Below are 57,671 nucleotides of genomic sequence, written 5' to 3' on the forward strand. Positions count from 1 at the left end.
CTAAACTCAGCGCATACATGCGGTTGTTCATTAACTCTTTTATAAAGCCAATAGATTGATAGTACGGCCAGTGTTCAACGGGTTGTGGGTTGAGCCAGGCGACTTTATCGAAGTGATTTGTGACACGTTGTAACCATGCACTGCCGGGCTCTTCATTGTAGTGTTCTACCGAGCCGCCCGCATAAGCTATTTCGTAAGGGCCCATAGTGGCATCGCCAACAAATATTACTTTATAGTCGCTGGTAAATTTATTAATCAGCGTCATGGTGTCTATTACGTTTGAATGGCGGCGCGCGTTGTCTTGCCAAACGTGCTCGTATAAACAGTTATGAAAGTAGTAAAACTCTAGGTGTTTAAATTCGCTGTGAGCGGCGCTAAATAATTCTTCGCAGGTGTGAATGTAGTCATCCATTGAGCCGCCAATATCAAACAGCATCAATACTTTTACGGCATTGTGGCGTTCGGGTGCCATTTTTACATCAAGCATGCCGCCTTGTTTAGCTGTCGCGCGAATAGTCTCGTTTAAATCAAGCGTGTCGCTTGCGCCAGTGCGGGCGAACTTTCGTAACTTTTTAAGGGCGAGTTTAATAGTACGCGAGCCAATTTCGCGATCCGTGTCGAGGTTTTTGTATTCTCGTTTGTCCCACACTTTTACCGCTTGGCGGTTACGGTTGCCGTCTTGCCCTATGCGCACACCTTCTGGGTTATAGCCGTATGCACCAAAAGGTGATGTGCCGCCAGTGCCTACCCATTTATTGCCACCTGCGTGGCGTTTTTGTTGCTCTTCTAAACGCTCTTTTAGGGTTTTCATAAGCTCGTCGAGCCCGCCCATGGCTTTAAGTTGGGCTTTTTCTTCATCGCTTAGGTTTTTTTCAAACTCTTTACGTAGCCAATCTTCAGGTAAGTTGTACTGTTGCTTTAAACTCTCGAGTAAATCAAGGTCGGCAATACCACTAAAGTAGTCGCTAAAGGCTTTGTCAAATCGGTCAAAGTGCGTTTCGTCTTTTACCATTATGGTGCGCGCTAAATGGTAAAAGGCGTCTACGTCGGCAAATATAACGCCTTTTTTTAAGGCGTTAATTAAGTCGAGTAACTCGCGCAGGCTTACAGGCAAGCGGTACTCACGTAATTTGAAAAAAAACTGTACTAGCATATAAGGGCCTGTTTATCTTTCGAGGTTAAATTTGCAGCAGTGTGTTTGGTATTTAGGTAAGGCAGAGCCTATGTAGTGTGGTTATTCCCCATAAATAGGCGATAACACAGAATAAATACCAAACACGCGCTGCCTGAAGGTTCGTCCTAGGGACGATTAACTCTTTGTTGCTCGGCTTTTACTTAGCCCACTAGGTTACAAACCTCGCGCCACGATTAAATCGTCCCTAGTTAGAACAAATTTTAATCCTGAAAGGTCAACAGGCCCTAGCGGCTCATAAAGGCAAGCTTTTCGATTAGGCTTATGTCTTGCTCATTTTTAAGTAATGCGCCAAACATGGGCATTAAACCGCCTTTTTTAGCTTTATCGTGCAGTGTTTTAGCGTCTATGTCTTCAGCCATTAAAAGCTTTAGCCAGTCGAGTAATTCGCTGGTGGAAGGTTTCTTTTTAAGGCCGTTTGCTTCGCGCAGGTTAAAAAACACTTCAAGTGCTTGGCGTACTAAATCTTGTTTAACGTTAGGGTAGTGCACGTCAATAATTTGCTGCATTTCATCGCTGCTCGGAAAATCAATATAATGAAAAAAGCAGCGGCGTAAAAATGCGTCCGGCAATTCTTTTTCGTTATTTGATGTGATGATTACAATAGGGCGCTCTTTTGCGACAATGCGCTCGTTAGTTTCGTAAACATGAAACTCCATTTTATCAAGCTCAAGTAGTAAGTCGTTTGGAAACTCTATGTCGGCTTTGTCTATTTCATCAATTAAAAGCACTGGGCGTTTACCGTTGAGCTCTGCATATGTAAATGCCTGCCAAAGCTTACCTTTAACGATGTAGTTACTAATGTTGTGTACGCGCTCGTCACCTAGTTGGCTGTCGCGCAGGCGCGAAACCGCGTCGTACTCGTATAAACCTTGCTGCGCTTTAGTGGTCGATTTTATATGCCACTGAATAAGTGTGGTATCTAAACTTTTAGCCAACTCCTCAGCCAGCATGGTTTTACCTGTGCCAGGTTCTCCTTTAATTAAAAGTGGTTTTTCGAGCATAATGGCAGCATTTACAGCTTGTTTAAGCGCGCTACTCGCTATGTAATTGTCAGTTGAATTAAATTGCACGGTGTACCCTTGTCTGGTCTGAGCAGTAAGTTATTTTGTTATAATGCCATAGTTAAGCAGCAGGTCCAATATAAGCAAAACGCGGTATAGTTTTACCGTCTTTTTCAACAGTTTCTAAAAACATGCTTAATGGGCGCGCCCATATACCAAATTCACCATAAAGTGCTTGGTAAATCACAAGCTGTTCCTCGGTTTCGCTATGGGTGGCAACATGAATAACTTTATATTGCGGGCCTTTGTAGTGTTGGTATATGCCTGGTTTTAGGGAAAGTGGTTTTATTGCTGTAGTCATGTTTTGATCTCTTGTATAATTTGGCTTTGCACTTTTAATGTTAACTAATTTGCCAATACTATGAACTATATTTCTTTAGATGATTACAAAAAGGCGTGGGTTTTTCGCCACAAAGATTTACCTGTATCTGATGAAGACGCAGCAAAAATAAAGCCTATGAGCGACGAGCGCGCAGCAGTACTTTGGACAACCATGGTGAGCCGTGAGTTTGATCACCCTGATTTTTTTGAAGACACCGATTGGTGTGGCCAAGAAAAAAGCTTTAGCCAAGAAGTAGATTGGCAAGATGCGTGGGAAAATGGTGATGCGCTACCACCAGAAGCAATCTTAACGTTTTTAGATTGGGAAGCTAACACCACGGTTTATTTTTGTATGGCGCGCGATAATATTATCGAAACGACGTTTGATGTATTTAAACGCAATTGGCAAAACTTTATGTTTTTAGCTGATGGCAGTTTATTAATTGGTAAAAAGCGTAATACGGTTGTGCAATTTTTAGAATCAGGTAAAGCTAAATTAGGTGAAAAGCCAAGCGCTTAAATTAGTATGTAATGCTTAAAAAGCATTCAGTACTGTGCTATAAAACATTTACCTAAATGTTTTTGAGTAGAGCTATTGGTAGCGAAAAATCAGTCACTTGGTGCTCTGCAACAAGTTGAAATTTGGCAAACTGATGCGCAAAAAGTGTTATATGCACAATTGTGCAATGCATTTTATCAGCGTGAGGTTTTGCGTTTAGTCGCAGAGCCTAATGCTGATAAGCTACGTCGGCAGTTAAAAAGCCTACCCTATTATATTGAGCGAGCGGCAACGTTAGTTGCCAATGGTGACACACCTTTTACGTTGGACTCGCAAAATGGGTCTTGGCTTGAAAAACAAAAACCGACACCACCCGATGTGAATGTTCAAGCTAATGAACTTTTTTATCAAACACATGCCAAAGTGGGGTTAATAGTGCCTGTTATATTGCATGGCTACGATCAGGTGCGCCTGAGAATAGACAGCATCGATCAGTTAGACGAAAATAAGCTGCATTGTAACGAGCTAGGTTGGTTTGATTTTTTAGGTAATGGGCTTGAGCAGCAAAACGCTCAGTTAATAAAGCCAAGTAAGGTAAGTTTTACCGCAGCTTGTTGTGGGCATCAATGGCAGTTTTCAAAGCGCTGCTCACCACGGCTCTTATCACTACGCGAAATGCTTTTAGCGGGTAGTATTAATTGGCGCAATTTAAAGCGCCCTTTAGCTTAATAAAGTTAAGGTATTCGGGATTTAAAATAAGGAGTGTTAAATGCGATTTTTTCAAGCTTGCTTATTGTGCTTAGCACTGTTTGTGCAATATAGATTATGGTTTGGTCATAATGGCGTACAAGACTACACGCGATTAAAAGGTGCTGTCGCATCACACCAACACACTAACGAAAAGCTTATTAAACGAAATAAAGTGCTTACAGCAGATATAGACGATTTAAAGCTTGGCCAAGAAGGTATTGAAGAGCGTGCACGCAACGAATTGGGAATGATTAAACCGGACGAAACATTTATTCGTGTTTTACCGGGCAAACAATATGACAAATAAACAGACTATTGCAGCAATTGTACCTGCTGCAGGTGTTGGCAGTAGAATGCAGCACAATGCGCCTAAGCAATACATACAATTAGCGGGTAAAACCATTTTAGAACACACCTTAGCTAAACTTTCTCAATTACCTAAATTAAGCACTATTGTTGTTGCTCTTAGCGACAGCGACCCCTATTTTGACGAACTTTCATTCGCTGATAAGCGCATTGTTCGCGCCAGTGGCGGAAATGAACGTGCCGATTCAGTGCTCAATAGCTTACTTTTTTTAGCGCCCAATCCTCCAGCATGGGTGCTGGTACATGATGCTGCACGCCCGTTAGTTAATATTAGTGATATAGAACGCTTAATTGATGAATGCATGTGTGCTGACGAAGGTGGTATTTTAGCTAGCAAAGTAAAAGACACCATAAAACGTGGCCACACACATGCCCTACAAACTGTGCCACGAGACGATTTATGGCAAGCACTTACCCCACAATTTTTTAAATATGACGAGCTTAAAAATGCACTTCAAAACGCATTAGCAAGTGGGGCAACTATTACCGATGAAGCCAGTGCTATTGAATGGGCGGGCAAACCGGTAAAGCTTGTGGCAGGGCGCAGCGACAATATTAAAATAACCACACCAGAGGATTTAGATTTGGCTGGGTTTTTATTACATAAACAACAAAACGAGAGTGCATTATGATACGAATTGGCCATGGTTTTGACGTACATAAATTTGGCGGCGAAGGCCCGTTAACTATTTGTGGTGAAAAAATTGATTACCCACAGGGCTTTTTAGCGCACTCCGATGGCGATGTTGCTATTCATGCATTATGTGATGCTATTTTAGGCTCCCTTGCTATGGGTGATATTGGTAAGCACTTTCCCGATACAGCTAGTGAGTATGAAAATATTGACAGCCGTATTTTACTTCGCCATGTGGTGGGCTTAGCTAAAGAGCAAGGTTATGTACTTGGCAATGGCGATGTGACTATTGTTGCGCAAGCGCCAAAAATGCTGCCACATATTCAAGCTATGCGTGCTAATTTAGCCAGTGATTTAAATTGTGACCTTTGCCAAATTAACGTTAAAGCCACTACTACCGAAAAGCTAGGCTTTGAAGGGCGCAAAGAAGGTATTTCGAGCCATGCGGTGGTTATTATGAGTAAAGAGCCTGCGAGTACAAAAAACGCATGAGCGATTTAAATTATTTATACGGTGCACCGCTTTCTAAAGCTGATTTTAAAACCACTGCTGAAGACTTTATGGTTGATGAAGACTTAGGTATAGAATTTACCGGCAGTGGCGAACACGTGTGTTTGCAGGTGGTTAAAAAAGGCGAAAACACGCAATACGTTGCAAAGCTAATTGCGCAGCGTGCGGGTGTTTCACCGCGAGACGTAAGTTACGCAGGCATGAAAGATCGCCACGGTGTGTGCTCGCAGTGGTTTAGTGTAAAAGTACCGATTAAAAAGCCTATCGATTTTAGCGACTTGAATAGCGAGAGTATTTTTATTGTTTCGCAACAGCGCCACGACCGTAAGTTACGTACGGGCTGCCACAAAGGTAATAAATTTACTATTACGCTTCGTAATGTAACCAAGCCTCTTGATATTCTATGCCGTATTAACGCAGTACGCGCAGGCGTGCCTAATTACTTTGGCGAGCAGCGCTTTGGTCATGGTGGTCATAACTTAGTTATGGCTGAAAAAATGTTTGCCGGTGAGCGTATTCGCGATAAAAAGTTGCGCGGTATTATTATTTCAGCAGCACGATCGCATGTATTTAATCAGTTAGTGAGCCTGCGTGTAAAAGAGCATGGTTTAGCTAAAACAATGCACCGTGAAGTATTTATGCTCAGCGGCAGTAATGCATTTTTTGAAGATGCGATTAACGATGAAAACATTGAGCGATTAGCCACTGGCGATATTATGATGTCGGCACCTATGGTGGGTAAAAGTGAAAAAGGCTTAACCGAGCAAGAAAAAGTATGGCTTGCACCTTACCAAGCATGGTGCGATGGCTTGGGTGAACTCGGCCTTAAAAATGAGCGCAGAATGCTGCGTTTAATTCCGCAAAACTTAACGGTTGAGACCATAGATGAAACGAGTTTAAAACTGAGTTTTGGTTTGCCAAAAGGGTGTTTTGCAACCGCATTATTACGCGAGCTGGTGGATTATACAGATGCAAGCCCACGAGAGCGCAAAGAAAAGGATAATGGCATAAATGAAGATACTGTTAAGTAACGATGATGGCGTAAATGCCAAAGGCATTGCGGTTTTATATCAGGCGCTTATACAAATTGCAGAGGTAACCCTTGTTGCACCTGATCGCAACTGTAGTGGCGCGAGTAATTCTTTAACATTAATGAACCCGCTACGAGCGACGACACTCGAAAATGGTTTTATGTCGGTTAATGGCACACCTACAGATTGTGTACATTTAGGTGTAAATCAGTTGGTTGATGAAAAACCAGATCTAGTTGTTGCTGGTATTAATCATGGTGCCAACTTAGGTGACGACACGCTGTATTCTGGCACAGTGGCTGCCGCGACTGAAGGACGTCATTTGGGCTTACCTGCAATTGCGGTATCGCTTTGCTCACATAAAGGCGAGCATTTTGAAACAGCCGCTGCTGTTACCGTCAATATTATTAAGGGCTTGGCTTCGCATCCGCTTCCAAAAGATCAAATAATAAATATTAATGTGCCAGATATTCCACTAAGTGAATTAAAAGGGGTGCAAGTAACACGTTTAGGCGCTCGTCATAAAGCCGAAACCATGACCAAACAAACGGATCCCTGGGGTCGTGATATTTATTGGTATGGATCGCTTGGCACCGAAAGTGATGCAGGTGAAGGCACCGACTTTTACGCAATCAATAATGGCTATGCCTCAGTTACGCCATTAAGTGTTGATATGACCGCTAAAGATAGCTTAGAAGCGGTAGGAGACTGGCTTGCCGATTTGGAGATAAACCGTGCTCGCTAATTATACGCGCAGCGCCAAAGCGTTATCTGATTTACTACAGCGCGAAGGCGTAGAAGATACCCAAGTGCTTAGTGCTATTGCGAATATTCCGCGCCATGTTTTTATTGATGACGTGTTGCAACATAAAGCGTATGAGAATACAGCGTTACCCATCGGGCAGGGGCAAACTATATCGCAACCTTATATTGTTGCCCGTATGACTGAGCTACTTCGCCTTGCGGGTGTTCGCAATAAAGTACTGGAAATTGGTACTGGGTCTGGTTACCAAACTGCAATTTTAGCTAAAACGTTCACTAAAATTTATTCAGTTGAGCGTATCAAAGCCTTGCAATGGCAAGCCAAACGCCGGTTACATCAACTCGATTTATATAATGTGTCGATGAAGCATGGTGATGGCTGGCAAGGTTGGCAGTCACAAGCGCCGTTTGACGGTATTATAGTGACGGCTGCGGCCTCTAAAGTGCCAAAAGATTTACTTGCTCAATTGGCTGATGGTGGCGTGTTATTAGCCCCAATTGGTGAAAGTGATCAAAAATTAATAATGGTTATTCGCAACGGCGACGATTACACAGAACATGTTATTGCACCAGTTAGGTTTGTACCACTGGTACCTGGCGATATTGAATAGGAATTCATTTTGAAGTTGTTTACTAAGTTATATGATATGGCCCTTGTATGGGCCAAGCATCGCCATGCCGAGCGTTATTTGGCTGCAATGAGCTTTGCTGAGTCTGTTTTTTTCCCAATCCCACCTGATGTTATGCTTGCGCCTATGTCGCTTGCTCAACCTAAAAAAGCATGGCGCTTTGCAAGTTTTGCCACAATCGCATCGGTTGTTGGCGGAATAATTGGGTATTTACTCGGCTTTTGGTTATTTGAACCCGTTGTTGAGCCATTAATTGCACAAATGCACTGGCAAGAAAAGTTTGATGTCGCATTAAACTGGTTTAAAGATTACGGTGTTTGGGTTGTTTTTTTAGCTGGTTTTTCACCTATACCTTATAAAGTATTTACGATTGGCGCGGGTGTTTTACAAATGGCCTTTTTGCCTTTTTTAATTGCATCTGCCATCGGTCGCGGTGCGCGATTCTTTTTAGTTTCAGCTTTAATGAAGTGGGGCGGAGCTAAGATGGAGCAAAAATTACGTCAATATATTGAAATACTTGGTTGGGGATTAGTCGTATTAATTGCTGTAGCGTACTTTTTGTTGCGTTAAGCTTTATAAAATAACTTTTTTACATAAGGAGCTAAATACAATGAATAAACAATTTATGCGTTATGTTGCTTTATTTATTAGTATTTTGCTTTTTGGCTGCTCGTCTCGTCATGTTCCTGCACCAGTCAGCAGCCTAAATAATAATGTTAACTATTTAGATCATAAAATTAACATTAGTGGTAATAAGTATAAAGTTCAAAAAGGAGATACTTTATATTCAATTGCTTTTAGTGCAGGTCAAGATTTTCGTAAATTAGCAAAAAACAATTATATTTCATCACCTTATGTAATATATCCTGGGCAAGATATCTCTTTAATACCATTGCAGTCAGAAAATAAAAAGTCGAAAAAATATACGAATTCGAGTAAAAAGTCTAGAAAAAGCATACAAAAAAATAACAAAAAATTAAAGAAAGAGCTTGATCAGCCAAAACAACGAGAGTATGTTCAAAAACAAGCCAGTAACAAAGTTAGTAATAAAAAGTATTTGTCGAGTAGTAAGGTGAAGTGGTTTTGGCCAGCAAAAGGTAAAATTACTAAACGCTTTTCTAATAAGGAAAACGGATACAAAGGCTTACAGATTACTAATAAAAAAGGGGCTTCAGTATTAGCCGCGGCACAAGGAACGGTGGTGTACGCGGGTAACGCACTTCGAGGTTATGGTAGTTTAATCATATTGAAACATAATGATGATTACCTAAGTGCTTATGCACATAACTCGAAATTACTTGTTAAAGAAAAGCAGAAAATTAAGGCTGGACAAAAAATAGCAGAAATTGGTAATTCAGAATCTTCGGTTACGGCACTTCGTTTTGAAATTCGCTACCGAGGGCAAGCTGTCAATCCTGCTAAATACCTACCCTAATTTTAAGGTATTGATAATTGCTCGGGAGAAGGCTTATGGCTAACGAAGCAAAATTTGACAAAAACATCACGAATGATGACAAGTTCGATGATACCACCGTTGAAGAAAACACATCGTTACTTGAAAAAGTAGATGACGAAGATATATTTGCCAAAGAAGAAGTAACAAAAAACCTTGACGCCACTCAGCTTTATCTTGGTGAAATAGGTTTCTCTCCATTACTGAGTGCAGAAGAAGAAGTCTTTTTTGCACGAAAATCACTTAAAGGTTGTGACGCCTCTCGTAAACGCATGATTGAAAGCAATTTACGCTTGGTTGTTAAAATAGCTCGCCGATATAATAACCGTGGACTTGCCTTACTTGATTTAATTGAAGAGGGTAATTTAGGTTTAATCCGCGCTGTTGAAAAATTTGATCCTGAACGTGGCTTTAGATTCTCAACTTACGCGACATGGTGGATACGCCAAACAATTGAACGTGCCATTATGAATCAAACACGTACGATACGTTTGCCTATTCATGTGGTTAAAGAGCTTAATGTTTATTTACGTACCGCTCGTGAATTAACTCAAAAGTTAGATCATGAACCCACTGCTGAAGAAATTGCAGAGAGCTTAGATAGACCCGTTGAAGACGTAACAAAAATGCTACGTCTTAACGAAAAAATAGCCTCTGTTGATATGCCAATCGGCGGCGAAAATGACAGTGTGTTATTAGATATTATTCCTGATGAAAAAAGTGCAGGCCCTGAAGGCCAAGTACAAACGAATGATATAAATAAACACATTGTAGATTGGTTAGGTGAGTTAAATCCTAAACAACGCGAAGTGTTAGCACGTCGATTTGGATTACTTGGCTATGAGCCATCTACACTTGAAGATGTAGGCCGCGAAATAGGCTTAACACGTGAACGTGTAAGACAAATTCAGGTAGAAGCATTACGTCGTTTAAAAGACATTTTGCAACAAGAAGGTTTAAGTACAGACAGCTTATTTAATCAGTTTTCGTAGCTAGTTAACCTGCGCTCTGGTTAAGAGATTTACCAATGTATTGAATTATAGTGATAGTTAAATTTATTTTCTCTAGCCAAAGATTTTCAGTGAAAACAAGGCGAATTTACGCGTCAATAGCTGGCCTATTGCAAGTAAATTCAACGCAGTGAGCGCTGAAAATAGCTGCTTGAGATAGATTTATTATCCAGAGTTCAGGTTAGTTAAATAATTTAAAAGACTATGTGTGTTAAAAAGCCGAAGAATTTATTCTTCGGCTTTTTTTATGCTTGTAAATTAGATGACATAAATTACAACAATGCTTTTAGTTTATATAACAAATCGTGTGCTTGGCGTGGCGATAAGTTATCAGGGTCGATTGCGCTTAACTGCTCTTCAACTTCTGAAGGTGTACTTTGTGCAATTTCGTTGTTAAAAGTAAAGGCTTGTTGTTCTGTATTTGGTGCAGTAACGCTTTGATGATTTTCAAGTAACTTAAGTTTTTGCTTTGCTTGTGCAATCACAGCTTTTGGCACACCCGCAAGAGCAGCTACCTGTAAGCCAAAGCTCTTACTTGCTGCGCCATCAAGTACTGTATGCATAAAGGCGATTGTATCGTTGTGCTCTATTGCATCAAGGTGCACGTTTACCAGACCTGTTGTTTGTTCAGCAAGTTCTGTTAACTCAAAGTAGTGCGTAGCAAATAATGTTTTAGCTGATATTTTTGACGCTAAATGATTCGCTGTTGCATACGCAAGCGAGAGCCCATCATAGGTACTTGTACCGCGACCAATTTCATCCATTAATACCAAAGACTGCGCCGTGGCATTATTTAAAATAGTCGCTGTTTCGGTCATTTCTACCATAAAGGTTGAGCGACCTGATGCTAAATCATCGCTTGCACCAATACGTGTAAATATGCGATCGATATTGCCAATTTTAGCGCTGTCTGCAGGTACATAACTGCCAATGTGAGCCATTAGTACAATAAGTGCTGTTTGGCGCATATAGGTTGATTTACCGCCCATATTTGGACCGGTAATAATCAACATTTTACGTTGGCTGTTTAATTCAACAGGGTTGGCAATAAATGGTTCTTTCATCACTTGTTCAACAACAGGGTGACGACCTTGCTTAATGCTAATGTTGTCGTTATCGCACAGTTCTGGTTTTGCATAATTGAGTGCAAATGCACGTTCGGCCAAGTTATTTAATACGTCTAAATCGGCCAGTGCTGCTGCCATCATTTGCAACTGTTCAATATGTGGAGCAATAAATCTAAACAACTCCTCGTATAGTTGCTTCTCAAGTGCTAAGGCTTTTGATTGGCTACCAAGCACTTTATCTTCGTGCTCTTTTAGCTCAGGAATAATATAGCGTTCGTTGTTTTTAAGCGTTTGACGACGAATGTAGTCGGCTGGTACTAAGTGCGCGTTAGCGCGGCTTACTTCAATAAAAAAGCCATGTACGCGGTTATAACCAATTTTTAGCGTACTAATACCCGTACGTTCGCGTTCTCGCAGTTCTAGTTGATCAAGAACATCGGTTGCACCTTTACTTAAGTTACGCCACTCATCTAGTTCGCTGTTGTAACCAGGGGCAATAACGCCACCATCACGAATAAGTACTGGTGGGTTTTCTATCACTGCGCGTTCTAATAACTCTTGTAAATCAGGGAGCTCAGGCGAGTGCTTGATAATACCCGTAATACGAGGATCGTTAGCATCACCTAACAAAGTATGCAGTGGCACAAGTGCTTGTAATGCGCTGCGAAGGCGAGTTAAATCACGCGGGCGAGCTGTGCATAAAGCTAGGCGTGCAATAACACGCTCTACATCACCAATCTCTTTTAATGATTCGTGTAATTCACCGCACAGTTGTACATCTAAAATAGCGCTAATTGCATTTAAGCGAGAATTTAGCTCGTCTTTATTGCGTATAGGTGTATGGATACGGCGCTTAAGTAAACGAGAACCCATTGGCGTTGCTGTTTTATCAAGTACCTGGGCAAGTGTATTTTCAAACCCGCCCGATAGATTAACGGTAAGTTCTAAATTTTTACGTGTTGCGGCATCTAAAATAACGGCGTGCTCGTTGTGCTCAAGCGTAATTGCACGGATATGCGGCAATGCAATACGTTGTGTATCTTTTACGTATTGCATTAGGCAACCTGCAGCAACAAGTGCGCTGTGGGCTTTATCAACACCAAAGCCGACTAAATCTTTAGTACCAAACTGATCGCATAATAAGTGTTGGGCCGTATCTAAGTCGAATTCCCACTCTGGGCGACGACGAGCGCCTTTTATATGCTCAATTAAATGAAAGTTTTCAAAGCTTTCGCTATACAGAAGTTCTGCTGGTGATAGGCGCTGAATAGTTGAGCTAAAGGCTTCGTCGGTGTTTACTTCAACTATGTTGAAACGACCTGAATTAATATCAAGGTAGGCAATACCGTATAAGCCTTTTTTACTTTGCCAAACGCTGGTAAGAAGGTTGTCTTGTCGTTCTTGTAAAAGCGCTTCGTCAGAAATTGTGCCGGGTGTAACTATGCGTACAACTTTACGATCAACGGGACCTTTACTGGTTGCAGGGTCGCCAACTTGTTCGCAAATAGCGACTGATTCGCCCATTTGGACTAGGCGTGCTAAGTAGTTTTCAACCGCATGATAAGGTACGCCAGCCATAGGAATTGGGTCGCCACCGGCTTTGCCGCGATGAGTCTGCGATATATCGAGCAATTGAGCGGCGCGCTTAGCGTCATCAAAAAAGAGTTCGTAAAAATCGCCCATGCGATAAAACAATAAAATATCGCGATGCTCTGATTTTATTTTTAGATACTGCTGCATCATAGGGGTTTGTTGTTTTATAGTGTGTGGTGCATAAAGATCAAACGACATGTATTTACCCAAAGGCTGAATATGGAATTACATCAAGAGATTAAAACACTTGCTGCGCAATTAGGCGCTATTTTAACGGATAAATGCTTATGGATCACTAGTGCTGAGTCATGTACTGGTGGCGGAGTGAGTTATGCCCTTACCGATACCCCTGGGAGCTCGGCTTATATTGACCGTGCATTTGTCACTTATAGCAACCAAGCAAAGCAAGACTTATTAAATGTAAGTGCAAGTACATTAGCAAAGTATGGTGCTGTAAGCGAACAAACAGTGCGAGAAATGGCAGTAGGTGCTATTAAAGCAACAAACGCTAATATTGCGATAGCTGTATCGGGCATTGCCGGGCCTGGTGGTGCAACTGAAGGTAAACCTGTTGGACTTGTGTGGTTTGGCATACAAATTAATGATAAGTTGCTTACATTTAAACAAGTATTTATTGGTGATAGAGCTCAGGTTAGGTTACAAGCTATTGTATTTGCATTAAAAAATGTAATAGATGAGATAAAATAAAAAAATTAGCTTGATACTGTGATTTCATACAGTATACTTGGTTCCATTAGCTGGATTTGGAGAACAAAATGAACGATAACAAACAAAAAGCGTTAGACGCAGCACTATCACAAATTGAACGTCAATTTGGTAAAGGCTCAATTATGAAATTGGGTGATAACAAAGCGTTAAACATTGAATCTGTATCTACAGGCTCATTAGGTATTGATATTGCCTTAGGCATAGGTGGTTTACCTATGGGACGTATTGTTGAAGTGTACGGTCCTGAATCATCTGGTAAAACAACGCTTACTTTACAAGTTATCGCAGAAGCTCAAAAAGAAGGCAAAACATGTGCCTTTATCGATGCTGAGCATGCTCTAGATCCAATTTATGCACAAAAACTTGGTGTTAACATTGACGATCTTTTTGTATCGCAACCAGATACAGGTGAGCAAGCGCTAGAGATTTGTGACATGTTAGTACGTTCAAGCGCGGTAGACGTTGTTATTATTGACTCGGTTGCTGCACTTACACCAAAAGCTGAGATTGAAGGCGACATGGGCGACTCGCACATGGGCCTACAAGCACGTTTAATGTCACAAGCATTACGTAAGCTTACTGGTAATATTAAACGCTCTAACACGTTATGTATTTTCATTAACCAAATTCGTATGAAAATTGGTGTTATGTTTGGTAACCCAGAAACAACAACGGGTGGTAATGCACTTAAGTTTTACGCATCGGTACGTATTGATATTCGTCGTATTGGTTCTGTAAAAGAAGGCGATGAAGTTGTTGGTAACGAAACTCGCGTTAAAATTGTTAAAAACAAAGTAGCGCCGCCATTTAAACAAGCTGAATTTATCATCATGTACGGTGAAGGTATTTCTAAGCAAGGCGAGCTAATTGACTTAGGCGTTAAGCATAAAATTGTTGAAAAAGCTGGTGCTTGGTATAGCTACTGTGGCAACAAGGTTGGCCAAGGTAAATCTAACTCAATTAAATTTTTGAAAGAAAATCCAGAAATTGCAGATGAGATTGAAGGTAAGTTACGCGAAATGCTTTTACTAAAAGCAACTATTGAACCAGAAGATGGTGAAGATAAGTTAGGCGATGACGCAGACCTTTAAGCTATATCAAAATGAGTTTCTTAGCTTGATTTGACCCGAGCTTTAAAAAAGCGCTAACCAGTAATGGTTGGCGCTTTTTATTGTTAAAAACTTAAAGTAGATAAGATAAAAACGACACATAGAAATGTGTCGTTTTTAATTTAACCTATAAAAATCTACGGTTAAATCGCGGCGTGAGATTTGTAACCTAGTGGACTAAGCAAAAATCGAGCAACAAAGAGTTAATCGTCCCTAGAAAGAACCCAAAGGGTAGCGCATATTTGGTATTTATGCTGCGTTATCGCCTATTTATGGGGAATAACCACACTATATAGGCTCTGCCTTGCCTAAAAACCAAATATGCTGCTGCAAATTCAACCACCAAAGATAAACACGCCCTAATAGTTAAAGAATGGGCCTTAATTAAAATAGAACTTTAGAAGCGATAAGTTAAGCTAACTTTTCCGCTAATAGGGGAGCCATAAAAACCAACATTGGCTAAGCTAGTAATATGTTTTTCATCTGTGATGTTATCAATGTTAGCTTGAATTGATAAGTCTTCGCTCGCATCCCATCGAGCAAATGCGTTCATAAGTAAATAAGAATCCTGCTTAACATTACTGGCTATATTTGCTGTTTTTGATTGCCATTTTCCGGCTAAGCCAAACTGAAACTCAGGTAGTTGAGGCAGCGTATAATCCAATGAAAAATTAACAACATTTTCAGGCTCCCATTCGTGAGAACTATCGCCTGCGTCATCATTGATATCTAAGTATGTATATGCAAATACAGCATTTAGATCATCAGTTATATGTCCGGTTAATTCTAATTCAAAGCCTTGGGTATCTTGATCAGCTCCTTTATAGTAAGTAAATCCAGATGCGTTTAGCCCTGCATAAGTTGCAATATTATCTTGTTTGGCACTAAATACTGCAAAGGTTGCAAGTAGTTGATCATCAAACCATTGAGTTTTTACTCCAACTTCGTAATTAACACCTTTGCTTGGATCTAAAAAGTTACCATCGTAATCATACTGCTCTTGTGGCTGATAAATATCGGAATAGCTCACATATACATTAACATCATCATTAATTGCATACGTTGTTGCAAGGTAAGGGCTTATCTCACTTTCATCATTATTTATATCAACGCCTTGGCTAAAGCCTGTACGCTCATAATCGATAGCGTTAAAGCCTGCAATAACAAATAAGTCACTTGTTAGGTTTAATTTAGTAGAACCAAAAAAACGCTTCAAAGTAACATCAATATCAGCATACTTGGTTTGTTCACCCCAAATAGGTTCAGCTATCGCATCTAATGCGTATGGAAAAGCAGGCGCCAAGCCATAAGCTTCAGTTGTTGCTGCATCGTAAGAGTTGGTAAAAGAGTAAGATGTACTTTGCGAAATACTTCCACCAAGCATTAACTCATGTTCTTGACCAAACAAGCTGTACTCACCCTTAGCTGTTATATCAAATAAATCAGCAGAGAATTCTGTATCATATCGTCCTGGAAGGCTAACTAAACCTAAATTAGTTTCACTATCAAACATTCCATAAGGGTCATAAAGATAAAGTAATTTACTTTGATCTTCTGAGTCTTGGTAATTATAAGTTGTTTTAATTTCCCAGTTATTATCAAATACATAAGTATATTCAATAAAAGCAGTGGTATTAAGAGTGTCCCATTTAGTCCATTCTTGAGTTGGGCTCGCACTTACGTCCCACTCTGCTTGTGTACCATCGGCATATGAAAGCGGTAATCCTCCCCACATTGTTCCATCTGTATTTGCATTTTGATGTGAAGCACCAAATGAAAGTGTCGAATTACCAGTAAGTTGCCCATCAATTACTGCAGAGAAGTAAGTGCGATCGTTTTTTAAACCATCAAGGTATGAATCTGATCCTTCTACAGCACCAATAGCACGTGCAGCCCAGCTACCAGAATCTGTTAACAAAAATGAATAATCAGCTTGTAAGCGCTTTAAACCATAAGTACCTACAGAGATACCTACTTCACCTTCATTTTCATTTGTTGGGCGCTTTCGAACATAGTTAATAGTGCCCGCAGCATTACCTACACCTGTTAATTGCCCATTAGCACCACGAATAACTTCTATTTTCTCATAACCATAGCTTTCCATAGCACCAGTAACAAGACCCCAATTATTAGGTAGACCAACACCATCAACTTGAGTACTTTTAATATCAAAACCGCGAGAAGTATAGCGTGTGCGGTTAGTTTCACCTTGTTCAACAGTAATACCCGTGGCCATTTTCAATGCATCATTAATACTATTTGCTGCAAAGTTTTGAAGTTGCTCTGCGCCAATTACACTAATCGATTGTGGTGTTTCGTTAAGCTCCATCGTTAAACCGGTAGCACCTTTGCTAACGCGATCTTGGCGTACACCTACTATTAATATTTCTTCCATTTTTTCATTATTATTTTCAACTGTATTCTTAGTTGATGTTTCTTGCGCTTGAGCTGAAAAACCCATGGCTAAAACTAAAGAAGAAAGTGCAAAAGTGCGATTGAGTTTCATGTTTTCCCTTAATTAATATTTAATATTATTTGAGTTTATTTAAATAATAGCCATATTCTACTATTTAGAATTAACAAACTCAAACAAAAACTATTATCATTTACAAGCGTGTTTACATCTAACTAATGGGGATAGAATAATCTGTTAATAGTATTATTCGATATTGTTTATAAAGTGGGCTATGGCTTGCTGGGCTTTATTTGAATTTTTTATGGTGTTGGCGATGCATTACTATTTTTAATCGCTATTAATTTTTCTGTAAATAGACAATTAGACAAGATTAGAGACTTAGATTAAATAAGTATAAAATTTTAGGTAACGGTAAGATTTTTCAATGGACTTGAATGAAGTGCATAACTCAATTTAAATTGTATTTATTTGCAATTTTGCTTTACCGCTATTACTCATAATCATGCTGTTTTATGGGATTTTAGCGACTTACAATAAATTTATAGGTGTAAAATTAAGATCTTTATTAAGCAAATAGCAAAATTTAAATAGAGCTATAAAAAAAGCGGCCAAGGCCGCTTCAAGGAAGTAATTAGATTTTTAGCTATTAAAAAGAGTATTTAACAGAAAATTGTAAACGGTCTAAATCACCATCAACGCCGCTTTCAGTTTCTCGCTCAGCATGCTTTAGTTCAGCGCCAAATGTTAAGCGTTTAACGGGTGAGTATAAGATATTTGCGCTGTAGCTTTGGCTTGATTCTGTAGGATCACCAGAGATAGCGAGTAAATCGGTATTGTTATCAGCAGAGAAGAAAGAGTATAAGAACGTTGAACGCCACTGACTGTTCCATTTATGCTGGTAAGCTACAAAACCTGATGTAGAATCAATAGCATCAAGATCATCACCATCAAGAACAGCGCCATGTGCTACGTTTAAGCCTACATAACGGCCTAAACCTTGCCCTTGGGTAAGCATAAATTTAAGGTTGTCTTCACCTAACTTAACCATACCTGATGCGCTAATGCCAAATGATGTTTCATCAGCGTCAATTTCACCGGCTTTATAAGTAAGTTGACGTGCTAGTGCTGCAACAACGATGTTACCCCAATCAGCTTTGTGCGTATAACGTGCTGTAAAATCAGGTAGTGATGCATCATCAGTGGCAACACGTGTGCCGCCCGCTGTCGTAATTGTACTTTCTGGATTTTCTAATGAAAAAGACCATGCGCCAGTTGTGTATTTAATTTGAGATTGACGAACAAACACAGTGCCTTCAGCTGGGCCTACAAAGTCGAGTGTTTCTGCAAGAGCACCTACGTTTTGAAAGTTTGACCAAGTTTGACCAAATAACCAACCGTCATAAGTGATGAATGCATGTCTAATGCGTGGTGCGTATGAATTTGAAACGCGCTCGTTTCCACCGGCTGCAGACGCTAAAAAGTCAATTTCAATTTTAGTTTTTACCGTTTTACCGTTATCTAATAACGTGGCTGTACCAAAATTAAAACGAGATTGACGTGCGTGCATATCAAAAACTGCATCAGAGCTATTATCATCGCCAACTGTAAGTGTACTTGGTACGTAAAAATCACGACCAACACTTGTGCCTGCTGGTGCACCGGCTGAATAATCACTCCACATAGAGTCAAGTTTAATGTATCCGCCGTAAGTAAATTCGGTATCACCAACCTTTGCAACAGTTGCTGCGTATGTTGCGCTTGAAAGCGCGCAAAGAACAGCACTTGCTGCGAGTGTTTTTAATGGAGTAAATTTCATTTTGGTGTCCTTTATAGGCTACTTGTTTATTACTTTTTATTCATTTATTTTGTATTACTTGCTAAAGGTATTACTTACGAATAAAAAGTGCTTTTTTGCGTGACTTGTCATTACTAATACACATTCTATTTTTATTTGTTAAATAATAGATTAGTTAAGTTTTAGCAAAATTGTTTTATTATTTTACGGCAACACTGTTAAATATGTACGAGATATACTCAATTACCTATTGGTCTATAAGACTAAGGTTTAAGGTATAAGTAGTTTGCATTTACTTACATTTAACATCTTGTATTATTTATGTAAAATAATTAAACCAAGCCAATTATAAACTACAACTGAAGAATTTAAAGGTGTGTACAACTAAGGTCTAATACTTAATAAAGCACTGCTGAGTAATCCTTGATAAGAGCCCAAGGCAAGTAATTTAAATGGAGACTAAGATGTCACAAAGTATCTATCCAGTTCCTGCGCACATTAAAGACGCAACACTCATTGATAAAAATAAATATAATACGCTTTATAAGCAATCTATTGACGATCCAGAAAGTTTTTGGGATGAGCACGGCAAACGCCTCGATTGGTCTACTCCTTACACTAAAGTTAAAAACACCTCATTTGATAAAGGCCATATCAGCATTAAATGGTATGAAGATGGCTACCTTAACGCTTCTTATAACTGTATTGACCGCCACTTAAAGACAAAAGCCGATAAAGTGGCGCTGATTTGGGAAGGTGATGATCCTTCTCAAAGTGAGCACATTACTTATCAAAAACTTCATGATGAAGTGGCTAAATTTGCCAATGGCTTAAAAAAGTTAGGTGTTAAAAAAGGTGACCGTGTAGCTATTTATATGCCAATGACGCCTCAGGCCATATACGCAATGCAAGCTTGTGCACGAATTGGTGCTATTCACTCTGTTGTATTTGGTGGCTTTTCACCATCAGCGATTGCCGACCGTATTAGGGATTCGGGCGCTAAAGTCGTTATTACTTCTGATGAAGGTCGACGTGCAGGTAATTGCGTACCATTAAAAGCAAACGTTGATGAAGCGGTAGCGCAAGATTCTGTAACCACAATTGAACATGTTATTGTGCACCAATTAACCGGTGGTGAAGTTGATTGGAATAAGCACGATATATGGTGGCACGAGCTAGTTGCTGACTTACCAGCACAGTGTGAGCCAGAACCAATGAATGCTGAAGATCCTTTGTTTATATTGTATACATCAGGTTCTACTGGTCAGCCTAAAGGTGTTGTGCATACCACCGGTGGTTACTTAGTTTACTCATCAATGACACATGAATACGTATTTGATTTAAAAGAAGATGATGTGTATTGGTGTAGTGCCGATGTAGGTTGGATCACAGGCCACAGTTACATAGCGTACGGGCCATTAGTAAACGGTTGTACTCAAGTTGTATTTGAAGGTGTACCTACCTATCCAACAGCTGGGCGTATGGGCGAAGTAGTTGATAAACACGGTGTGACTATTTTATATACCGCTCCTACAGCAATTAGAGCACTAATGGCCAAAGGTGATGAGCCAACAGCTTCGTCAAATCGCGATAGTTTACGTATTTTAGGTTCAGTAGGTGAGCCAATTAATCCAGAAGCGTGGACATGGTATTTCGAGAGTATTGGTAAATCTAATTGCCCGATTGTTGATACATGGTGGCAAACAGAAACCGGTGGCATAATGATCACACCACTTCCAGGCGCTACTGATACAAAACCAGGTTCTGCAACACATCCATTTTTTGGTATTGCGCCTGCATTATTTGATGCCGAAGGTAATACACTCGAAGGTGCTGTAGATGGTAATTTAGTTATTTTAGATAGCTGGCCATCGCAAGCGCGAACTGTTTATGGCGACCATGAACGTTTTGAACAAACTTATTTTAGCGCCTACCCAGGAGTGTACTTTACAGGCGATGGTTGTCGTCGTGATGAAGATGGTTATTACTGGATCACAGGTCGTGTGGACGATGTATTAAACGTATCGGGTCATCGCTTAGGCACTGCCGAAATTGAAAGTGCGCTTGTATCGCATGAAGCTGTAGCTGAAGCAGCTGTAGTGGGTTACCCGCATGATATTAAAGGCCAAGGTATTTATGTATATATTACGCCTAACGAAGGTGTAACTGTAAGCGATGAGTTAACCAAAGAGGTACGTAACTGGGTTCGTAAAAAGCTAAGCCCAATAGCATCTCCAGATATGATTCAATGGTCACCGGGTTTGCCAAAAACACGCTCAGGCAAGATTATGCGTCGTATTTTACGTAAAATCGCTGCAAATGAGCACCAACAACTCGGTGATACGTCAACGCTTGCGGATCCTTCAGTTGTCGATGAACTAATCGAGAACAGATTAAATCGTTAAATGTGCGTTAAAAACTTGATTACAAGTTGATTCTAAACGTAGTATATCGGCTGTCAGTAAGGGTTTTAAACCTAACTGGCAGCCGAATTTATTAGGAGTGAACCATGAGTCAGTTTTTAATAGCGGACGACCATCCGTTATTTCGTGAAGCACTAAAAGGCGCACTGAGCGCAAAATTTGAAGGTTTAGCCGTTTTTGAATCATCCGATTTTGACAGCACATTGCAAGTGTTAAGCGAGCAAGAGGATCTTGATATATTACTGCTAGACCTTCACATGCCAGGTAATGGTGATTTATATGGCCTTATTCGTATTCGAGAAGAATACCCAAGCTTACCTATAGCCGTTGTTTCGGGTAGTGAAGACGTGAATATCGTTTCAAAAGTAATGGGTTACGGCGCTATGGGTTTTATTCCTAAATCGTCATCGTCTGATGATATTGCCAGTGCAATTAACCAAATACTTGAAGGCGATACATGGCTACCAAAAGAGTTAAAAAACAAAGTAGCTGAAATTGAAGGTGAAGATAGAGAAATAGCAGCGCAAGTTGCCTCATTAACGCCTCAACAATACCGAGTGCTGCAATATCTGCACGAAGGTTTACTTAATAAGCAAATTGCTTATGAACTACACATATCAGAAGCGACAGTAAAAGCACACATTACAGCCATATTTAGAAAACTTGGTGTGTACAATCGTACCCAAGCCGTTTTAATTGCCGCTAAATTAAAGCTCGAACCAATAGAGCAGGCATAATTTACATTTAAAAAGTTATTAGCTTATTTATGAGCAAAAAAATGCCAGCAACAATGCTGGCATTTTTTATATGTAGAATAATTAAGCAGTTGGAATAATGCTAAGAAAACACCACGGTTTTATTACCATTAATAAATAGCTTATGTTCTGAGGCAAGTTGAAGTGCTTTACAAAACACAGTCTTTTCAACATCTTTGCCCATTTTAGCCATCATTTCAGCGGTATTCGCATGTGTAACGCTGGTTACATCTTGCAAAATAATAGGACCTTCATCAAGCTCATTATTAACAAAGTGAGCGGTAGCACCAATAATTTTTACGCCACGCTCAAATGCTTGATGATAAGGTTTAGCACCTATAAATGCTGGCAAAAATGAGTGATGAATATTAATTATTTTACCTTCAAATCGACCCACAAATTCAGGACTTAAAATACGCATGTATTTGGCAAGGCCAATAATGTCAGGGTTGTAGCTGGCAATTAAATCGCCTACCTTTTCATCATGCTCGCTACGGGTTAACCCTTCGTGCGATACAACATGAAATGGCACACCAAACCCTTTAGCTAGCGGCTCTAAATCAGCATAGTTAGCAATTACAGCGAGTACTTCAATATTAAGAGTTTGTTCAAATTGCTTTAACAGCATACCACCTAAACAATGAGCTTCTTTAGTTGCCAATAAAACTACTTTAGTTTTTGCGCCGCAATGTAGCGCAAGTTTAGCCCCATCTGGCAACAATGCGCGTAGTTGATCTAAAAAGTCGCTTTGTGGCTCGCCTGTAAGCTCTGTACGCATAAAAAATCGCTGCGCGTCTTTATCTACAAATTCGTTGTTACGCGTAATGTTTAAATTATTTTTATGGCAAAGCCCTGTGATTTTAGCTATTAAGCCTACATCATCAGCACATTGGGTGGTTAGTATATAGCTCATTGTCCTCATTCTTACCCTGTAATTAATCCTTTCATTATTTGTGTTTTGGCACATAAAGCAAGGGCTTTGTGAACTAATCCAATATTAATCATGTTGTTGAGTGCAAAAGAGGTAATAAAGTTAAAAAGTATTGAATAGAGGGTAAAAAAAATGCCACCTAAGTTACCAAGGTGGCATTAATAAAAATTATCTAGGTTTCAGGTTAATTAACTCTTGGGCTCGGGAGATAAGTTTTTTTCTTGTCTTAAATACCCGGCAGCTTCTTCATCATCTTTCGCTATCGCTTGCTGAGTAGGTATAGCGCGCGTTTGTTGGTTTAGTTGATGTATTTGTGACGCATTACCTAAATCGCGCTCACTGGTGATTGAAGCGATAGATTCGCGGTCTTTTAAGAACGCAATAACGTCTTTTTTGATTGCTTGCAATTGTCCTTCGTCTTTATGCATTTCCATAATATGGCGAGGATGCTCAAGGTTTTTCATACCTGTTGCAGCAAACGTAGTAGAAATAACACGAGAAACAATAATCCAAGGCGTTATGCTACTGCGTACTAAAGTATTTTCTGAGCGGGTGCTATCGTGAATACCAGTACCTGTTGATATTTTAGACTCAGTAAAGGTACCTTCGCATTTAAAGTACACAAGCAGTGATTCAAATTGCATTTCGGCAAAAAACAGATGAGCCGTGTTTGTTAGCAATTGTGCAAATGCTTTAATAAGTATACCTATTAGCAATAAGTGAAAGCTTGTCATTAATAGTTCACTAAATTGAATAACATGTTGGTTATTAAATGCTTGTTTAAAGCTATTGATATTTGCCGCATCAATGTAATGGTAAATATTAATAAACGAATACGCTAAAAACACAGTAAATGCTAACGCTACAATATAAAGTAAGTTACCGCTCACCAAAGCAAGTAATCTCGCGAGTGTAAAGTTTTTACCTAAGTCCATTGAGTGCAGTTTAGGCTGAATCTCTTGGATCATTTCACCTTTAAAACCGCCTTTACCTTCAATTTGTTCTTGAAGCTTAGGGTCTAATTCTCTGTAAACTCTGTTAGGTACTTCTTTATAGCGACGATTAGCCATTACTAGGTTATCGAGGTTTATGAAAATCTCGTCTGGATGAACAGACTCTTGCCAGTTTTCACGTAGTTCAGATACTTCAGCTGAAGGGGTAACTGAATTTAAACGCGCTTTGATCATGATAAAAGCAAGCGCACAGCTTAGAGTCGCTAATATAATAATTACAATTAAGTACATTCCAGCATGAAGACTAGGCAGTTGCTCAAGCCAGCTATCTATTTCTTGTTTACTAATACGTTGCTCTTTCATCAACCATGACATAGAAAGACCAATAGCGATGGGTAAAATAAAAGATAACGAAATAATTTTTGCAAGCGCACCAGTTCCAAGTGATTCAATATTCTTTTCTGCATTTCGAGAGATAGGTTTACCTGTAGAACGCCACGAAAAAAGCACGTAAAACATTAATATTGCACTATAAACCGGAAATGCTAATTCCCCAGCTTCACCGGTAAAGCCCGACAAAGACACAAATGCAACAAGGCCATAAGCAATAAGGGCGACAAAGGTGCTTACCCATGAGCCAAATAATCGCTGGGCAACATTACGAATAGGATATGGTAGAAACAATAACTTAGGGATTAAGCTGTGAAGTAAGCGTGATAAAAAACCATTAGGCTCTTTAAATGTACTGTTTTTACGACCAACCAGCATTTCTTCAAGTGATTGCGCTGTATAGGCTACTTCTTTTTGTTCTTCTTGAGCGGTTGATGCTTGCGATTTGCTGTAATTATAAGCAAGTGAAGTTGGGTGGTTTCTACCTACAAAGTATTTAAGTGTTGCATAAATACCTGCCGATAGTGAGCGAATGCCGAATGCTAAAATAAGCATGCCAAACACCATTAAAATCCAACCTGCGGTTGTATCTTCTTTCACAGAGCCTGCAGCAATAACAAGTAAACTAATACCAGCTATAGACTCAATGAGTCCTCTTAATGCTGTTACTTTACCTTCCAGTTTGAAGGGGTTTTTTAGTCCAAGATCAATCGATCCATAATCAAAAGCCATTGAATTCTCCATTTAAACAGCACCCCAATTGCAGGGGACAAAGTGTAATTAATCTGAACTTAGGATAATAAATCTACCTCAAGTAGCTATTTTTAGCGCTAGGTGCATTGAGTTTAATCGTAATAGACTTGTTGCTGGCGCGTAAGTTAGACCTACTTTACGAAAACCTAAATAGAATTATTAATATATATTAAGTATTTATAATTGTTGTTGGTTTTTTATTATATATCAATAATCTTGTTCAGTTTAAGGTTATTTTAAAGTGATACATTTTATATTTCGACACATGCTTAAATATAACTGGAGGGTTAGTGAAGCTAATTTATGTAGACGATAATTTACCAGGGATCACTCGTAAACTTAAACATAAAAGTTGGCTTTACTTTGATCCAATCGGTAAGCAAATAAAAGAGCAAAATGTGATTGATCGTTTGAATGGATTGGCGTTTCCGCCTGCCTATAAAAACGCCTGGTTTTGCTCAGAAGAAAACGGGCATATTTTAGCGACAGGATTTGATAGTAAGGGGCGAAAGCAATACCGCTACCATCCTGAATTTAGGGCACAGCAAGAAGCAAAAAAATACCAAGCATGTGGAGTATTTGGTAATAAACTCCCTTTGTTAAGAGCGCGTTTAGAAACAGACTTACAAGGCGATGAGCTTAATATTGAACGTACTTTAGCGGCAGTTGTAAGACTTATGGATTTAGGTGCGTTGAGGGTAGGTAACGAGCGTAACGTAAAGCAAAATAAAAGTTTTGGCGCTACAACACTACGCACACGCCATGCAAAACTCACGGGTAAAAATATTCAGCTAAAGTACCGTGCTAAATCAGGCAAGGAACGTGAAGTAAATATAACCGATAGGGTGCTTAGCCATGTAATAAAAGACTTACAAGATTTACCCGGGCAGCATTTATTTCAGTATATAAATGAAGGTGAGCGCACAAATGTTACATCAAGTGAAATAAATCAATACATTCAGCAAATAATGGGCGAGGAGTTTAGTGCAAAGCACTTTAGAACTTGGCGAGCAAGCGTTATTGCATTCAAACAATTAGCTAAAGCTAAAGGGGCGCTTACTTTAAAAAACATGCTTGATAGTGTCTCCCAGCAACTCGGTAATACTCCAGCTATAGCACGTAAATCGTATGTGCATCCCGATTTAATTACGCTGTGTAAAGAAGATGAAGATACTCAAACTGCGTGGAGGGAGTCCCTTTCATTACCACGAAAAACGAAGTACTTGAGTCGTTATGAACGTGGTTTTTTAGCTTTTTTAAACGATTAATTGCCATAGCAACTTTACACACTTGGGCATATTAATTACATATTCTCTAATTTTATTTATTAACGTTTAGAATAAGTTATTTTAAAAAGTCATTAAATTTCAATTGTTTAATTTAAAAGTTTAATTTGGCATTACCGTTGCACCTTCAAAGCACTACTTAGTGATAAGTACATAAGCATTTATCAACGATATTTAGCGAGGAGGTACACAGTGAAGGGGTCATTTTCAAATCAAGCGCTTACTAAAGCAAAGGGTATTACTTTAAAAACAGCATTGTTTATTGGCATGGGCGGCTTACGCTCAGCACCAACACTCGCTGCTAATGAGCTTGAAAGTGTGGTACTCGCTAACTCTTCACTAACTACTTACAACTCACAAAAGTACATGCAAGCTGATGACACCTACTACTTTGACCAATATTCAGCGCAGTTAATTGAACGTACAGAAAAAGCAATTAATTGGTATCAAGAAATAGTTAACAAAGGTGGTTTTACACACTTATATAACGACGAATTGCTTGAACTAGGCAGTAATAATAATCAGGTGAGCTTACTTGCACAGCGTTTATATCAAGAGCGTGACTTAAAAACTAATGTGTGCGACGAAGCTATATGCACGTTTGATAAAGATTTAGAGCAAGCTGTTAAGCAATTTCAAAGTCGCCATGGTTTAAAAGTTGATGGCCGAGTGGGTAAGCGTACTTTTGCATCGCTTAATGTGCCTGCACAGCAAAAACTCGATAAATTAAAACTTAACTTTTATAGAATAACTAACTTTGCAGGCGCAAGTGATGAGCAATATGTGTATGTAAATATTCCAGAATACAGCTTACGATTTGTAAAAGCGGGCGATGTAAAATTAAAAAACAACGTAATTGTAGGTAAACCAAGTTGGGAAACACCTGCATTTAGCGACGAAATAGAAAAGTTTGTAGTTAACCCTGAATGGCGTATACCCACCTCAATTGCCACTAAAGAAATTGCACCAAAGGTAGCCGAAGATCCTGACTACCTTGTAAAAAATAATATTGAAATTAGAAAAAACAGTTACCTAGATTCACAAACTGTTAATCCAAGCAACATTGATTGGGATTCTATTAAGCCGTACCAATTTGATCACTTTTTAGTAAAACGAGCAGGGAGCCAAAACCCTCTAGGGGAGGTTAAGTATTTATTCCCCAATCCCGAAGCAATTTATGTTCACGATACACCAGCAAAGCACCGTTTTAGCCAAGCAAACCGAGCCTTATCGCATGGTTGTATAAGAATAGAAAAGCCTTTTTCGTTAGCGCGTGAGATTATTAAGCACGAAGGAGAAGCGCAAACACTCAGTCATATCGATAGCGCTCGTGACCAAAATAATACTCAAACGTTTCATTTAGATGAGCCTCTTCCTATTCATTTAGTCTATTGGACTGCATGGGTTGATGAAAACAAACTGGTTAACTTTAGAGATGACATATATCAACGTGATAAAAAAGCACTTTTAAACAATAGTAAGCAGTCGGTAATTGCTGCTTTGTTAAAAAATAAATAATGAGAGGGTTTATGCAATTTATTCATTATATTTCTATCGCCATATTCACACTTATATTTAGTAATAGTGTATTTGCTGCCGCGCCTACAAAGCCTGCGCATCAGGTAGTTGATATAAAAAACAAAGCCAACTTTGAAGATGCAGAATTTAGCCTAAAAATTAACGATATAGTTATGCCATATTCGGTGTTTTCAGTATTTGTAATGCCCAAAGAGCAAGTTGAGTTTGAAGTGCTTTTTACGCAATCAAAAAATGCTTACACACTAATTAACACTCAAGGGAAATCTAAGCTTACAGATACCAACCGTTGGCAATGGCAAGCCCCCAAAGAGCCTGGTTTAACAACGGTAATTATTGAGTCGCCCGATAAAAAACAGCGTATGAAAATCAACGTATTTGTAAAAGTACCGGCGGACAATGTTGAAGGAGGAAAGCTCAAGTATTACCACATTGGGCACTATCCTAAACCTTCACAGATTAAAGACGTTTCACACTACATAGTGCCCGATGGCTTTGTTAAGGTAACGCCTGAAAATGAAAACGTAAAAATATCACCTCACTTTTCACTAAAAGAATTTGTTAGTAAGCAGCGAAGTAAGCACCCAAAGTATTTATTTTTACAAAATAAGTTGTTACTTAAACTAGAAAAAATACGCAAAGAACTGATTTTAGAAGGGATACCGGTTAGTAATATGGTGGTTATGAGCGGTTATAGAACTCCGTACTACAACAAATCAATCGGCAATGTAAAACTTAGTCGACATGTATTTGGTGATGCAGCCGATATTTTTATAGATAACGATGGCAACTACCGTATGGATGATATAAATAATGACGGTAAGCATTCAATGGGTGACGCTAAAGCTATGGCCGATATAGTGGAGTCGTTAGCTAGACGTGAATCATTTAAAGGTTTATTAGGTGGTTTAGGTATTTATGGGCCTAAGTCGCACAGAGGCGCATTTATACATGTTGATACGCGTGGCTTTAAAGCGCGTTGGGTGAGTAAATAGTTATATTAATAAATATATTAGCGCAATTACCACCTAGCATATTTAAAAAGTGCTGGTAAAACTCATATTACCAACACTTTTTGAGACAAGCTTATCAAAAGCTAATAGAATTAAGATAACAACGCCCATGTCATTAAGATGCTAAATGCGTACGATTCGCTAAAGTTAATTTGGCGAACATTAAAAATATCTGAAAATAAACGATTCCAAATTTCGTTAAATAACTTTGATAAAACTAACGCACTAGCGATCCATGTTGCTAAAAGTAATATCGTTTTTACAATCAAAGAGTCAATATACATATCTATAAGGGCATTTGACTCGTGTGTACTTCCTACTTTATAATTAGTTAATGCAAAGACAAAGCTTATAGCCCATAAGGCTATTGTGGCTAAGATATTAAAACGTGTTGTAATTCCTTTTTCCATTTAAATACTTCCTTTTCATTATTATGTTTAAGCTATAAGTGCTTGTGCTGATTTAGTCTATCCTCGCTCTTATTAAGTATATAATATATTACTGCAGCATGAAAGTTTCGTATTCTAAGTTTTCAAATTGTCTAGACAACCAAAATAAACCAATAACGGAGCTAATTATGGTCGCTAAAGCAAAACCATAACCGTAAAATTGTGGCCCAAATGCAATTGATAAGTAAGTTAAAACAATATTAGTGAATAAAAACAGACCCGCCAGTATCATTACCGTAATACGTTTATCTAAATAAAATAAAATGTTTAAAATAGATAAAAATATAACTTGTACGCCTACACCAACTACATCAATAAATAAGAGGATTTTATAGTTTGGATCAATACCAATAAAAGTTAGTATTTGCTCTCCCCATAATAATAAGCAAGCGACAGTAATTCCTTGAATTTTAAATATGTCGTAAAGACCACTGCGCGCAGTGCGGATCATATTATCTTTCAAATGATAAATTTCTTGTAACGTTGAGCCGTCGCGAATTGCAGAGTAAAAACGGTCATATTCTTCAACAAAGTCAGTTTCCATCCTTACTAAAAATACGGCCATACCTGGGATAATAGATAGGTAGGCTAAAAATATAGGTAAATCATAAATAGGGCTGGCTCTGAGGGTTCCAATAATTTGGATTGATGTACTTGGTGAATACCAAAAAATGATTTTATCGGCCCATACAGCGATGTTATAAAACAGGCCGCATAAAAATAGGCTGTAATACACTTTTTTATTGCTTAAAAAGTCAAAGCTTATAAGTTTTTCACCTGGGTAGCGGCGAATAATCATAAATAGAAAACTGAAAAATAATAAGGCTTCACCAGCAAAAAAGGCAAAAAACAACCCGTCTAACTGCCAGTCCCTAAGCAAGTATGCCAGTAATACCATGAAAGCATAGCCGCTCAGCATCGTGACTAAAATAACCCTGTATTCTTTCATACCTGATAAAAATATTGCGCCAAGCCACTGATTACATAAGCTAATAAAGGCACCTAAAATAATCACTTTAGTCATAATGGGTAAAGGTAAAAATGGCCAAACAGCAAGACCGACCAATAGGGCGCCAATTGTAGTAATTAGTTGTGCGCCAAGTAGGTTTGGTAGCACTAATCCATCATCTTTTGTAAAAAATAAATCGGCAATAAAACGGGTTAGCATCAATTGCAGACCACCCGTTAAAATAAGCGATGCGGCCATCATATAGGTTACAAGCGTTAAGAACTGAATGATCAACACTTTCGGTAGCACAATACCTAAACTTAAAATGCCAATCAGCATAAGCGCGATAATTGACAGTAGCCACGGGCCAGAACCAATTAATCCAGCGTAACTATAAGCTTCAAATACTGAAAGTAGGGTGTTTTTTTTGAGAATTTTTCGTATCTCAAAACCTATTCCGGCCATGACATTGCATCCTTATAAAGTGTGTCGTATTGCGCAAACATATGGCTTTCGTCATAAAACGCTTTTACGCGCTTAAGACCACTCGATTGATACTCATGCCACTTTTCGTCGTTATTTAAGATATTTGATATTTGCTTTGCTGTTTCGCTAGGAGAGGCGATTGATACCACTTCTCCGGCTTTGCCAAGTGCTTTGTCTTCGTCAGTTGCGCCTTCAATAATCTCTCGGCACGAACCAACATCACTTGCAAGGACTGGTACGCCAGCTGCCATCGCTTCTAGTAGTACTAAAGGTTGTGCTTCAGAAATAGAGGTTAGTGCAACGATACCTAATTTAGGCAGTATTTCAGCTATATTTTGCATACCTAAAAACGTAACGTTATTTTCTAAATCTAAACTGCTGACAAGTAATTGACATTCTTTGTAATATTGAGGGTCTTCTTCGTATGGGCCAATAACCCAGCCTTCAATTGTAGGTATACTAGACTGAACCTCTTTGATTGCACGGATAAAAGTTTTAATATCTTTTATAGGCACTACACGACCAATTAAGCCTACCGTGAGTGGAATCGTTTTTGGACGCTGTGCAAGTGCTTCAATAAAACGCGATGTTTTAATACCATTTGGCACTACGCGTGTTTTTTCTGGTGCGGCGCCATCTTTTATTTGTCGTTGTCTATTACCATCGTACAAAGAAATTATTTTATCGGCTTCTTGATAAGATGTTCTGCCGATCTGCTCAAAGAAACTAATCCACATTCTGCGAATAAAGCCCATTTCGGTATTTAAATTTTTACCTAATACCTGCTCTGACTCTTTGATCCAGCTGGCTTGAATAAGGTCTATTTTACGCTCTTTGGTATAAATACCATGTTCGGTTAGTAAATACGCAGTGTTGCTAATTGCGCTTGCACCAGAACCTAGGAATCCCGCATAGCCTGTTGATATTGAATGTATAAGTTTAACATTAGGTAATTCGCGAGCTATCTCTGCTATTTTAAACAGCGGTTTGTATAAGTTACGATACGACCAAAAGAAATCGATAAATGATGATTCATCACAGTAGGTTAAATAATATTTTGCGAGAACTTGCCATGAGGATTCACTATACAAAAAGTCGGCTTCGTTTATGCCGTCTTTTTGGGCAAGCTTTTTAAAAGCAAACTTTAGTAACTCGCTAGGGATCGGTTCTTTAGAGTCACGGAAATAGTTTTGCAGTTGTTGCCAAAATTCGAACAACTCTTTTTTATACTTTACGCCATGTTTTGCTTTTATCTCAGAGGCGTTGTTTTCAACTAAATAATGAACATGTAATTTGGTTACATTTTTAGGTAATGTATATTGAATTTCACCATAATGCTCAGGTGCACCGCCCAAAAAAACCAGCTCAAAGTTATAGTGTGGTAAGCCTTCAATAATTTGATGGACCCAGCTTGATACGCCGCCTCGGACATAGGGGTAAGTGCCTTCTAAAAGCAGTAATACATCAGCGTTTGGTTTAGGCATTCCAATACTCCTGTAAATGGCGTAACTCGCTACCCTTTGGTTGCTCTGGTAGTTCTTTTAAATAACGTTTACAGTCATCGAATTTATTCATACAAAAAGCAACTTCAGCTTTATAGGGCAAAACATGACGACGTGCCATACCAAGGTCTGTGGCTTGTGCTAAATGACTAAGTGCAAGTTCATATTTACCAAGAGCTAAACAAAGCCGGCCCAAAAATACAAAGGTTGCAGGCTTTTTCACATATTCGATGCTTTGCAAGGAAAGTGTTTCTGCTTTTTTTAACACGTATTCTCGCAATGCACCTTGTGCCAATCCTAAGTAACTAAGTTCCCAATATATTTCAGCTAATTGTTGTTGCAAGTTACTCAGTTTTGGTTGCTGAGTCGTTAACAATATCTCTTGCTGATATAGGCCTATTTTTTCGTTTAACTTAGTTTCTTTAGCATCGAGAGTGGAGTAAGCAAGCAGACGAATATCATCTTCTAAGTCTTTAAGGGCGAGTTTTAAAATAGGAATTGCCTGCGTATCACTCATGTGACGTGCAGCCATTACTGCACTAAGACGTTTGTTTGGCTCACTTGCATACTTGAGGATCGCTTTTAATCCACCCATCGAATAGGTTGGATTAGCTGAAATACTACGAACTTCAAAAGGGAGACCTGGGATTTTGTGTTCTTGTATTTCAATATCATTATTTTTAAGCGGTTTACACAAAGCAAACGTGAGTGCGAACATAACGCCTAAAACACCAAATAGAGGAAGCGTAAACAGTAGTGAAAATAACAGTAATAGGGCACCAAATAATGTACTTTTGTATTTAGCTGGAATGACAATATAGCTTACAAAAGTAAAAAGCATACTTGCTATAGCATGTAATAAAATAGCGATAAGCCAATTGGGTGTATCAAGTGTTTCTATTAAAGCAAAATATTCACATATAAATCCCACTATTACAGCAATGACAATTCTAATCATGAAGTGTTACCAGTGGTTTAATCGCATCTTTACTAATTGGCAAAGCAATTTGTTGTTCAATAACGATATCTAATTCAGCTAAATTTTTACCTGTACGTTCTTTACTCCACCCATTTATACGCGTTATAAAACCGTCTTTTTCTAATTCATCAGTAAGTGGCATAAGTATTAACAGAGTTTGCTTCTCATCATCATATAAGTAAATATCTAAGCCTCGACGGGCTTCCGTTAAATACTCCATAAGTCGACGGGATTCGTTGGTAATATTTAATGTTTTAACTTTTAATAAATGTGCAGGAATTTTGTAACGTTTAGCTTCTTTGTTAGCTCGTTTTACTTGGCGAACAAAGTACGGAGATTCTTCGCTAGTCATTATCGGGTTGGTTATCTCATGTCGAAGTAAGTCTCCAACGTGTCCGGCCATTACGGCAAGTAAAGTAAGCGTGTTTTCTTTGAGCGCAAAAAACTGTACTTTTTCGACTAAAATAGCGCCATAAATGGTATCGTTTACATCAATAAGTGGAATTGCGATATGGTATTTACTGCTGCCTAAATAAACTTTAGAGCTTTTAACCGACACCAGTTCTTTTTCTTCAAACATAGCAAGGATTAGTGGGTCAGATGTTATTGGCGAAGTCATTTTACCAATAACAGCAAGAGGGGGCTCCACTATATTATTGTTTTCCACTTTATATAGCCCGGCTTTTTCTAATGCTCCATACTCTACAAATAAATTGATAATCACTTGCGCTGCACTATCTAAACGTCTTTCTTTAAGTTGGCCTATAGATGCTCTTACAGCTTGCAATGACTCCCTTAAACTCAATGTATGCCCAGCTAACATTTGTTCTATTCGATCGTGTGAAGAGCTAATTAAATGATATTGACGAGTGAATTTTTCAAGCCGATCAGACACATACTCTAGTTGAATAGTCTGTTGTTGATTAGTACGCTCCCAAACATCCCTAAATTCACCCGCGATCATAATTACAATAGTATAGCCAATCATGGCGTTGATATTGAATTCGCTTTGAGGTGCCAAAATATCGCTTTGCAACAACAGTAATTGGCCTACGAGTAAAGTTAAAATGCTGATAAAACCTTTAGAGAACCCATAACGCAAAGCAACCAGTAAAGGCCCTAATACAGGCCAAGAAAACCCTCCTTGCGTCCAAAAAGGATCCTCGGCATTAAACAGAACAGGCAGGCCTAAAGCCAATGTGGTAAATATAATTACCTCAGCCCATGTCTGTAGCTCAGGGACTTCTCTTGGGCGAAAGAAATGTGTTTTCACTCACTAACCTCTATATAAGAAATTAAGTCGGCAATTACATCTTGTGCCGTTGCTGCAATGCTATCGCGTCCCCAACCACTTTTTGCAATTGTTCCTGTCCATATCGGTGTGGTTTGGCCGTTCGCAGTTAACGATAAAGTAAGAGCAACAACGGGTTCGCCATCAAGACCAGCTTTGTAGCGCCACTCTTCAATGCTACCGGTGAGTAGATAATCCGCTTGTTGAGTGCTTAGCCATTGCATGGCGTTATCTAAACGATATTGATCGTCAAGTGGTGGTAGCTCCTTATTGCTATTTCTGGGTGCGCGAAGAAGCGTTGGTAATTTATTTTGTTGCCAAATACTTGTTAAAATGTCTTCAGCACGCTCACCAGCGAGAGGTGTTTGAGCATGATTTACTAGCGGTAATAAGGCAACTGTTGTTGATGGGTTTATTTCTACATCATCAGCAACTCTACTCGTTGTACAGGCTGATAGTAATAAAACTAGACATGGTATAACTAAGCGAAACATATTTTCTCCTAACATTAAAAATGTACGTAATATCCTAATTGTAACTGTGTATCTGAATTACCAACCTTATTACTACTTTGGTAACCCAGCTGTAATTTAAATAAATCATCACCTAAAATAGACCAACCAGCGCCACTTGAAACAGACACATCAATATCATCGTTGATAGTTTGGTAACCGGTGCTTATATCAAATAGCCATGATGGGCTAGTACCTAAATAGGGCGGTTCTAGTGAGCTGGTTGAGGAAAATGAGGTACCGAGCGCAAAGCGTCTAAATGGCTGAAGTTCTATATTTAATGGGGCATCGTTACCTGTATTTATAAGCGTGTTCACTTGTTCAAAATCTTGCCATTGCGCGCTAAAATAAGCAGTCCAAATTGGCCTATCTTTTAAAATACGGTATTGGTATCGGGCGTTATACTCTTGCCCGTTGATGAGTGAACTTCCACTATCTCGTCGTAAAAAAGACATTATAGCGGCCGATAATTGCATGTTTTGTCGACCATCAATATTATAGTTTACATAGGCCGTAGCTTTGTTAAGTTGCGCAAAACTAAGTAAGGCCTCTGACTGGCGATTTTCAACATTGTGTTCAAGCTTTAAACCAACTTGTGTACGAGAATCCCATTGATAGCGAGAATCTAAGCTAATACCCTGACGATTTGCTAAACGACCTTGGTGGGAATCAATTTTTGCATCGAAATACCAGCGACCCCATGTCATTTTATTTTCTACAGCAAACAGTAATCCATTATTATTAAAGTTTTTCTGATTACTTAGGCTTAGTTTCCACTGGCCATTGGCATAAGGAAAATAAACATTTACATCGTATTGGCTACTGTTTAATCCGGCCTCAGGCGATAAATTAATTTCAAGTGCTCTAAAGTATGAGCCTCGGGCATTACGAACTAAACTTAATTGTGATTCGCTCGGCTCAGTTGTTAGTTCTTCGTACCAACGCTGCATTGTTGCGTAGGGTTGTCTGAGGTAGAGAAGTGCATTTAACTTATCTTCCTCGGTTAGTGCATTTTGCGTTATGAGCTGTTTAATTTTATTAAACTCGCCATTAGTCATGTAAAGTTGTAGTTTTTGCCAAGGAGCTAACTTTTGTGCTGCTCGTCGTGCTAACCACCAGTTTGTTTGAGGCTCGCCAATTGTCTCGGGTGCTAGTTCATCCATTGAATTAAGTTGCATTAAATGTGGAATAGCCATCGCACCTGCCCAGCGGTACATTAAGCCTCGGTAGGCGTATTTATCTTTAGGTAAATGTTGTAATAAATAATGATTAAGTTCGGTGGCATTTGCGTAATAACCAAGCTGTTTCATTACATCAGCTAAGTTAACCAGGGTTGTTAAGTCGTTTGGATCAGCCAGCGCTAACTTTCGCAAGTAAAAGTAAGCGCTATTATATGATTTTTCATGAATCGATAAGCTAGCTAACAGTTGCGTCCAGCCGTGAGTAGTCTCATCTTCTGAATGATTATCTATAATACGTTTTATCATTACTGTATCGTGCATTTGCAGTGCTAACCAACCTTGTGCAAGCACCACGTCTGGATTGTACTCACTTAGTTTTGCTGCGCGGTTTAAAGTGGTATAGGCTGAATTGAAATCGCTTTTGTTTTGATACCAGTTTGAGAGTATTAACCAAGCAGGATAAAGTGCTTTATTATAGCGCTGCTTTTCGAGTTCTTGGTGGATACGTTTTATCGATTCTTCATCATCAACGTGTGAACTCAATAATGCAACTTGGATTAATTGTCTAATTGTAAGCGATGGTTGCTGCCATAGGTAATCGAGAAGGCCTTGAGGATTATTCTCAAAGCGCAGTTGTTGATAGTGCAACATATCACCTACACTGAGCTCACTAATGGTCATTAATTGTTCGAACGCATAAAGCTCTTCTTTTTTATTTTGAACTCGCAATGCCATATCAACGCGTGCAGTCCAAAATTCAGTGTCTGTACTTTGTTGTTTTTGCTTTAAAATGGTAAGTGCGGTTGAAAAATCATCGATAAGCCAAAATGATCGGGCAAGCCATAATAGATCTTCTTCATTTTTTGGACCTTGGTATGTTGGCCATAGTGACCTTAAGCCTTTTAAGTTACCAGTATCGTGCAGTACTTTAGCTTTCCAGTATTGTGATAACACACTTTTACCACTAATTTGTTCAAATCGTTCAATATGATTTAGCTCTTTTTTTGCATTGCCGATGAACTCATTGGTTTGCATCCATTTAGCAAAACCATTGCCTTTTAACTGCCTATTTTGCGCTTTGTATTCGTAAATATCATTTGCATCTTGATACAAATAAAGAGAGGTTGCATCGTTTATGCTATCACTGAGCATGGCTGGTGTTACTGCATGATTTGCCATTAACCACTTAAATTCATTAAGTGCTTCGCTGGGTTTATTTTGCCAACGTTTTACTTTCCAATTTAGTAAATGGAGTTCTTTGTTATTTGGACTTTTTATTAGCAATTTTTCGAGTAATTGTTCGGCACCTTTTGCATTACCATTGGCTAAGCGTAAATACATTGCCTTAGTTAAATAGTGTGTATTATTAGGGGTAGCTTTTAGTAGAGCTTCTACCGCATCTGCAGCATCTTCTGTATTGCCGGCTAAGTCAGCTAAATAAAGAGTACGTTCAGTGTTAGCTTGGTCGCCATACTTTTTCCACCACATATAGGCTTGCACAGGGTCATTTGCGCCAAGCGCTGTTTCAATTGCTTTTTCAGCTATATTTGCGTGTATACCTGCTTTATAAATGACTAATGCTTTAACTGGTTCGCCTGCACTTAACCAGTAATCAGCGGCGAGTAATGGCTTGTTTTTTAGCTGGTAGTACTGTGCAACACTTACATTTAAGCCAAGCGCTTTAGCTATGCTCAGCACTTGTTCATTCCAATTTTTATGGGCCTTTATTTTTAAAGATAACTCTTCAAATCTATCATCTATATTTGCACCACTTGCTAACCATAATGAGTAAAGTAGTTTGATTTCAAGTGTCGCTTTGCGCTCACTTTTAGGTAACTTTGCAAGCTCAATTTTCGCTTGTGCGTATTCGCTTAGCTCTATGTGTAGCTCAATTAGCTTAGCGCGTAGTTTTTCATTGTCAGGGTCAGTATTAAGCGCTGCATTTAGGTACGATGTTTCAAAAGTATAATCTTGTGAAAGCGTATCATCTTCAAAAAATAAGGTATGCGGAAATAACGCATAAAGTGCAAAGCAACTTACGGCTAATATCGTTAATATTGTTTTTATAGATACTAACTGAGGGCGTTTATTAGAATTCATTATGGGGCAGTCCCAGCACAGTTAAGGTAGCCATAAAAGTCACCCATAGGTATTTTGAAATGCGTTAATTTACCGTGAGTGATACCTTTAAAGTGCTCTCCCAAATGAGATGTAAATTGACATTTACGTCCATTCATTAAATCAAGTGAAGCGGGCACCCAAGCTTTAAAGCTTACTGCGCCATTTACCTGCCAATTATCGATAACCACATTAGCAGAAGCTAAATAAGGCTTACTATTATTTTGGCTGTGATCAAAGCTAAGGCGGGCAATATTATTGATAATATGTACGTAGTCGCCTTTTTGAGTTACACCAGATACCCCTTCACTTTGGGCTATATTTGGTATATCAAAATCGCTAGGTATTCGTAAAGTACGAATATATTTTGAGCTAAATAGCCATTCATCGTCATTATTTTTTGCTAATGCAGAGAAATAAAAATCTTTTGCAATTTTTGCAAAATGACTCAAATGTACAGGTGTATTTGGCCGTGCTAAAACATAGTCTATATTGTGTTTTAAGGCATCGAGACCAGCAGGTATTTCCCCCGAATAAAAGTGATAATAAATAGTGTAAGGCTTTAATCTGTATGGTTTTTCTGTTATTTCAAATGTTTCGGTTAAACGTTTAAACCCATAATAAGGCCCGTGCCATAAATTAGTGAATACATTTTCATTCAAGATAGGAGCATAAATTTGATATAACAGGTCGCGCTCAGGTCGCCCAATTGGCGATATATGAGACAGGCTAGGGTTATCGGCATTTGCATCGGTGTTGCCGCCATTAATGTTTAATACACCCGCGTCACGGGCAAGTTCAAGTGCTTTTGGCCCAGGTGTTGCGTCACCAGACCACAGCATTAATACTGTTTTTTTATTTTTTGGTGCCAGCTTTTCGTCAATGTATTTTATAGAGCCCGTAATTTCTTTTTTTAAACTTATAGTGTCGTATCCTGGCACATCAAGATGAAAACCATAGTCGGTGTCATCCTCATCTATTTTTTTCCGACCAGAGAGTGCGGTCCAAAAATAAGGGTGACTATAAGTATGAGATGCAATTTCAACATAGGGTAAATCGAAAATACTGCGCGCAATACGTTCTAATTTAGGACTCGCTTTTGAGTGAAGTCCAGTAGCTTCAATATCTGCTTGAATAATTGATGATGTTAAAGGGAGTTTATAGCGTTTAATTATTTCATCGCGGATCACTTCTGCCGAATAAGGTCTACCTGTAAAATTTGCAATACTTGAAAAACCATCACCATCAATATGTAGAGTAAGCATGCGCCTACCACTTTCAGTTGTTGTATCGGGGACTAAGATAGGCGGGAGCTCCATCGCCTTTGTCAGCAATGTACGAGGGTCGATAACCCACTTACTACCTTCCATCGGAAAAGTATCAATTAGCCAAGGGGCAACCACCACAGCACCATATTTTGTTTTTGCACTTTGCACAACAATGCTGCCATCAGCCGCTTTTATATTAATAAGCGCAGTGGCATTTGGCGCTAGTTTCAGTAAATATGGTTTTACTATTGGTGGTGGTGTCGCGGCTTCACCTTTGAACCATGGGGCAAAGTAATTTAATTCATAAGGAGCAGGAGGTAATACATTGAGTGCTTCTACACCTAGTTTGATTAGTAGTGTAGTCGAAAGCGGTAATTCTCCCATAACTAACAAAGGGACAGCGCCTAAATTTGTTTCTAGCCAATTAGTTATCGCCGGGGTATAAAAAGCATCACTGGTAGTCCACGAAATAACGCCAGCATGTAAACTTGGATCTATGAGAGGAAGCGCTCTTTTTGCTACATCAATGTAATCAGGGATATACCCCAAATACTCAATCATGGTTGCAAGTTTTAAGTGCACCGTAGTATAGATAAGTGGCTTAATATCACTATTGTAAGGAATTAGAATACGCCTAGCTATTGGTGTGATATTTGACGTTCCCCATGTTTGTAGGTGTCCGTCAGTTATCCAAGGTGCATAACCGTTTTTTATTATTTTTTGAGCCATAGCAAGGCGATTTTTGGGCTTTGCATAATCAATCACTTGTACATTAAAGCCCAAGTTTTTTGCTGTATTTAATTGTGCAATTAGCCATATTTGATCACTTTCGGCAGTGAGTTTGTAGCTATTATCAAGAGGATTGTAATGGCTATATAACCCCTCCGCTACTAAATCAGTTGCGAACCCTTTTAACTTGGGAAGTAGTTCAAACCCACGATTGAGTATTAAATGTTTATCAAATGAGCTTGAGAGGTCCTCAATAATTGAAATTAGCCCAGCTTGTTGGTCTGCTTTATTGCTTGTTGTATCTAATAGCTGATAGCTATCTAGTGTATCTAAGAATAAGCCAGTGAAACCACGGTCTTTTAAATCATTAGCGCTGTTTTTTATGCGTTTATGCCAATACGTAGAAGTTAAATCGGAAATATGACTATTCCAATTGGGATTAACAACAAGTGATGACGTGTTTTTTTCGAATGACTCACCCACACTAAGATAAGCATAAACAGCAATGTTACGCTGCGTAAGCCAATTAAGCTCATGCTCTGTGATTAATTCTGGTTGCACTACCACACGAGAATAAAATGTCATTTCAGCAAGAGGCATCGGTGCTGAATAATAAAAAGCAGTGCTGTTGTTTATTGGCTTGGCGAATACATGAGCAGAAATTAAAAGCGTAAAATATAGAATGTACTTCATTGATGATTCATTTTGGTTGGGATTAAGCAGAGATAAGAAATGACGTGCGTTCCGATTTTATGCTAGGTAATTCGTATTAGTAAGATAGGGTGATTATATGTTAATAAAAATAAAAAAACTACATGATTGTTCCTAAGTTTCATCTTTGTTTTTCGTTGTTTTACTTATTGGTGGGAGTAATTGGTTAGGTTCATTATTTTGCTTACTACTAAGGTCGCAATGTTTTAAGTATTAAAATGTATGCCTTACAACTATAATATGGACAAAATCGCCAAGGTTGGTTTGGCTCTTACCTCGACATTTACCTTTAATATTTACACGCTTCGTAAATATTAAGTGGTATGTAAATAAACTAATTTACCTTTATCAGTGAGCATAAAATAAAAAGTATCTTTTGTTATTTTATGTTGTTGCTGTTTAAATTTACTGCCTTAGATTTGGAGAAATAATGAGTAATTTAAGCTTAAAAAACAAATTGTTGTTATTAGCTATTTTGCCACTGATGTTACTTTTAACTAGCTTAATGCTGAGTTCTTATTATTTAGAGTCTAAAAATCAGCAGCAAAATTTTGATTCATTTAAGACTAAATTGATCAAAGATAAACAGAACTTATTAAGTACAGAAATCGAAATTGCGAGCAAAATTGTTCGTCACCAATTAGATACTGGCTCTGCCCAAGATGCTAAAAATGCGCTTAGAAACTTAACCTTTGGTCAAGGGGGTTACTTTTTCATCTACGATACAAACGGTGTTAGTGTTTTTCATGCGTTATTAGGTGATGCCATTGAAGGGCAAAATAAAATAGGGATGACAGACCCCAATGGTAAAAAAATTATAGTCGGGTTACTCGAACAGGCTCAAAAAGGTGGTGGCGCATTTAACTACCACTTTCAAAAACCTAATACGACAGGCCTAGTAGAGAAAATGGGCTATGCTGCCATGATCCCAGGAACTAATTGGATGGTTGGCACTGGCGCATATATGGATGATATAGAAGCAGAGCTAATTAAATACGAAGTAACGATGCAAGAGCATATGAATGATAAAGTAATTACCTTATTGCTAATTGCTTTATTTTGGGTTGTTTTAACGATTGCATGTGCATTGGTTGCGGCGAATACCATGGTTAAGCCAATTCAAAGAATGGTGCAGAGCCTTGACGACATAGCAAAAGGTGAAGGTGACTTAACTAAGCGCCTAGAGATAGACACGAATGATGAAATTGGTCAATTAGGTGAAGCATTTAATGTTTTTGTCAGTAAGCTACACGGTATTATTGCGAATGTGGTTGATGTTACACATGATGTGAAATCAGCATCCAGTGATATAAATAAACAAACACGACTAATTGAGGGCAAGCTACTCAATCATAATCATGAAACAGAGTTAGTTGCGACCGCCATTACTGAAATGTCTGCCACATCACATGAAGTTGCACAAAATACTACGCAAGTTGCTGTATCAACTCAGGCTGCAACACAGGAAGTTGCTAAAGCACAAGAGTGTGTTGATATTTCACTCAGCGAAGTATCAAAATTAATGGATGAAATAAACGTCGCTGCTGAACAGGTTGATTCACTGAGCGAGCAGTCTAAAAAAATTAATAGTGTGCTGAGTGTTATCGGCGGTATTGCAGAACAGACAAACCTATTAGCACTTAATGCCGCAATAGAGGCCGCTCGTGCTGGTGAATATGGTAGAGGGTTTGCTGTTGTTGCAGATGAAGTAAGAAGCTTGGCGAGTCGTACGCAAGTGAGCACACTAGAAATTAATGAAATGCTGAGTGAACTACATAATCTAGTGTCCTCAGCGGTAGGTGCAATGCAAGCAAGCCAACAAAGCTGTAATCGTTCAGTTGAGTCATCACGAGCTATATCCGATAGTTTAGGATCGGTTACCAATTCAGTGACATCAATTAACGATATGAGTACGCAAATTGCGACAGCCGCTACGGAACAAAGTAGTGTAACAGAAGAAATAAATCGCAATGTATATGCTATCCAAGAAATAGTTAATGAGCTTACAGTGTCGAGTAAAACAACGTCATCAGTTAGTGAACACTTAGCCGGAAGAGGTGAAAGTTTAGGGCAATTAGTTGGGCAGTTTAAAATTTAGTACTTATGTATTTACCGTTATTAAAGCCGCTAACTGCGGCTTAACCTTATTGGTAAGTTTTACAATTTTTTAAAGTAGATCGTAAATAGACTAAATTGAGTGGATTTTAATGCAAAGTATGACATCAATTAAACGCTGTACTCGCGATGAATTGGTCCCTGAAAAAGACCTAGGACGTTTGGTATCTTTTTTACGCTCAACGCTGGTTACGCATATTGATACCAAATTACTTCCTATGGATTTAACTTCGGCGCAGTACATAGTTGTTGTGTTGCTAGCTAAAGAGTCTGTTAATACGCTTGCTGGGCTTTGTGAGCATATGGTTTATGACCGAGGTGCAATGAGTCGACTATTAAGCCGTCTTGAAGAAAAAGACTTAATAGCTAAAACACAATGTGAGTTTGATAAACGCTCAACCATTTTATGTTTAAGTGAAAAAGGAAAAGTACTTTACCCAGAAATAATGCCAGTAGTAAACGAAGTCTATACTCAGGCATTAACTGGTTTTTTAGAATCTGAAAAAAAACAGTTAATGGATTTGCTGTTCAAAGCAATAAATAACCTAGAATCACTGCCTCAAACAGCCTCTAAAAAATAGATTATCAATAAAATAGCGATACTGTTTCAATAGAAAATCAAGACCCTAAACATGTGATTCCGTTGTAGGTAAAATCGAACTTTGATAATATAGTTGCCTAGGCAATCAAGGTTATTATCTTGTGAGGTTTGTTATGATTGAAAATGATTTGTTAGCGCAATTACAGCAACAATTTCCAGAGCACACTTTTGTGCAACATCGTTTAAGTGTTGTTCATAAAGGACGTTTTGCTAATGCTATTGTTTATCGATATAAAGATGATGGATTTGATTTAATAATAAAAGACTTTAGCCAAAGTCCTTGGTTTATTCGTAAATCGTTTGCACGTATTTCGGTTAACCAAGAATATAAAGGTTTGAGTCGATTATCTGAGTTGGACGCGGTAGCAAATCGTTTTTGCTGTTTATCGCCGATTGCAGTGGCTTATAACTATATAGAGGGCACCTCACTTCGTTCTTTAATTCATCAAGGTAAAAAGCTTCCAGTTGATTTTTTTAGTGAGCTTGAGCGTCAAGTCGCAAAAATGCATCGCAAAGGGATAGTGCATTTAGATTTACGTAATATGGGTAATATTTTATGTGGTGCTGACGGTAAACCTTATTTTATCGACTTTCAGTCAACTATTAGCTTCGCTCGTTTTCCTCGATGGCTACAGCGCTTTATGCGAGGCTCAGATATGTCGGGTGTCTACAAGGCGTGGAGTAAACTTGCTGAACACCCTATGCCCCAAGCTAAGCAAGATTATCTGGAGCATTTTAATCATGTACGTAAACGCTGGATTTTTAAAGGTTACCCAATTCAACGGACGTATGCCTGGGGAGCTGCCTTGGTAACTCAATTCTTAGATTCTGAACTTGTACGCAGCATTACCGACCGCCTTTAAATGTACGCACCTATTTCATTCTTGTTTGCCTATATTAGTTTTTAATATGAGCCTTTTTTTGTAGCAAAAGCAATCTATTTGGATTGCTTATTGTGTTGACTCTCTCCTCAAAAATAATCCCTTTTACTGTTTTTTTAATTTTTTAAAATAAACATTAGTACCGTTTTTATTTTGCCCATACAATGCGCAAAAATAGCCTGTACATGCTTAATAAACTCAAGTTTTCTCAGCAAATTTTTGTTGTCAGGATAAACTGTAAGTAACGTGCATTTTTAAATTTTAAGGTTTTAAAATGATTGAGTATCCGGTTGATCAACTTCCACAACTAATAAATGATTTACTTCAATGCGATACAACAGAACGCAAAAATAAATTATTAGCTGATGCGCAGGTAACACTCTCTACTGAGCATTTATCTTTACTCTTTGAGGCGATACCAAAAGAGCAACGCCTTGAAATTTGGCTATTGCTTGATGAAGACACGCAACATGAAATTTTTGTAAATTTAAGTGAGGATAGCTGTCTATGGTTACTGCAAACGTTAGATGATAACGATGCATTTAAATTATTAGATGAAGTTAATGTAGAAGAGCTGCTTGAGCTAGAAGAAGTTATTCCAGAACGCTTTGTTGAGTATGCTAAAAAACAACTCGACGAAGCGCAGATTAAACAATACGAATTAGCACAGCAATACCCACCTGAACAACTAGGTCATTGGTTGGGGTTTGATTTCTTAAAAGTATCAGAGAAATTAACCGCTGGTGGGGCTAAAAAGCTGTTGAATAAAGGTTTGCCACAATACAGTGAAGTTATCTATTTAGTCAGTAGAAAAGGCAGCTTAATAGGTGAGGTTGCTGTTAATGATTTGATAAAAGCGAGTGACACTGACAGTTTAATAGCTTTGGCTAATCATGATTTCTCATCATTACATGCAGATGATGATTTATATGAAGCGGCAGAAGTCGTTATTCACTCAGAGAAAATGGCAATGCCAGTCGTAAACGCAGATAACAAGTTACTTGGCAGATTAACGATTGCCTCAGCGTACGAATTGCGCCAAGAAATTACCGATGAAGCGGCAGCTAAAGCGGGTGGTTTAAGAGAAGACGAAGATTTGTTCGCAAGTGTGCGAAAAAGTGCTAAAAACCGAGGTGTTTGGTTAGGCATTAATCTAGCAACGGCGTTTTTAGCATCGTGGTTTATAGGATTATTTGGGGCAACGATAGAGCAAGTGGTTGCGTTAGCGGTGTTAATGCCAGTAGTGGCTTCTATGGGAGGGATTGCAGGAAGTCAAACATTGACCGTTATTGTTCGCGGCTTGGCACTGGGTCAGGTTACCGACTCCAACCGTAAAGCGTTACTTAAAAAAGAGCTGCGCGTGGGGGCTGTAAATGGGTTGGTGTGGGCGTTTGTTATTGGTGCACTTACTTATTTATGGTTTAGCGACATTATGCTAAGTATTACGATTACAGTCGCAATATTATTAAACTTAGTTGCAGCGTCGTTAGCGGGTGTTGTTATTCCGTCTATTTTAGACAAAATGAAAATAGATCCAGCATTGTCGGGGTCGGTAATTTTAACAACCGTTACTGATATTGTAGGGTTTGTAACCTTTTTAGGTTTAGGCAGCTTGTTGTTGCTATAAGCTTTTTTAATAGGAAAATACAATGACTTTTGATGTCATGATTTGGTGTGCAATTGGACTGTGTATTTCACAGTCCGCAATGTTTTCTGGTTTGAATTTGGCGTTTTTTTCGCTAAGCCGATTACAACTTGAAATGGAAAGTACGAAAGGTAACGAAGCCGCTATAAAAGTAATGGCGCTGCGTAATGATTCAAATTTTTTATTGTCGACTATTTTGTGGGGTAACGTAGGTATAAACGTATTACTTACTTTGCTTTCTGATTCGGTATTAATGGGGGCAAGCTCATTTTTGTTCTCAACTATCGCAATTACTATCATTGGTGAAATTACGCCCCAAGCTTATTTTTCGCGTAATGCGCTTAAAATGGCGAGTATGTTGTCACCACTTATAAAATTTTACCAGATACTGTTTTACGTTGTAGCTAAACCAACTGCTTTGGTGCTTGATGCATGGCTTGGAAAAGAAGGTATTACGTACTTTGCTGAAAGCGAATTAAGAGGCATTATTCGTAAACACATTGAAGCTGAAGAGGCTGATGTTCAGCATGTGGAAGGGATTGGCGCACTTAACTTTTTTAGTTTAGATGAGATCAGTGTAACCAAAGAAGGTGAGGTGATTGGCCCTGATTCTATAATTGCATTGCCAACAAAACTAGATTTACCGATATTTCCTGATCTTACGTTGACTGCCGATAACGAATTTTTACGTAAGTTACATAAATCAGGTTATAACTGGGTGATCATTACTAATGAAGATGGTTGGCCGTTATTGGTGGTTGATGCAGATGGCTTTTTACGTTCAGCATTGTTTGAATCAGAGGCTTTTGACCCATATCACTATTGCCACAGGCCAATCATTGTTACAGATGAAACCATGCGTTTGAGTGAAGTTATTTTAAAAATAAGAGCAAACCATTCACTTGATAAATCGTTTGATGGTGCCATTGATCACGACGTTGTATTAGTGTGGAGTGATGAAAAGCGTATTATTACTGGCGCAGATATATTTGGTCGATTACTCAAAGGTATGAGCGCACCTAAGCTTGAACTGCATGAAAATACAGAGAACAAAAAGCCGCTATAAAGCGGCTTTTTTGTATACATTCAGCTGTGAGTTTATGCCCAACCTTCGTAGCGTTTACGACGCGACAGCACAATAGTTAAAATAATACCAAAAAACAGTCCTAAAAATGCAATTGCGCCACCATAAGTAAGTAGCTGGCGTTTTTCTTTAGAGCTGGCAGCTTCTTTTTGAGTCCGCTCTATCTCCAGTGTGCTCTTTAATTTAGTTATTTGCTCAGAAAGTTGTTGGTTTTGATCTGTTAATTTTTGATTCTGCTCTTGCAGCTGCGGTAATTCTATTTGAGCTAGGCGTAACTTTTCTTGCATTGTGCCCATTTCACTACTCAGTGTTTGGTATTGTTGATGTAAACCAGCAGTTTGGGTAACAAACTTGGTTTCTATCCAGCCTTCGCGATCTTTATCGTCTTTAATTTTGATAAAACCATTTTCTTCAGCTGATAATAAAGTTAACTTTGTTCCTGCATCTACAGAGCCAAGAAGGCGATAATTTGTACTCGCTCCAGAGCGCATAAAAGTATATAAATTATCGATGATATAAGCGGTTTTTGCATCAGTGGAATTTGCCGCTTGGGCTTCTTCTGCATGGCTCATAAATGTGGTGGCTGTTAAAAGTAGCCCTAATAAGCAGTGTTTTAGCATTTATCTACCTTGTTAATCTAACTGCGTCCATGATGAACGTGATTTTTATTTCACATAAGTAGCCAGATAGTATGGATTTAAGCGCTTAATAGCAAGACTGATATTGTAACCCAGTCATGATTTTAGGCATAAATAAGACTAAAAAATTTGCATTGTGGATGCGCTTTGTTTATTTTGAGCACTTATTTATTTTAAAGGTAATCCGCAGACCAAATGGATACTGAGATAGAACTGAAGTTTTTGGTATCAGATGCCGTAGTTCCACTGATCCCCTCTTTAATTACTCAATTTGCAAAAACGGTTATAAACAAGCCTTCACGCAGTTTGCAAAACTCATACTATGATACACCGAACCGTGAACTTAGAGCGCTTGATATCGGGTTTAGAACGCGTTGTGCGGATACCCAATGTGAGCAAACTATAAAACTTGCAGGTGAAGTTGTTGGTGGGCTGCATCAACGCCCTGAATATAATTTACCACTTGAATCAAATCGACCTAATTTGATGGCATTTAACGCCAACATCTGGCCCCATGGTATGCAAGTTGATTCAATTTCACAAAATTTATACCCCATTTTCAGTACTAACTTTATTCGCCGTACTTGGTTAATAGAGACTGAAACAGGGGCCAAAATTGAAGTCGTACTTGATAAAGGCGAAATTGCAGCGGCTGGTAAAATAGAGATTATTAGCGAACTTGAGATTGAGCTGGTTGAAGGCAGTCGCAACGAACTCTTTGCTTTAGCTGATAAGTTGGTGAGTCAAAACTGTATTCGTTTAGGTTTATATTCTAAAGCGGCACGTGGCTATCGTCTGGCTGATGAAAAACCATTAAAACCAAGTAAATCCATTGGCTTTGTGCAATTGTCTAGTTCACCAAGTCAAGAAAGTGCATTAGTTGCAGCAATGAATTTTGGTATCCGGTTTGTACAAAAACATGAGCAATGTTATTTCGATAAACCAAGTTTAAAAACACTGAAAAGAGTAACAGATGGTATTAGTTTAATTCGGCATACTTTTTGGTTGTATGACGATATTGTATCTAAAGAAAGCACAGACCATCTTCGCACTGAACTTAAATGGCTATTAAGTGAGTTAGCATGGGTTGAAAATGCAATTCAGCTTAAAACCTATACCTCTAAACGCCATGCTTTTTATAGAAAAATAAATGCAGCGCCGGCACTTGCACAAGTTATTAATGACTTAAAAGAGCTTCAACCCAGTATTGATGATATCAATGCGCTGTTTCATAGTGCGCGCTATAATCGATTACTATTATCGTTAACAACTTGGTTAATTGATAAGCACTGGCGTAAAGATTGGGGGCAGGTTGAACTTCAAGCTGCAGAAAAGCCAGTTTCATCGATTGCTAATCGTCTGTTTAATAAAGATTGGAAAAACTTGCATCATATGCTCCCAAAAGAGCAAACTCTCAGTATTACTGATTATTTAAGCTTGCGTACACAGCTTGAAAATAGCCTACTAAGTGGCAATTGCTTAGGTGCTCTATTTGATAAAGAGGAGCGATTGGAATTTAGGTTGCCTTGGTTGGATATTTCCCATGGAATGTATGAGTTAAGTACATTGGAGTATTTAAAGCAGTTATGTGCTGGGCAAGAAGATGAGCAACTCGCTAAAATTCAGTTGTGGCTTGAGCAAAAATCTGAGTATTTGGTAAATGCGATGGAGCAAAGCCGACTCGCGTCATTTGATATAGAACCGTATTGGCAAAAATGATAACAAGGCACTTTTGTAAGCCAAACTTTATTCAAAAGTGCACTTGCTTCTTTTTTTTAATGCAAGCCTTTAATGCGTATGCTAATCCGATTTGGCATTTGTACAAAAATGAGAAAGGGGTAAGCGTATATTATCAAATTCATGATGATGATACGTTTGAAGTTAAAGGCGAGCTAGTTGTAAATGGTGTCACCACTGAGGATTTTTTAGCGTTACTTAGTGATACGCAAGTGGCGCAAAAGTGGATAGAGAACGCCTCGAAAGTTAGTGTTATTAAAATACTGAGCCCCTCAGAAAACCTCGTTTACAGCTATTTTGACTCCCCTTGGCCTGTTGCAAATAGAGACGCAGTCACGTATTCGTGTTATTCACAATTAACACCAAATCAAAGCCAGCTAGTTATTAAAGCGCGCCCAAAAGAGCTGCCACTTTATAAAAATGTGGTCAGAATTAAAACTTTAAATGCAAAGTGGTTATTAACTCAGCAAGGCAACAATTTAAGCATTGCTTATCAAGTTTATGCTTTATCCGCAGGCATGATCCCTACTTGGCTTAATAATAAAGTAGGTCTGAAAAGTACCTACAAAACCCTGCTCAATCTACATGACATTCTTATTCATCAGAGGTATCAAGTAAAAGCGCCTCTGATTAAAGCTGGTAAATGCTGAACAGATAAGAATTTTATGGTGACTTACTCAGTCTTTAACTAAGCTAATAGTAATAACACACTCATATTAGGAGAGCTGATGAAGTATGTCGTTGCTATGTTATGTTTATTGCAAAGTTCATGGTTGTTTTCTCAAGAATATACTTTTGGTGTTGTACCTCAGTATGAATCGCAAAAATTGAATGCTATTTGGCAGCCTTTACTCAAACAAGTGAGTGAGCAAACAGGTGTAAAAATTGAGTTAATTACGGTTAAGTCTATACCTGTTTTTGAACAGGCTTTTGCTAATGGAGAATATGATTTTGCTTATATGAACCCTTGGCACAGTGTTGTAGCACATGAAAAACAAGGTTATTTACCCTTAATAAAAGATGCAGGGCGATCACTCCAAGGTGTTTTAGTTGTTAATAAAAAAAGTGGTATAGATAATTTAAGCCAGTTAGAGGGAGCTGAAATTGCGTTTCCTGCACCAAATGCACTAGGTGCTTCATTGTTAATGCGCGCCGATTTAGCTTTACTGTATGGACTAAAAATTAAGCCCGTTTATGTACAAACACACTCTTCGGTGTACTTAAACGTAGCACTGAACTCGACTAAAGCGGGAGGTGGAGTTTTAGGTACATTAAAACAGCAACCTAAAAATTTACAACAAAAGCTCAAAGTTATTTATAAAACTCGTGAAATTAGCCGCCATCCAATTGTTGCTCACCCGAGAGTTGCAAGTGAAATACAGCTTAAGGTACAGCGTGCTTTTTTAAATATAGGCGAAAGTGATGAGCATAAACACTTATTTGCAGGGATCCCAATTATAGAGCCCAGTATTGCGACCTTAGCGGAGTATCAACAATTAACTGAATGGGGGCTAAGCGCATTTTATGTTGAGAATTAATTGGTGGCGTAGTCTGCGAGTACAAAGCTTTGTTGCTGTAATAACATTTGGTTTTTTATTGGTTTGTCTTTTTATTTTTTACGCACTACCAGAGCAAGCTCGTTGGGTTAACGAAGGACTTTCTAAAACCGCACAACGGTCACTGCAACAACTGTCTACTTCAGTAACAACTCCTTTGCTTACTCGCCAATATGCCGAACTTTACGAGCAGATTGATAGCCAGCTAGAAATTCAACCGAATTGGAAAGGAATCCAAGTTATAGATGAGGTAACAAAAAACCAATTGTATCCATTGGACACTTGGCAGGGCACAATTGAGCGTAGTGATGTTGTACTAAGTCAGCAGGTTTTATTTTTAGATAAACCTCTAGCAAAAATTATTTTAGTCGCTAATTTCACTAACGAAATAAATGAATCCTCAAAGCTGCATTACACACTAATATACAGTCAATTTACCATACTCGTTATTTTTTTCATGGCACTTGCTTGGTTAGTTGATTATCGAATCACAACGCCTTTGCGCAGACTGGAATTTGCTTTTTCAAAGCTCGCAAAAGGCGATTTTAATTGTCATGTTGATAGGCAACAAAAGAATGAAATTGGCAGTGTTATCAATGCATTTAATAAAATGGCTATTGAAGTTCAAAGTAATCATCAAAAATTGAATAGGCTGCGCATTGAGGCTGAATCGGCAAGTAAAGCAAAGTCTGATTTTATGGCAAGTATGAGCCATGAATTACGCACTCCGTTAAATGCTATTTTAGGTTTCGCTCAGTTATATGAATATGACGAATTTGCTAATAATATACAAAAAGGTAACGCCAAAAGTATTTACCGAGCTGGTGAACACTTACTATTATTGATTAATGATGTGCTTGATTTAACGGCTATCGAGTCTGGAAATATGCAATTTAATTTTGATTATGTGCCTATCAAACCACTTATCGAAGATTCTGTGGAGCTTGTAAGTGAATTAGCAAAAGCACAGTCAATGACTCTGTACACTGAAGGGTTCGATTTACTTAAAGGACTAAATTTTTATATTGATAAACGTCGCTTTAAACAAGTAATGTTAAATTTACTCTCTAATGCGATTAAATATAATAAACAAAATGGTGAGATTTACATAAGTTGTAAAATTTTAAATAATCAGCAGTGTGAAATTAGCGTTGCTGACACAGGGTGTGGCTTTGCAAATGATGATATTTCTCGATTGTTTAAACCTTTCGATCGATTAGGTGCAGAAACGAGTAAGGTCCATGGCACAGGTATTGGACTGGTCATTACCAAGGAGTTGGTTGAGCGCATGCAAGGAAAAATATCAGTACAAAGTGAATTAAATAAAGGATCGTGCTTCAGTTTGACGTTTAATACTTTTGAACAGGCTGGTTTTTCTTCTAATTCAGATGCTTGCGTAATCAAAGAAAAAAACTTTTCAGCAAACTCTTTGCCTATTTTAGATGTATTAGTTGCTGAGGATCAGGTTACCAATCAACAAGTATTAAAGCAGCAATTAACAATACTCGGTGTGCGCTCAACTTTTGTAAGTAATGGAGAGCAGGCTTGGCAAACATTACAAAACAAGCACTTTGATGTTTTACTTACGGATATCCAAATGCCTCTTTTAGATGGTTTTGAGCTAACGACAAGAATACGAAAAGATAGTCGTTTCGAACCTTTGATCATTATTGCCATTACAGCCAATATTGTTAAAAAGAATTTAGACGATTGCCATAAAGTAGGTATGAATGGTTTTTTAACTAAGCCTGTTGAGTTAGTGAAACTTAAATCACTTTTAATTAAGCACACAAAAACAGTGGTTAATTCTGAGGTTAAAACCAATCAAAAGCCTGAAACAGAGACTCATTCGTTTGATCAACTCGACTTATCCGTGTTGCGTGCAATGCTCGGAGATGATCCCGCAGTACATTGCATGGTATTTAATGCATTTTTGCAAACAGCAGGGGAGCAAGTTAAGTTGATACGTGAGTATGCAAGCTGCGATGACTTTACTGGCATAGCATTTCAGGCCCATGGCTTAAAATCATCATCAAAATCAGTGGCGACGATACGACTTGCAGATATATGTCAGGAAGTTGAAACTTTGGCAGAAAATAAAAGTGTCCAAAGCAACTTAATTGAAGAGTTAGAGTTATGTTTTAACGCTGTGATAGCTCAGTTAAGTCGTTATTGTCAGCAATATGAAAATAAATAGGTGGCTCAATAAGAGCCACCTCTAGTAAATTTAGAGATTAGTATTTTGCGGCTTGGCCTTCTTTAGGCAAGGCATTTTTAATAAAGTTACGCAGGTCATTATTAGAGCTTTCTAGATCAGCATGGCGAAGGTACATCATGTGCCCGCTTCTATAGCCCTTAAAACTCAAACGTTCCCTCATTTTTCCGCTAGGATCTAACTGCCATAACGTGTATTTAGCATCAAAGTAATTGGTTGCGCCATCAAAGTACCCTGATTGGATCATGACGTTTAAATAAGGGTTTTGCGCCATTGCCAAACGAAGGTTTTCGCCAGTATTGTTACCCGTTCTATCCCAAGGGTGAACATTACCGAATAAGTTATATTTTACATCTGTTTTATAGTTTAACTCTTCACGTAAGTAGTAATTAATTGCAGGGGTAAAAGAGTGTAACCATGACGTAAGTTCAGCCCAGTAATCAGGAGACTCACCTGCGCCTCGTTTATCCATCCCCAAATAGCGAGAGTCTAGACGCCCTAAAGTTTGACCACGTTCACGTAGTAATTCTTTCCAGAAAAACTGGGTTGGAATATCTAAGTTATTTTGCTCAACAAATTTTTCTGACAAGCCAGCATAGTGCGCCATTTTTGTAATTATACGACGTTTTTCATCTGCATTAATAAAGCCACCTTTAGCAAGAGCTGGGATTAACTCATTTACAGTAAACAGCTCAACTTCTGGTAATAGCTCGTCTAAGTCTTTAGCTTGTAAATCGGCTTTAAGTGCTTTGTGATACCAAGCAGTTGCAGCGAAGTAAGGTAGGCGGTTGGCAGCTTTTATTGGGCCATCGCGCTTAATACCAATATCGGTAGGTGATACGAGTACAACACCGTTAATATACATCCACTGACTGTTTTGAAGCTCATGAGCTAAACCCGATACACGTGTTGTGCCATAGCTTTCGCCAATTAAAAATTTAGGCGAGCGCCAGCGCTCTGCTCTATTTACAAAAGTATTTAACCATTCAGCAAGGTATTTAATATCGGCATTTACACCAAAAAATAGCTCTTTTTGCTTTGCTTTAGAAAGGAGTTCGCCTTTCTCATTTTCAAGTACGCGAGAATAACCGGTATTTACCGGGTTTACATAAACAATATCGGCAATATCAAGCACTGAGTAAGGATTATCTTTTACGCCATAAGGCTGAATAGGGTAACCTTCGTCATCAATTTTTAATACTCTAGGTCCAGTATAGGCAAGGTGCATCCATACTGATGCAGAGCCGGGCCCACCATTAAAAGAAATGAGTAGTGGGCGAGTTGTTCTGTCGTCTACTTTGTCACGGGTATAGTAGGTATATTGAAGCGTTGCAATCGCATCGCCTTTATCATCCCACACAGGTTGCGTACCTGTGGCAACTGTATAGCCAAAACGTTGGCCGTTAATTTTGGCTTTGTGTTGAGTAATTACTTTACTGTCGACATCTATACGGCGTTGGTTATCTGCAAGTGAGGCAGTACTGAGGACTAAGGTGATAATAGCGATTGGTAAACTGATAATCCGACAAAGCGTCATGAGGTATCCTTATTATTGTTGATAGGCTATTAAAAGCAATTACTAGCTAAATAACAAAAATATTGAGACTAGTGACCGATATTTTTGGTTGAATAAGTAATAATGTGCTTTTAGGTTAATTTATAATTTATTTATTTAGCTACTTATAAAAATCCGGTATATTTACGTGCCAGCTTATCATTGACTCTTTTGTATGATTTTATACCGTGAGAATGAAGTGGTGATATTTTGTACTTGCGGCTATACCGCAAAATTAATCAGAAGTTAAGAGAAGGGTCTATGCAAAGAGTATTAGTGGTCGAAGACAGTAAAGTAGTACAGCAGGTTCTACGCCACTTAACTGCACATTATTTAGATGTTACTGTCGATTTCGCTTGGTCTTTAGCTGAATGTGAAGCGAATGTTGAAAAACATAAATACTCACTTGCTCTTGTAGACTTAACGTTGCCTGATGCACCGAACGGGGAAGTTGCAAAATATACCTTATCTAAAAAAATCCCAACCGTTGTACTGACTTCAAAAATTGATGAATATAAACGCCAGCAAATGCTTGAGTTAGGGGTTGTCGATTACGTAATAAAAGATAATCGCGATTCATACCACTACGCGGTGAAGTTGGTAGCACAGCTTCTGCGAAACCAAGGGTGTAAAGCATTAATCGCAGATGATTCTGTATTGAGTCGTTCCTTGATGAAGCAAATGCTCGAAAAGCAATTATTTGATGTAACAGCGGCACACGATGGCCAACAAGCGCTTGATATATTAAAGGCAGACCCTGACATTAAGTTACTGATGACTGACTATGCAATGCCTACAATGGATGGTTTTGAACTAGTTAAAGCGGTGCGAAATTTTAGAGGCCGTGATGATTTAGCGATTATAGGATTATCGGGGGCTGGAAAACATGGTTTATCAGCCCGCTTTATCAAATATGGCGCGAACGATTTTTTAACAAAACCGTTTATGAATGAAGAGTTTCATTGTCGGGTGTTACAAACAATGGAACAGCTTTCGTTAATTGCAGATATCAAAGAGAGTGCTTTTAGAGATCATTTAACGGGTCTTTATAATCGACGTTATTTTTATCAATATGCAGAAAAATTATTAAAAACTAAAAATCAAAATAACACCTTAGCTTTACTCGATATCGATCTTTTCAAAAACATAAACGATACATTAGGACACGAAGGTGGTGATCAAGCGTTAAAGCAAGTAGGAGCACTGATTCGTTCTGCATTTGCTAACTTTACTGTTGCGAGAGTTGGGGGGGAGGAATTTGCCATTATTTTACCTGATATAGGGCTAGCTAGAGGGCGCGAATATCTCGAAGCATTTAGAAAGAAAATGGCAATGTATGATTTTTCTATCAGCGATCGGTCATTCACTATTACTACTAGTATTGGTTTAGCCGAATTTCAAAACACCAGCTTAAGCGATGCAATGCGCGTTGCAGACACTGCTTTATACGAAGCTAAAAATAGAGGACGCAACTGTATTGTATAAATGCATTATTGCTTTTAATTGGTGCAGAATCATCTAATGCACCAATGTAGCTGGCTTGTTAAAAAAACGCACCTAAATGGTGCGTTTTTTTTGTCTTTTTTTTTGGTTTTTTAGTTAAGTTATTGTTTAATAATACTATAAAATAGTGGCACAAAGGTTGGATTGTATTGGCTAACAGGATAACAATAAAGAGTCCGAGGGGGCCGCTATGAAAATGATTAGTGCAATCATAAAACCATTTAAATTAGACGACGTGCGTGAAGCACTCGCTGATTTAGGAATTGAGGGGATGACAGTAGTTGATGTTAAAGGTTTTGGACGTCAACGAGGTCATACAGAATTGTATCGTGGAGCTGAATACCAAGTAGATTTTATTCCTAAGATCAAACTTGAAATTGCAACTCGTACTGAAAATTGTCAACGCGTTGTTGAAGCAATTACTAAAATTGCATCAACAGGTAAAATCGGTGATGGTAAGATTTTTGTGTACGACCTAGATCAAATTGTCCGTATCCGTACTGGCGAACTTGACGAAGAAGCGATTTAAGGGGGAATCATGGAAAATACAATAATAGAACTAAAATTTTCACTCGATACCTTCTATTTTTTAATATCAGGTATATTAGTAATGTGGATGGCAGCAGGTTTTGCCATGTTAGAAGCGGGTTTAGTTCGCTCTAAAAACACAGCTGAAATTTTAACTAAAAATGTCGCGCTATATTCAATTGCATGTACGATGTTTTTATTAGTTGGCTACAACATTATGTATGTAGACAATGCCGAAGGTGGTTTTATTCCTTCAATAGGCGCTTTAATTGGCACACAAGCTGCTGATGCTGACCATTCTTTAGAATCTGACTTTTTCTTCCAAGTAGTATTTGTTGCAACGGCTATGTCGATTGTATCGGGTGCAGTTGCTGAGCGTATGAAGCTATGGGCTTTCCTTGGCTTTGCTGTAGTACTTACTGGCTTTATCTACCCTGTTGAAGGTTACTGGACATGGGGTGGTGGTTT

Annotated in this window: 48 protein-coding genes (2 of these 48 cut by a window edge); 30 read left to right on the plus strand and 18 right to left on the minus strand. The window is 38.6% G+C overall.

Features of this window, described 5'->3' with window-relative positions:
• The 3 genes from DC53_RS13775 to DC53_RS13765 all read right to left on the minus strand — a co-directional run.
• Positions 1 to 1,153 carry the 5' portion of a vWA domain-containing protein gene (locus tag DC53_RS13775; protein ID WP_033028942.1) on the minus strand. The gene continues 35 nt to the left of window position 1, outside the view, so only the first 1,153 of its 1,188 coding nucleotides appear in the window; the start codon lies at positions 1,151 to 1,153; its stop codon lies off the left edge, out of view.
• Between the two features lie 266 nt (positions 1,154 to 1,419).
• A complete protein-coding gene (locus DC53_RS13770; RefSeq protein WP_033028943.1) occupies positions 1,420 to 2,265 on the minus strand; it encodes an AAA family ATPase in 846 nt (281 codons plus the stop codon).
• 52 nt (positions 2,266 to 2,317) lie between these two features.
• On the minus strand, positions 2,318 to 2,557 hold the full coding sequence (locus tag DC53_RS13765) for a DUF1653 domain-containing protein (RefSeq protein ID WP_033028944.1): 240 nt from the start codon (positions 2,555 to 2,557) through the stop codon (positions 2,318 to 2,320).
• Positions 2,558 to 2,617: 60 nt separating this feature from the next.
• Here DC53_RS13765 and DC53_RS13760 point away from each other — a divergent pair, with 60 nt between their 5' ends.
• The 11 genes from DC53_RS13760 (at position 2,618) to rpoS (ending at position 10,203) form a co-directional block, all read left to right on the plus strand.
• Positions 2,618 to 3,097, plus strand: coding sequence for a DUF2947 domain-containing protein (locus tag DC53_RS13760; protein WP_002958965.1), 480 nt, complete (start codon positions 2,618 to 2,620; stop codon positions 3,095 to 3,097).
• Between the two features lie 75 nt (positions 3,098 to 3,172).
• Positions 3,173 to 3,805, plus strand: coding sequence for a hypothetical protein (locus DC53_RS13755; RefSeq protein ID WP_008135292.1), 633 nt, complete (start codon positions 3,173 to 3,175; stop codon positions 3,803 to 3,805).
• A 40-nt stretch (positions 3,806 to 3,845) separates the two neighbouring features.
• Positions 3,846 to 4,133 carry a cell division protein FtsB gene (ftsB, locus tag DC53_RS13750; protein WP_033028945.1) on the plus strand — a complete coding sequence of 96 codons (288 nt, stop codon included), beginning with the start codon at positions 3,846 to 3,848 and terminating at the stop codon, positions 4,131 to 4,133.
• Positions 4,123 to 4,824, plus strand: a complete 702-nt coding sequence (gene ispD, locus DC53_RS13745) for a 2-C-methyl-D-erythritol 4-phosphate cytidylyltransferase (RefSeq protein ID WP_008135289.1) — start codon at positions 4,123 to 4,125, stop codon at positions 4,822 to 4,824. The genes ftsB and ispD overlap by 11 nt, the downstream gene beginning before the upstream one ends.
• Positions 4,821 to 5,318: a 2-C-methyl-D-erythritol 2,4-cyclodiphosphate synthase gene (gene ispF / locus DC53_RS13740; protein ID WP_008135287.1), complete on the plus strand. Its 498-nt coding sequence runs from the start codon at positions 4,821 to 4,823 to the stop codon at positions 5,316 to 5,318. Before ispD ends, ispF begins: the two co-directional genes overlap by 4 nt.
• On the plus strand, positions 5,315 to 6,367 hold the full coding sequence (gene truD, locus DC53_RS13735) for a tRNA pseudouridine(13) synthase TruD (protein WP_007376070.1): 1,053 nt from the start codon (positions 5,315 to 5,317) through the stop codon (positions 6,365 to 6,367). Before ispF ends, truD begins: the two co-directional genes overlap by 4 nt.
• Positions 6,348 to 7,112 carry a 5'/3'-nucleotidase SurE gene (gene surE / locus DC53_RS13730; protein ID WP_007376071.1) on the plus strand — a complete coding sequence of 255 codons (765 nt, stop codon included), beginning with the start codon at positions 6,348 to 6,350 and terminating at the stop codon, positions 7,110 to 7,112. Before truD ends, surE begins: the two co-directional genes overlap by 20 nt.
• Positions 7,102 to 7,740, plus strand: coding sequence for a protein-L-isoaspartate(D-aspartate) O-methyltransferase (locus DC53_RS13725; protein WP_033028946.1), 639 nt, complete (start codon positions 7,102 to 7,104; stop codon positions 7,738 to 7,740). The genes surE and DC53_RS13725 overlap by 11 nt, the downstream gene beginning before the upstream one ends.
• 9 nt (positions 7,741 to 7,749) lie before the next feature.
• A complete protein-coding gene (locus DC53_RS13720) occupies positions 7,750 to 8,328 on the plus strand; it encodes a YqaA family protein (RefSeq protein WP_033028947.1) in 579 nt (192 codons plus the stop codon).
• A gap of 40 nt (positions 8,329 to 8,368) precedes the next feature.
• Positions 8,369 to 9,193 carry a peptidoglycan DD-metalloendopeptidase family protein gene (locus DC53_RS13715; protein WP_033028948.1) on the plus strand — a complete coding sequence of 275 codons (825 nt, stop codon included), beginning with the start codon at positions 8,369 to 8,371 and terminating at the stop codon, positions 9,191 to 9,193.
• Between the two features lie 35 nt (positions 9,194 to 9,228).
• On the plus strand, positions 9,229 to 10,203 hold the full coding sequence (gene rpoS / locus DC53_RS13710; protein ID WP_033028949.1) for an RNA polymerase sigma factor RpoS: 975 nt from the start codon (positions 9,229 to 9,231) through the stop codon (positions 10,201 to 10,203).
• Between the two features lie 290 nt (positions 10,204 to 10,493).
• Here the strand turns inward: rpoS and mutS are convergent, their stop codons facing one another.
• Positions 10,494 to 13,079, minus strand: coding sequence for a DNA mismatch repair protein MutS (gene mutS / locus DC53_RS13705; protein WP_033028950.1), 2,586 nt, complete (start codon positions 13,077 to 13,079; stop codon positions 10,494 to 10,496).
• A 21-nt stretch (positions 13,080 to 13,100) separates the two neighbouring features.
• Here mutS and DC53_RS13700 point away from each other — a divergent pair, with 21 nt between their 5' ends.
• Complete coding sequence (locus DC53_RS13700) at positions 13,101 to 13,589, plus strand: CinA family protein (protein WP_007376077.1); 489 nt, start codon at positions 13,101 to 13,103, stop codon at positions 13,587 to 13,589.
• Between the two features lie 68 nt (positions 13,590 to 13,657).
• Positions 13,658 to 14,701, plus strand: coding sequence for a recombinase RecA (gene recA, locus DC53_RS13695; RefSeq protein ID WP_007376078.1), 1,044 nt, complete (start codon positions 13,658 to 13,660; stop codon positions 14,699 to 14,701).
• A gap of 415 nt (positions 14,702 to 15,116) precedes the next feature.
• Here the strand turns inward: recA and DC53_RS13690 are convergent, their stop codons facing one another.
• Both DC53_RS13690 and DC53_RS13685 read right to left on the minus strand, forming a co-directional pair.
• Positions 15,117 to 17,225 carry a TonB-dependent siderophore receptor gene (locus tag DC53_RS13690; protein WP_033028951.1) on the minus strand — a complete coding sequence of 703 codons (2,109 nt, stop codon included), beginning with the start codon at positions 17,223 to 17,225 and terminating at the stop codon, positions 15,117 to 15,119.
• Positions 17,226 to 17,781: 556 nt separating this feature from the next.
• The gene (locus tag DC53_RS13685; RefSeq protein WP_007376080.1) at positions 17,782 to 18,951 is read right to left on the minus strand and encodes a DcaP family trimeric outer membrane transporter; all 1,170 of its coding nucleotides are present in this window, start codon (positions 18,949 to 18,951) and stop codon (positions 17,782 to 17,784) included.
• 443 nt (positions 18,952 to 19,394) lie between these two features.
• Here DC53_RS13685 and acs point away from each other — a divergent pair, with 443 nt between their 5' ends.
• Both acs and DC53_RS13675 read left to right on the plus strand, forming a co-directional pair.
• Positions 19,395 to 21,335 (plus strand): acetate--CoA ligase, encoded by a 1,941-nt coding sequence (gene acs, locus DC53_RS13680; RefSeq protein ID WP_033028952.1) that lies wholly within the window; start codon positions 19,395 to 19,397, stop codon positions 21,333 to 21,335.
• A 104-nt stretch (positions 21,336 to 21,439) separates the two neighbouring features.
• Entirely contained in the window at positions 21,440 to 22,090 is a 651-nt protein-coding gene (locus DC53_RS13675; RefSeq protein WP_007376082.1) for a response regulator transcription factor, read from the plus strand.
• Between the two features lie 100 nt (positions 22,091 to 22,190).
• Here the strand turns inward: DC53_RS13675 and purU are convergent, their stop codons facing one another.
• Positions 22,191 to 23,021 (minus strand): formyltetrahydrofolate deformylase, encoded by an 831-nt coding sequence (purU, locus tag DC53_RS13670; RefSeq protein WP_007376083.1) that lies wholly within the window; start codon positions 23,019 to 23,021, stop codon positions 22,191 to 22,193.
• 206 nt (positions 23,022 to 23,227) lie between these two features.
• Entirely contained in the window at positions 23,228 to 25,114 is a 1,887-nt protein-coding gene (locus DC53_RS13665) for a hypothetical protein (protein ID WP_033028953.1), read from the minus strand.
• 311 nt (positions 25,115 to 25,425) lie between these two features.
• On the opposite strand from DC53_RS13665, the gene DC53_RS13660 reads away from it, so the two are divergent.
• From DC53_RS13660 to DC53_RS13650, 3 genes are all read left to right on the plus strand, one after another.
• On the plus strand, positions 25,426 to 26,403 hold the full coding sequence (locus DC53_RS13660; protein WP_033028954.1) for a DNA topoisomerase IB: 978 nt from the start codon (positions 25,426 to 25,428) through the stop codon (positions 26,401 to 26,403).
• Positions 26,404 to 26,613: 210 nt separating this feature from the next.
• Positions 26,614 to 27,939: a L,D-transpeptidase family protein gene (locus DC53_RS13655; RefSeq protein WP_033028955.1), complete on the plus strand. Its 1,326-nt coding sequence runs from the start codon at positions 26,614 to 26,616 to the stop codon at positions 27,937 to 27,939.
• An 11-nt stretch (positions 27,940 to 27,950) separates the two neighbouring features.
• Entirely contained in the window at positions 27,951 to 28,952 is a 1,002-nt protein-coding gene (locus DC53_RS13650) for a D-Ala-D-Ala carboxypeptidase family metallohydrolase (protein ID WP_033028971.1), read from the plus strand.
• A gap of 110 nt (positions 28,953 to 29,062) precedes the next feature.
• On the opposite strand, the gene DC53_RS13645 is transcribed toward DC53_RS13650, so the two are convergent.
• From DC53_RS13645 to DC53_RS13610, 8 genes are all read right to left on the minus strand, one after another.
• Positions 29,063 to 29,380: a hypothetical protein gene (locus DC53_RS13645; protein ID WP_033028956.1), complete on the minus strand. Its 318-nt coding sequence runs from the start codon at positions 29,378 to 29,380 to the stop codon at positions 29,063 to 29,065.
• Positions 29,381 to 29,468: 88 nt separating this feature from the next.
• Positions 29,469 to 30,833: an exopolysaccharide Pel transporter PelG gene (pelG, locus tag DC53_RS13640; protein ID WP_033028957.1), complete on the minus strand. Its 1,365-nt coding sequence runs from the start codon at positions 30,831 to 30,833 to the stop codon at positions 29,469 to 29,471.
• Entirely contained in the window at positions 30,821 to 32,338 is a 1,518-nt protein-coding gene (gene pelF, locus DC53_RS13635; protein ID WP_007376090.1) for a GT4 family glycosyltransferase PelF, read from the minus strand. The genes pelG and pelF overlap by 13 nt, the downstream gene beginning before the upstream one ends.
• The gene (locus tag DC53_RS13630; RefSeq protein ID WP_008134578.1) at positions 32,331 to 33,314 is read right to left on the minus strand and encodes a hypothetical protein; all 984 of its coding nucleotides are present in this window, start codon (positions 33,312 to 33,314) and stop codon (positions 32,331 to 32,333) included. The genes pelF and DC53_RS13630 overlap by 8 nt, the downstream gene beginning before the upstream one ends.
• Complete coding sequence (locus DC53_RS13625; RefSeq protein WP_008134576.1) at positions 33,307 to 34,608, minus strand: PelD GGDEF domain-containing protein; 1,302 nt, start codon at positions 34,606 to 34,608, stop codon at positions 33,307 to 33,309. Before DC53_RS13625 ends, DC53_RS13630 begins: the two co-directional genes overlap by 8 nt.
• The gene (locus DC53_RS13620; RefSeq protein WP_008134575.1) at positions 34,605 to 35,120 is read right to left on the minus strand and encodes a hypothetical protein; all 516 of its coding nucleotides are present in this window, start codon (positions 35,118 to 35,120) and stop codon (positions 34,605 to 34,607) included. The genes DC53_RS13625 and DC53_RS13620 overlap by 4 nt, the downstream gene beginning before the upstream one ends.
• 14 nt (positions 35,121 to 35,134) lie before the next feature.
• Positions 35,135 to 38,419, minus strand: a complete 3,285-nt coding sequence (locus tag DC53_RS13615) for a tetratricopeptide repeat protein (protein ID WP_033028958.1) — start codon at positions 38,417 to 38,419, stop codon at positions 35,135 to 35,137.
• Positions 38,419 to 41,127 (minus strand): bifunctional glycoside hydrolase/polysaccharide deacetylase family protein, encoded by a 2,709-nt coding sequence (locus DC53_RS13610; protein WP_008134572.1) that lies wholly within the window; start codon positions 41,125 to 41,127, stop codon positions 38,419 to 38,421. Before DC53_RS13610 ends, DC53_RS13615 begins: the two co-directional genes overlap by 1 nt.
• A 448-nt stretch (positions 41,128 to 41,575) precedes the next feature.
• On the opposite strand from DC53_RS13610, the gene DC53_RS13605 reads away from it, so the two are divergent.
• From DC53_RS13605 to DC53_RS13585, 5 genes are all read left to right on the plus strand, one after another.
• Positions 41,576 to 43,243, plus strand: a complete 1,668-nt coding sequence (locus DC53_RS13605; RefSeq protein ID WP_007376096.1) for a methyl-accepting chemotaxis protein — start codon at positions 41,576 to 41,578, stop codon at positions 43,241 to 43,243.
• A 109-nt stretch (positions 43,244 to 43,352) separates the two neighbouring features.
• Entirely contained in the window at positions 43,353 to 43,841 is a 489-nt protein-coding gene (locus DC53_RS13600; RefSeq protein ID WP_045984473.1) for a MarR family winged helix-turn-helix transcriptional regulator, read from the plus strand.
• 133 nt (positions 43,842 to 43,974) lie between these two features.
• Positions 43,975 to 44,724: an RIO1 family regulatory kinase/ATPase domain-containing protein gene (locus DC53_RS13595; protein WP_033028959.1), complete on the plus strand. Its 750-nt coding sequence runs from the start codon at positions 43,975 to 43,977 to the stop codon at positions 44,722 to 44,724.
• A gap of 292 nt (positions 44,725 to 45,016) precedes the next feature.
• Complete coding sequence (locus DC53_RS13590; protein WP_033028960.1) at positions 45,017 to 46,369, plus strand: magnesium transporter; 1,353 nt, start codon at positions 45,017 to 45,019, stop codon at positions 46,367 to 46,369.
• A gap of 22 nt (positions 46,370 to 46,391) precedes the next feature.
• Positions 46,392 to 47,453 carry a DUF21 domain-containing protein gene (locus DC53_RS13585; RefSeq protein WP_033028961.1) on the plus strand — a complete coding sequence of 354 codons (1,062 nt, stop codon included), beginning with the start codon at positions 46,392 to 46,394 and terminating at the stop codon, positions 47,451 to 47,453.
• A gap of 32 nt (positions 47,454 to 47,485) precedes the next feature.
• Here DC53_RS13585 and DC53_RS13580 read toward each other — a convergent pair whose 3' ends face one another.
• Positions 47,486 to 48,091, minus strand: coding sequence for a TIGR04211 family SH3 domain-containing protein (locus DC53_RS13580; protein WP_008134564.1), 606 nt, complete (start codon positions 48,089 to 48,091; stop codon positions 47,486 to 47,488).
• A 213-nt stretch (positions 48,092 to 48,304) separates the two neighbouring features.
• Between DC53_RS13580 and DC53_RS13575 the strand changes: the two genes are divergently transcribed.
• From DC53_RS13575 to DC53_RS13560, 4 genes are all read left to right on the plus strand, one after another.
• Complete coding sequence (locus DC53_RS13575; protein ID WP_008134563.1) at positions 48,305 to 49,828, plus strand: CYTH and CHAD domain-containing protein; 1,524 nt, start codon at positions 48,305 to 48,307, stop codon at positions 49,826 to 49,828.
• Complete coding sequence (locus tag DC53_RS13570) at positions 49,825 to 50,496, plus strand: START domain-containing protein (RefSeq protein WP_081824550.1); 672 nt, start codon at positions 49,825 to 49,827, stop codon at positions 50,494 to 50,496. Before DC53_RS13575 ends, DC53_RS13570 begins: the two co-directional genes overlap by 4 nt.
• Positions 50,497 to 50,574: 78 nt before the next feature.
• Complete coding sequence (locus DC53_RS13565; protein ID WP_007376105.1) at positions 50,575 to 51,384, plus strand: phosphate/phosphite/phosphonate ABC transporter substrate-binding protein; 810 nt, start codon at positions 50,575 to 50,577, stop codon at positions 51,382 to 51,384.
• A complete protein-coding gene (locus DC53_RS13560) occupies positions 51,371 to 53,599 on the plus strand; it encodes an ATP-binding protein (protein ID WP_033028962.1) in 2,229 nt (742 codons plus the stop codon). Before DC53_RS13565 ends, DC53_RS13560 begins: the two co-directional genes overlap by 14 nt.
• Before the next feature lie 37 nt (positions 53,600 to 53,636).
• On the opposite strand, the gene DC53_RS13555 is transcribed toward DC53_RS13560, so the two are convergent.
• The gene (locus DC53_RS13555; protein ID WP_008134559.1) at positions 53,637 to 55,154 is read right to left on the minus strand and encodes a S10 family peptidase; all 1,518 of its coding nucleotides are present in this window, start codon (positions 55,152 to 55,154) and stop codon (positions 53,637 to 53,639) included.
• A gap of 279 nt (positions 55,155 to 55,433) precedes the next feature.
• On the opposite strand from DC53_RS13555, the gene DC53_RS13550 reads away from it, so the two are divergent.
• The 3 genes from DC53_RS13550 to DC53_RS13540 form a co-directional block, all read left to right on the plus strand.
• The gene (locus DC53_RS13550) at positions 55,434 to 56,657 is read left to right on the plus strand and encodes a response regulator (protein ID WP_007376108.1); all 1,224 of its coding nucleotides are present in this window, start codon (positions 55,434 to 55,436) and stop codon (positions 56,655 to 56,657) included.
• A gap of 208 nt (positions 56,658 to 56,865) precedes the next feature.
• A complete protein-coding gene (locus DC53_RS13545) occupies positions 56,866 to 57,204 on the plus strand; it encodes a P-II family nitrogen regulator (protein ID WP_004587162.1) in 339 nt (112 codons plus the stop codon).
• A gap of 9 nt (positions 57,205 to 57,213) precedes the next feature.
• A protein-coding gene (locus DC53_RS13540; protein ID WP_033015526.1) for an ammonium transporter crosses the window boundary here: on the plus strand, positions 57,214 to 57,671 show its 5' end (the start). Its footprint extends 772 nt past the window's final position; the window shows 458 of its 1,230 coding nt (coding positions 1-458); its start codon is at positions 57,214 to 57,216; the stop codon falls past the right edge of the window.

Source organism: Pseudoalteromonas fuliginea, from assembly GCF_000690055.1.
GTDB classification, from domain to species: domain Bacteria; phylum Pseudomonadota; class Gammaproteobacteria; order Enterobacterales; family Alteromonadaceae; genus Pseudoalteromonas; species Pseudoalteromonas fuliginea.

Coding starts and splice junctions, on each gene's coding strand:
- DC53_RS13590 (WP_033028960.1), top strand. CDS start 45,017: ATGATTGAGTATCCGGTTGATCAACTTCCACAACTAATAAATGATTTA.
- recA (WP_007376078.1), top strand. CDS start 13,658: ATGAACGATAACAAACAAAAAGCGTTAGACGCAGCACTATCACAAATT.
- truD (WP_007376070.1), top strand. CDS start 5,315: ATGAGCGATTTAAATTATTTATACGGTGCACCGCTTTCTAAAGCTGAT.
- DC53_RS13600 (WP_045984473.1), top strand. CDS start 43,353: ATGCAAAGTATGACATCAATTAAACGCTGTACTCGCGATGAATTGGTC.
- ispD (WP_008135289.1), top strand. CDS start 4,123: ATGACAAATAAACAGACTATTGCAGCAATTGTACCTGCTGCAGGTGTT.
- pelF (WP_007376090.1), bottom strand. CDS start 32,338: ATGCCTAAACCAAACGCTGATGTATTACTGCTTTTAGAAGGCACTTAC.
- DC53_RS13685 (WP_007376080.1), bottom strand. CDS start 18,951: ATGAAATTTACTCCATTAAAAACACTCGCAGCAAGTGCTGTTCTTTGC.
- DC53_RS13580 (WP_008134564.1), bottom strand. CDS start 48,091: ATGCTAAAACACTGCTTATTAGGGCTACTTTTAACAGCCACCACATTT.
- DC53_RS13570 (WP_081824550.1), top strand. CDS start 49,825: ATGATAACAAGGCACTTTTGTAAGCCAAACTTTATTCAAAAGTGCACT.
- DC53_RS13545 (WP_004587162.1), top strand. CDS start 56,866: ATGAAAATGATTAGTGCAATCATAAAACCATTTAAATTAGACGACGTG.
- DC53_RS13650 (WP_033028971.1), top strand. CDS start 27,951: ATGCAATTTATTCATTATATTTCTATCGCCATATTCACACTTATATTT.
- DC53_RS13765 (WP_033028944.1), bottom strand. CDS start 2,557: ATGACTACAGCAATAAAACCACTTTCCCTAAAACCAGGCATATACCAA.
- surE (WP_007376071.1), top strand. CDS start 6,348: ATGAAGATACTGTTAAGTAACGATGATGGCGTAAATGCCAAAGGCATT.
- DC53_RS13630 (WP_008134578.1), bottom strand. CDS start 33,314: ATGATTAGAATTGTCATTGCTGTAATAGTGGGATTTATATGTGAATAT.
- mutS (WP_033028950.1), bottom strand. CDS start 13,079: ATGTCGTTTGATCTTTATGCACCACACACTATAAAACAACAAACCCCT.
- DC53_RS13575 (WP_008134563.1), top strand. CDS start 48,305: ATGGATACTGAGATAGAACTGAAGTTTTTGGTATCAGATGCCGTAGTT.
- DC53_RS13690 (WP_033028951.1), bottom strand. CDS start 17,225: ATGAAACTCAATCGCACTTTTGCACTTTCTTCTTTAGTTTTAGCCATG.
- DC53_RS13665 (WP_033028953.1), bottom strand. CDS start 25,114: ATGGCTTTTGATTATGGATCGATTGATCTTGGACTAAAAAACCCCTTC.
- acs (WP_033028952.1), top strand. CDS start 19,395: ATGTCACAAAGTATCTATCCAGTTCCTGCGCACATTAAAGACGCAACA.
- rpoS (WP_033028949.1), top strand. CDS start 9,229: ATGGCTAACGAAGCAAAATTTGACAAAAACATCACGAATGATGACAAG.
- DC53_RS13610 (WP_008134572.1), bottom strand. CDS start 41,127: ATGAAGTACATTCTATATTTTACGCTTTTAATTTCTGCTCATGTATTC.
- DC53_RS13715 (WP_033028948.1), top strand. CDS start 8,369: ATGAATAAACAATTTATGCGTTATGTTGCTTTATTTATTAGTATTTTG.
- ftsB (WP_033028945.1), top strand. CDS start 3,846: ATGCGATTTTTTCAAGCTTGCTTATTGTGCTTAGCACTGTTTGTGCAA.
- DC53_RS13565 (WP_007376105.1), top strand. CDS start 50,575: ATGAAGTATGTCGTTGCTATGTTATGTTTATTGCAAAGTTCATGGTTG.
- ispF (WP_008135287.1), top strand. CDS start 4,821: ATGATACGAATTGGCCATGGTTTTGACGTACATAAATTTGGCGGCGAA.
- DC53_RS13605 (WP_007376096.1), top strand. CDS start 41,576: ATGAGTAATTTAAGCTTAAAAAACAAATTGTTGTTATTAGCTATTTTG.
- pelG (WP_033028957.1), bottom strand. CDS start 30,833: ATGGCCGGAATAGGTTTTGAGATACGAAAAATTCTCAAAAAAAACACC.
- purU (WP_007376083.1), bottom strand. CDS start 23,021: ATGAGCTATATACTAACCACCCAATGTGCTGATGATGTAGGCTTAATA.
- DC53_RS13555 (WP_008134559.1), bottom strand. CDS start 55,154: ATGACGCTTTGTCGGATTATCAGTTTACCAATCGCTATTATCACCTTA.
- DC53_RS13620 (WP_008134575.1), bottom strand. CDS start 35,120: ATGTTTCGCTTAGTTATACCATGTCTAGTTTTATTACTATCAGCCTGT.
- DC53_RS13675 (WP_007376082.1), top strand. CDS start 21,440: ATGAGTCAGTTTTTAATAGCGGACGACCATCCGTTATTTCGTGAAGCA.
- DC53_RS13615 (WP_033028958.1), bottom strand. CDS start 38,419: ATGAATTCTAATAAACGCCCTCAGTTAGTATCTATAAAAACAATATTA.
- DC53_RS13760 (WP_002958965.1), top strand. CDS start 2,618: ATGAACTATATTTCTTTAGATGATTACAAAAAGGCGTGGGTTTTTCGC.
- DC53_RS13585 (WP_033028961.1), top strand. CDS start 46,392: ATGACTTTTGATGTCATGATTTGGTGTGCAATTGGACTGTGTATTTCA.
- DC53_RS13700 (WP_007376077.1), top strand. CDS start 13,101: ATGGAATTACATCAAGAGATTAAAACACTTGCTGCGCAATTAGGCGCT.
- DC53_RS13560 (WP_033028962.1), top strand. CDS start 51,371: ATGTTGAGAATTAATTGGTGGCGTAGTCTGCGAGTACAAAGCTTTGTT.
- DC53_RS13595 (WP_033028959.1), top strand. CDS start 43,975: ATGATTGAAAATGATTTGTTAGCGCAATTACAGCAACAATTTCCAGAG.
- DC53_RS13550 (WP_007376108.1), top strand. CDS start 55,434: ATGCAAAGAGTATTAGTGGTCGAAGACAGTAAAGTAGTACAGCAGGTT.
- DC53_RS13645 (WP_033028956.1), bottom strand. CDS start 29,380: ATGGAAAAAGGAATTACAACACGTTTTAATATCTTAGCCACAATAGCC.